This is a genomic window from Myxococcus sp. CA005 (assembly GCF_006518205.1).
GTDB classification, from domain to species: domain Bacteria; phylum Myxococcota; class Myxococcia; order Myxococcales; family Myxococcaceae; genus Myxococcus; species Myxococcus xanthus.
In genome coordinates this window covers 1-55,843 of sequence record NZ_SRLV01000005.1, presented here as the reverse complement: position 1 = coordinate 55,843, position 55,843 = coordinate 1, and the positions used below count along the sequence as shown (strand labels likewise).

Sequence of the window (55,843 nt, the reverse complement as noted above, 5' to 3'; positions counted from 1 at the left end):
GCTCTGTGCATGGACCTCATCGTCGAGAACGGCCTCGTATTCGATGGTCTGGGCAATCCCCCGCGCAAGCTCCATGTGGGCATCCGGGGAAACACTGTCACCACGCTTTCGGAAGCACCGATTCCGCGCGCCCCACATACGCGTGTCATCGACGCCACCGGCCACTGGGTGACACCAGGCTTCATCGACTGCCACACGCACTACGACGCGGAGGTGGAGCTGGCGCCCTCGCTGTCGGAGTCCGTACGACACGGCGTCACCACGGTGCTGATGGGAAGCTGCTCGCTCAGCCTCGCGCTGGGCACGCCCGAGGACCTGGCGGACATGTTCTGCCGCGTGGAGGCCATTCCCTACGAGACTGTCCGGTCGCTGCTGGAGGAGCGCAAGACGTGGAACACGCTCGGTGACTACCTGACGCACCTGGAGCAATTGCCGCTGGGCCCCCATGTCGCGTCCTTCCTGGGGCACTCCGCGCTGCGAGCCCACACCATGGGCCTGCACCGCAGCCTGGAGCCCGGCCTGCGCCCACGGGAGGACGAGCTGCGCGCCATGGAGTCCCTGGTGCGCGAAGGGCTCGAGCTCGGCTACGTGGGCCTGTCCATCATGACGCTCAAATGGGACAAGATGGGCGGCTCGCGCGACATCCGCAGCCGCCCCCTGCCGTCCACCTATGCCCGCTGGAGCGAATACCGCCGCCTGACGCGGCTGCTCCGCGAACGAGGCCGTGTATTCCAGGGCGTGCCCAACATCAGCACCAAGGTGAACGTGGTGCTGTTCTTCCTGGAGAGCGTCGGGTTGTTCCGCCCGAGCCTCAAGACGACCGTCATCTCGATGATGGACACGCGCGCCAACCGGGGCATCCACCGCCTCATCGGCGTGCTGTCCCAGGTGGCCAACCGGCTGCTGGGGGCGGACTTCCGGTGGCAGGCCCTGCCCGAAATCTTCGACCTCTGGGCGGACGGCATCGACCTGGTCGTCTTCGAGGAGTTCGGCGCGGGTGCGGCTGCCCTTCACCTCCAGGACGCAGCCTCACGCGCGGGGCTGCTGCGAACGCCGGAGTACCGCAGCCGCTTCCGCCGCGAGTGGACGAACCGCTTCCTGCCGCGGGCCTTCCACCGGGACTTCAACGAGTCGCGCATCCTCCAGTGCCCCGACGCCAGCGTGGTGGGCAAGTCCTTCGCCCAGGTGGCGAAGGAGCAGGGGCGTGACGCGGTGGACGTCTTCCTGGATCTCATCTCCACCCACGGAGACGCCCTGCGCTGGTACACGGTGATGGCCAACGACCGGCGCGAGGAGCTGGAGCGCATCTGCCGGCATCCGGACATCCTCATGGGCTTCTCGGACGCCGGGGCGCACCTGCGCAACATGGCGCACTACAACTTCCCCCTGCGGCTGCTGCGGCTGGTGCGCGAGGCGGAGAAGCGCGGCGAGCCCTTCATGAGCGTGGAGCGCGCCGTCCACCGGCTGACCGGGGAACTGGCCGGGTGGTTCGGCCTGGATGCGGGCGTGCTCGCGGAGGGCCGCCGCGCGGACCTGGTGGTCATCCAGCCCGACGGCCTGGACGCGAAGCTCGACAAGGTGGCCGAGGCGCCCATGGAGAACTTCGGGGGATTCGTCCGCCTGGTCAACCGCAACGACGCCGCGGTGAAGGCGGTGCTCATCTCCGGGCGCGAAGCGGTGAATGAAGCCGGCGTGTCTCCCGCCTTGGGCCGCGAGCGCGGCTTCGGCGGCGTGCTGCGCGTCCAGGCTTGAGGCTCGGGGCACGCCGGACCTGGAATCAAGGCGTGGTGGCCCGCTACTGCGCCAGGACTGCTGGGCGCCAATCTCTCCCAGGCTGCCCACGGCCCTGGTGGGCTCGGCGCTCTTCGCGCCATGCCCTCACCTTCCGTCTCCTCTGGCGATGAAACATCGGCGAAGCGGGCCCCGGTCCACGGAACGTCACAGTGGAAAGTCCAGCGTCGCCCGGACCGCATCGTGGTCCGAGCCTCCCGCACGCAGCACCTTCGCACCGCTCAGGCGAAGTTCGCGGCCAAGGACATGGTCGATTTCGACGACGCTCGGGAGGACGGAGGCAGTGCCAGGCCATGTGGCACCGCAGGCGGCGTCCGGTCCGTCACACGCGTGCTGGAAACCCGCGGAGGCGAAGGCCTTCATGGCCTTGCCTGAGCGGCCTTCATTCATGTCCCCCAGCACCAGGACCGGTCCTCGCCACCGCGCATAGCGCCGCACCAGCGCCTCCGCCTGACGATGCCGAAGCACCGCGTTCTTCTCCATGGAAGTGAGCAGGTCATCTGCCCGCTGATGCCTGGCACCTGGCGCCATCAGGTGCACACAGGCCACCTTCACCCAATGCTCACCGAGCCGGATGTCCGCCTCCAGCGCGGGCATCCTGTGTGGCGTCTGGGGGAAGTGCTCCGTTCGCAACAGCCGATACCGGCTGGCGATACCCACACCCCAGGTTCCCTTTCGCGGCACCAGCCGCACGTGGGGGAACTGCTTCCCCAGTCGCTTCCGAAAGGCCCTGGCGAATCTCGGCGTCAGCTCACGCAGGCACAGGATATCGGGCGCCTCCTTCTCGATGACATCGAGCGACTTCTGCACGTCCTCCTCGGGAGCGGAGTAGAGGACGTTGTAGGTCATCACCGTGACTGGCTTGGGCGATGAAGGCGCGGCACTTGCCTGGAGGGAAAGGACCCACGTAAGCACGAGGCTGGAGAGACACATCTCCACACTCCCAGCAAGTCCCGTGCCTGTGGCAGGGAAGCCGCACCGGCCCGTCATGGTCAGCCGCCTGCATGATGGGCGACGGGAGTCGCCAAAGGAGTGGCCAGGCACGGTGCCGCCTCGACTTCCGCCATGCTTTGCTCGAGCGAGCAGAGCAGAAACCCGATTCACGACAGGAGCCCATCGAACCATGTTCAAGAGAGCGGCAGTCCTGATGTTGAACTGTGGCGCCTTGCTGTCCGGCTGCGGGCCCGACTCACATACCGGGAACGCTGAACTCCTCTCCAATCTGACCGAGGCAGGGTTTCGCCCCGACGACATCACCGTCGTCGATGACGCCGTCTACGTCGGGGGCGACGCGCATGTGACGCTCGCGGCCTCCCGGGAGATGCTCCAGCGCGGAGAGGGAAGCAAAGAGCACTACATGACGACCAACATCGTCGGCTCCAGCGTGACGAGGATTTGCGTCAATCCCACGACGGAGTTCCGGAGCTATGTCCGGCTCATCCAAGGTCTCGATATGGCACTCGCCAACTACAATGCCTTGGGACTCAGGATTACCTTTGTTCGAGGCCCGGCCACCGGCTGTACCGCGAACATCACCGCGAAAACCATGGCGGGGAGTGGTCACGTCGCGGGCTTTCCCTCAGGAGGACTTCCCTATGGGGCGATTTCGATTGGCACCGGCCTGAACAGCTACGGCGTAGACCTGAATGAGCATGTCATCACCCATGCGCTGGGCCACACGCTGGGCCTCCGCCACACGGACCATTTCAACCCGAGCATCAGCTGTGGCAGTGGCGCGATGGAGCCGACGGGCACGGGCGCATTGCACATCCCCGGAACGCCAACGGGGGCAACGCCGGGCGGGTCCATCATGAATACCTGCTACCCGTCTGGCACCGACGGTGAGTTCACCCCTTCCGACATCGTCGCGTTGAACTTCATGTACTGAGATGCTGCGGGATGATGCGCCTGCACATGAGGCGCATCATCCGCCGCCGCCGCGACATGTCCGCCGAGGCGATTCGTCGGGACGCGGAAGCCATCACAGCGGACCTGGAACGATTGAAGGCCTGCTGGAGGGCCAACGAACGCGCGGAACGCACCGATGCCCTACGGTGACTCCAGCCGGAAGCGCCCGTCCGCCAACCCACGGCGCACGGCGCCCACGGTCTCCGCGGCGTCCTGATTGCTGGTGTCGAGCACATGCCCCTCGGGGAGGGCCACCTCGCGGAATCCGCGCCAGATGTTACGCACCACGTCGGCGTCGGTGAGTGCGTCCGCGTGGACACGCCTCGTGGCACGCGCCACCGTCTCCGCTTCGCCCGGAAGCAGGACGATGAGGCGCAAGTCAAGCCGATGCGTCCGGGCGGCGACAAGCCAGGGTTCGAAGAACCAAGGGCCAATGACGCCATCGACCATGACCTCATACCCGTCCACGGCATAACTCGCCGCGCTCGCCGCCAGGGCCGTCATCACCGTGGTGTTCTGAGCGTGGGACTCCGGCAGCCAGGGCGCCAGCGCACCCTTGCGGATGTAGGAATAGAAGTCGTCGGCATGCAGGTGGACCGCACGCGCCAGGGGAGACTGCTCCGCGAGTCCACGTGCCACGGTGGACTTGCCAGCACCTGACGGGCCCGACACGAGGACGATTCGGTTCGCCTTCATGGACCTCAGCGTAGCGTCTCGAATTCACCGACGAAACCGCATCCACCGTCCTGTGATGGACCGCCGGCATGCATGAACCTCCCTGACCAGCGCCTGCCTTTCGGCGAAAACCCAGTCACCCAGGAGTCACCCCGTGGATGGATGCCAGGTGCCGTCGCCTGGTTGCTCGCGGGTCAACCGGGATAGAGTCCGCCCCACGGCCCGGCCGTGGCCGCCCCCACATTCCGCCTCGCGAAGACCATGACGCCCGTCCTGCCCAACCCGGATGATGTGCTCGGTACGCACAACCCGCTCGTCATCGTCCTGCGTGACCTGCTCAGCGCGGAGGAGTGCGCCGCGCTCATCGAACGGATTGAAGCAGAGGGGCCCACGGCGGCCCCCATCACCACTTCCGCGGGCTTCGTGATGCGCCCGGACATCCGGAACAACTCCCGGGTGATGTTCGACGACGTCCCCTTGGCGCAGACGTTGTTCGAGCGTGTCGCTCCGCATGTGCCGCACCGGCTCGAACACGAGTGGACCCTCTGTGGTGCCAATGAGCGCCTGCGCTGCTACCGATATGACGTGGGTGAATACTTCGCCCCGCATTTCGACGGCGCCTTCGTGAGGACGCGCGACGAGCGGAGCCTCCTCACCTTCATGGTCTACCTCAATGAATGTCCGGGCGGAGGCGCAACGAACTTCCTGTCGCTTGGGCACTCCGTGACGCCGCGCACGGGCAGCGCGCTGCTCTTCAATCACCGCTTGCTTCACGAGGGCGCCACCGTCACCCAGGGCCGCAAGTACGCGCTGCGCACCGACCTCATGTATCGGCGCCCGGCCTCATGACCTTGAGTGGTGCCTGGTACAACGCGCAGCAGCCAGGCTGGGGCATCACCTTCAATACCCAGGGGAAGACCCAGGTTGCGCACCTGACCCTCTACGCGGGTTGTCGGCCAACGTGGATTCAGGGCGTCGTGGACAGCACATCGACCTCGCTCTCCCTCCCCCCGGCGCGGAAGGCTCAGGTCGTCCCCGTCTTCAGCGTGGGCTGATGCCGAAGCAGGCTCGAACCACTAACGATGAGAATGCCGGTGAGCACCAACACGGCCCCCACGGCGAAGAAGCCATCCGCCTGCTCATTCAGCACCAGGATGCCCGCGCTGACGCCAAACAGCGGCGTCATGAAGGAGAAGACCGACAGGTTGGAGGCAAGATAGCGGCGCAGGAGCCAGAACCAGGTGAGGTAGCTGGCGAAGCAGACGATGACGCCCTGAAACAACAGACTTGCCCAGGCAATGGGCGCCATTGAAATCGGGCCGGCCTGACCGGTGAGCAGGGCCACCGGCAGCAGGAGCGCGACGCCGCCCACCAACTGGTAGAGGAGCGTCTGGGTGGGGGGCGCATCGGACAGCGCCGACACGCGAATGGCCACGGTGGTGGCCCCCCAGGCCAGTCCTGCCAGCAGCCCCAGCGCGTCGCCCCAGAGCACGCCCGGGCTGATGTCGCCTTGGAGCCAGCCACCGCCAAAGGCCAGCGCGATGCCTACGAAAGCCACGGCGATGCCCAACCACTGCGTGCGCCGCAGCCGCTCGGCAGGCACGAGCCAGTGCAGGCCCAGGGCGGCGAAGATGGGCGCGGTGTAGAGGAAGACGCCCATATGTGACGCGTGGGTGTGGCGCAGCCCCTCGCCGACGAAGAGGAACTCCAGGGCGAAGAGCGCGCCCACCACGAGCCCTGGACGCCAGGGGCCACGGCGCAAGAGCCCTCGCTCGCCGCGCACCCAGCACAACAGCCCCACGAGCAGCGCGCCCACACCCGAGCGCACCGCCATCTGCATCATGGAGGGGATGTGGGGAGCGGCCAGCTTGACGGCCACCTGCTGCATGCCCCAGATGGCGCACAACGCGAGCATGCTCGCGAGCGCGAAGCCGTCCGCGGGTTTCCGATGAGAACTCATGCGAACATCCTGCGCATGGCGGGGCTGATTGATATAGCGAGATTCCGACAACCCATCCCGAGAAGGCGCCATGGCGAAGCAGCTCCAGGTTCCTTTCACCACAAACCTTCCACACCCCGTGTATTTCCGGACGGCGAGCCTGCCTGCCGCGGCGACGTACCCCCGGCATCGGCACCCCTGGGGGGAGTTCGTCTACGCGTTCAGCGGGGTGATGGAACTCAAGCTGGCCGGCAGCCACTACCTGGCGCCCCCGCAGTACGGCATCTGGCTTCCACCCGACGTGGAGCACCGGGGCATGAACCGCTTCGAGGCGAGCCACTGCTCGCTCTACCTCGCGCAGGCGTGGTGCCGGGGCATGCCCAAGACGACGTGCGCGCTGGCGGTGAGCCCTCTGGTGAAGTCATTGCTGGAGCACCTCCGCGCGCATGAGCTGGCGCAGCCTCGCACGAGCGCCGAGCGCCGACTGTTCCGGGTGCTCATCGACCAGCTGACGCTGGCCCCCACCCATGGGAGCTACCTGCCCATGTCCGATGACTCGCTCCTGGAGCCGGTCCTCACGGCGCTCGAGCAGCACCCGGAGGATGAGCGCTCCCTGGCCGAGTGGGCGCGGGTGCTGCACACCACGGAGCGGACGCTGGAGCGGCGCTGTCAGCAGCACCTGGGGCTGTCGTTCAGCGAGTGGCGCCAGCGGCTGCGCGTGGTGAAGGCGCTCGCGAGGCTGGAGCAGGGCCACTCCGTGGAGGCCATCGCGCTCGACCTGGGCTACAGCAGCGCCTCCGCCTTCATCGCGATGTTCCGGCGGATGACAGGCACCACACCGGACAAGGTCCGGGGCCACGGCTTCGTGGCCTCGTGAGGGTCGACTCCTGGAGCCGCCCGAAAGAAAACGAGGGCCGCGCCCCCCTTGGAATGGGCGCGGCCCTCACGTGCGGCATCGAAGGGTTGAAGGACTACTCGCAGCTGCCCTGCCGCAGGTACGACAACAGCGAAGCATCGTTCTCTGAAGCCGGCTCCGCCCCCACCAGGCACTGCCCCTGGGCGACGACCACCTGCGAGTCATTCGCGGAGAGCAGCAGCTCGCCCGTCACCACCTGCAGGCCGCCCTTGAAGCCCGTGGCGCTGTTGGCGGGCGCCGCGCGCAAGCTCGGTCCCCCTGCGCCCCCGCTGAGACGCAGCCGATAGGTCGCGTCCTCATACGCCGCGGGGATCTCCGACGCGGGGTCCGCCTTCAGCGGCGCCAGGTAGAAGCGCGTCACCAGGTCGAACTCCGGCTGCACCTTCAGCAGCGGCGCGCCGTCCGCCCCGCGCGTCAGCGTCACGTCGAAGTGCCGACCCGACTGCTCATTGAGGTCCAGCGCGAAGAGCTTGTCGTTCCCCAGGCTCAGGTGGGTCTGCGCGTCGCCAAGGCCCAGGTTCTTCACCACGAAGTCCGTCTGGTTCTCCGTCGCCTCGACGGAGTACGAGATGCCGGCCAGGGACACCGTCCAATCCTTGCCACGCAGCGCCGGCGCCAACCCCGTGTAAGGAAGGCGAACCTCCGTGGTGTTGAGGTCCAGCGAGAAGCGCGCGCGCTTCGCCTGGCCGTCCGCCTCGAACGCCACGAGCGGCACCGCCCGCGCGGAGGAGAACGCGAAGGTGCTCCCCTCCAGCGCCAGCTCCAGCCGCAGCGCGTCCAGGATGGAGGCGCTGACAATCCAGTGCGACTCGCCCTCCTTCGTCACCTTGAGCTCAACCTGCCCCACCATCACCTTCGGCAGGAACCCGGCCGACTCGGCGTCGAGCTGCTCCACCGCCCCCTTCAAGCCGCCCAGGTCCACCACCAGCGAGACGGCCTTCGGCAGGAAGCGCAGCGCCAGCGGCTCCGCGCGCTTCGCGCCGATGAGCAACTCCAACTCCAGGGAGTCGTCCCCCAGGTTCGTCGCGCGAACGCGCAGCTGCGCATCATCCACGAAGCGGACACAGTCCGCGTCCGCAGGCGCCCTGCCGTCCGTGCAGATCTGCTCGCCCTTCAAGCGGAAGACGGTGGCGTTGTCCTCCGTGGACTCCACGTTGGCCTCGGTGAAGACGCGCTCGCGCAGGAACCGCTCCAACTCGTCCGCCTGCGCGTCCACTTCATCCGCGTCGAACAAGGTGGACAGCGCCTCGCCTTCGTCACCCACCTGCAGCCCAGGGAGCGGCACGCCCTCGAAGCCAGCGCCGAACAGCGCCATCGCGTCGTCCAGGCCATTGAGCGTCGACAGGCCGCTCACGGTCTTCATGCTGCTGCTGACACCTCGCAGCGTCTCCGCCGACCGGGAGGCGGCGATGTCGGCGACCTTCTTCGCGTCGGGAGCTTCATCGGAATCACAGCCCGTCGTGACGAATGCGACGGCCGCGACGGCCGCGAGCCAGGACCTGGAGTTCTGCATGGGGTGTTGCTCCTTGGGGGTGGGTTGACAGTGCCCCCTCATCAGCAACGACCGCGCCAACCCATACCCCCGGTGTTTCCAAGGGTTTTCGACACACCCTTGGCCTCAAAGTCGGAGTTGCCATGACATTCCTGTCATGACGCGCCTGTCGGCGCCGGTGCCAGGATGATGCTTGCGCGATGCGGGGCATTCCCTGAGGCATCCCCTCAGATGTGCAGCAGCCTGTCCCTGCGCTCCGGCGTCTTCACGCGAACCGCCTTCAGGCCCATTCCGAATTTGAGGTCCTTCACGTCCCGGAACGTCTCCTCCGTGGTGAAGCGCCGGCCGTAGGTGTCCAGCAGCTCCTGGGCCGTGGCCTCGCCGAAGCTGGTGGCCAGACACCAGTCCACCGACTACGCCACGCACTCCGCGCACGTCGCGGATGCATACACCCGCTCACGCGCCGCGGGCTTCGTGCCCTACGTCACCGTACGCGCGATGGAGCGGATGACGGTGAACGCCGGGTGGGACCCGCAGTCGCCCGTCCCGCCCGGGTCAACAGCTCGTCTCGACGAAGCACCGCGCCTCGAATGCCACACGAGGCGCGGTGCCCACCTTCAGCGCCGCCAGTGGAAAGCCCTGTGGAGTACGTGCGAACGGTTGAGGGGCGGAAGCAGGCAGCGGAGCCAACCTGTCTACCGAAGCGGCGCTCCCGCACCTGACCGGCCTCGGCTTGCCGTCAGCTCCCAGCGGTGGGGGATGCCACCTTCAGAGAGGCCGTTCGCTCAGGGCGCGTATGCCTCCGCCGTGGCAAGTTGGCGGGTGCCATCTTCGCCCCCCACGACGAGAACCCTCGAAACCGAGCATGCTTTGGCTTTCTATGTGGTCATGTCCTGCCGCGCAGATACCGCCTTGGCGTTTCGCCGGTCATCTGGCGGAAAAAGGCGATAAAGGCGCTGTCGCTGGCGAAGCCCAAATCGAAGGCCACCCCGCTCACGTTCTCTCCCGAGGCCAGCAAGTCCACCGCCCGCAGAAGCCGCCAGCTCTGCCGCCAAGCCTGGTAACTCATACCGGCCTCGCGCCGGAAGATGCGAGTGATCGTGCGAGCGCTGGCTCCCACCAGGTTCGCGAGCCCAGAGAGTTCGGGCGGCAATTCGTCAAGATTGAGCCGCGAGAGGCGCGGATCGCTCGGCACCGGCAAGAGCATCGGCTCGCGCCGGGCCGTCCGCAGCTCATCAAGGCAGACCGCCAGCAGGTTCGCCGCAGCCCCCTGGTTCCAGTCGGTCTCAAAGGGCGCATGGCTGATCCGTTCGAACACCTCACGCAGAAGCGGTGTCATCGACAGGATCGCCGACCCCTCGGTCGGGGGCGCGATGCGGGACGTGTCGAGATAGATCGAGCGATATTCCACCTCACCGCGGATCAACACGCGATGCGCGGTCGCCGGCGGAATCCATGCAACCCGGATCGGCGGCAGCATCGAAATCATGCCGGGTAGCGCAATGCGGATCGAGCCGGCGTAGGCGAAGAGGAGCTGCCCTCTTTGATGGCTGTGCAGGCCGGAATCGTGGCGCACCAGCAGCGAGGCGATGCCGCTGACCGGCGCCGCCTGCTGGTCGGGGTCGAAAGGGTCGCTGGGCGCTAGCCAGGGCACTTGTCCGATTTCCGATGGAAATTGTCTTTCCGTTTGTAATACGCGGAGGCCCGAACGGCTAGACGTGATGGCGAATCGTCGTTGAGGTTGCCATGTCCCCCCGTCCGCCGTTCCTGCTCGCCATTCTGCTCCTGAGCTTTCCGCAGATCGTTGAAACCATCTACAGCCCAGCCCTGCCGCTGATCGCTACGGCCTATCGCGTCACCCCAGCCGAAACGGGCCAGACGCTGTCACTCTGGTTCGCAGCCTTCGCTTTCGGCGTGGTGGCCTGGGGCCGGCTCTCCGATCTGTGGGGCCGCCGCCCGGCGCTGCTTGCGGGCCTTGCGCTTTATGCGGCGGGTGCGGCTTGGGCCATGGTCGCCAGTGATTTCTCACATTTGCTGGCCGCACGGCTTATTTCCGCCTTCGGGGCGGCGGTTGGATCGATCGTTACCCAGACCGCGCTACGCGATAGCCATGCTGGGCCGGAGCTGGGCCGGGTCTTCGCGGTGCTTGGGCTGGCGCTGGCTATCAGCCCGGCGGTGGGCCTCTTCGCAGGCCAACTGCTCGCGGCCAAGGCCGGTCACAGTGGCGTCTTCGCGGCCCTCGGCCTGCTTGCGGCGTTCATGCTCGGGTTGAGTCTCTGGCGCTGGCCTGAAACCCGCCCCGCTACTTTGTCTGTCGCCCCATTCTGGCCCACCTTCCGAGTCATGCTCCGCGATCCCGGCATTTGGCGCTGTACCCTGCTGATCGCCGCATTCAATGCCGCGATCTTCGCCTGGTACCAGCTTGGCCCCTTCCTCTTTGCCGGGTTGGAGAACCCCTGGCTCTCATTCGGCCAGAGCGGTTTCCTGCTCGCCGCCGGTGCGCTGGCGGGGGCGCTGATGAACCGTGCCCTGTTGCGCCGCGGTTGGACGGCGGAAGCGCTGATCGCGCTCGGCGTCCTCCTCCTGGGGGCGGGGACCGCGCTCGTCATCCTGCTCACCGCGCTTCTGCCGCAGAGCCTGGCCTTCCTGAGCGGCGTGACGCTGATCTCGTCCGCATATGCCGTCGCGATCCCCAATGTGCTGGGCATCGCCCTGCGAGCCTATGCTGATCGGTTCGGAACTGCTGGCGCAGTCCTGAGTCTCTTCTACTACAACCTCCTCGGGGCGGGACTGGTGATTGCCGGCTACGGGCAGCGCCTAGATTTTGCCTTGGCCGTCTGCGCGCTGCTGGCGGCGATCGTCAGCGTCCGGCCAATGAGGTGCAGAGGAGCGTTGAGTGAGGAGTCGCCGCCGGGGGGCAAGTCCCGAATCCCGTGTAGTTCGTCAGGAGGGGGTCGGAGCTGAGGGCTCCCGTCATCTAGCAAGTGGATCAGCCAGCGCCTGCCTGGCCGCCACGTGCGAGGGAGCTGGCGCCTGGGCAGAAGGACGGCCACCAGGAAGCGTATGGTGGCCATCGACGAAGAGCAGGTGCGGGGGTTCCTCTCGGAGGTATTCGGGGTTGTCCTGGCCGAGCGCAAGCAGGCCGTCATTGCGTTGGACTGCCCTGAGGGACGCGATGCAGGCGCCCCGTTGCTCCAACACCGGATGGAGGTTCCTCCGTCTGAGCGTCGCCGACGTGGCCACCGCGCCCCACGCGCCGAGGCTTCGACTGTCCTGGTCCGGCCCTGTCCCCCATGCTGGCGGACATCGAGGCCATCATCCTCAACACGGACGGCGTGCACAGCCACGCGGCGCACCGCCTCCCTTGTGGACGTCCTTGAGGCCCAGCAGTCACTCGGCGCGTACCTGCTGCTGCGCGAGCTGCGCGGCACGCTCAACGCCAGCCTGTCGTCGCTACCACTTGAAGAGCAAGTGCTGACCGAGGACCTCGGCGACACGCATCTCAGCCTCGCTGTCTCCGCACGACCAAGAAGTGGACCGTGAACCTCCGGGCCCGTGCCTTGGATCCAGAGGTTTCACCACGCGTGTTATGCGACGCAAATGCTGCGCGCCTCCCGCATGGGCGCAAAAATTTCGCAACCCGGCTCCGGCCTCCCAAACGGCGTGGAAATTCGCACGCGATTGCGAGATGGGGCTAGCCGTCTGCACAACCGTTGATACGGTGTTCCGCGTGTCCTCGGCCTCCCGCACACTCCTGGCAGTGGCCCTGGGGCTCGCCCTGGGCTCGGCCATTGGCATCGGTGGCTACACCTTCGCGTACGCGAAGGGCGCGGCCTACCTGCATGACGACCCAGCCGCCTGCGCCAACTGCCACATCATGACCGAGCAGTACGATGGCTGGCGCAAGAGCAGCCACCACGCGGTGGCCACCTGTAACGACTGCCACACGCCGGCGGCGCTGGTGCCCAAGTACCTCAACAAGGCGAGCAACGGCTTCTGGCACTCCTTCTACTTCACCACCGGCACCTTCCCGGACCCCATCCGCATCCGCCCCGCCAACCGGCAGGTGACGGAGAGCGCTTGCCGGAACTGCCACGCCAGCCTCGTGGAGAGCATCGAAACGCCCCACGCAGACTCGCTGCAGTGCCTCACCTGCCACAACTCAGTGGGGCACCCCGAAGGCTCCGGGAACCCCGAACTCATCCATCAGGAGGTTGAACGATGACCGAGCCCGAGAAGCAACGGCGCTTCAGCGGCGTCAAGCTGGTGATTGCCGTGGCGGTGGCCGCCGCTCTGGCCGCCGCTGGCGTCACCGCGCTCCTGGTCAACATCATGGAGCGCAAGCAGGAGGCGAAGAATCCCTTCTACCGGGTGGTGGAGCTGGACGACACCATCACCGACCCCGAGGTGTGGGGACGGAACTTCCCGCTTCAGTACGACAGCTACAAGCGCACCGTGGACCAGCAGCGCACCCGTTACGGCGGCAGTGAAGCCGTGGCGCGCACGCCGTCCCAGGCGGACCCACGCACCGTCGTCGCGCAGAGCCGGCTCGAGGAGGACCCTCGGCTGGTGACGATGTGGAGCGGCTACGCCTTCGCCACGGACTTCCGCGAGGAGCGCGGCCACGCGCACATGCTGGACGACCAGGTCTACACCGAGCGCCAGCACGTGACGCAGCAGCCGGGCACCTGCATCCACTGCCACGCCAGCGTGTACGTGCCCTACAAGAAGCTCGGCGACGGCGACCTCATCAAGGGCTTCGAGAAGATGAACCAGATGCCCTTCATGGAGGCGCGCAAGCTGGTGGAGCACCCCGTCTCATGCATCGACTGCCACGACCCCACCACGATGCAGCTGCGCGTGACGCGGCCTGGCTTCATCGAGGGCATCGCCGCGCTCAAGGCCAGCCAGGGCGTGCCCAACTTCCGGGTGAATCAGGACGCGACGCGCCAGGAGATGCGCACGTACGTGTGCGGGCAGTGCCACGTCGAGTACTACTTCAAGGGCAAGGAGAAGCGCCTCACGTACCCCTGGGCCAAGGGCATCAACATCGATCAGATCATGGCCTACTACGACGAGGACGGACACTCCGACTGGACGCACGAGCTCACGGGCGCCAAGGTGCTGAAGGCGCAGCACCCCGAGTTCGAGATGTACAACCAGGGCATCCACGCGAAGAGCGGCGTGGCCTGCGCGGACTGCCACATGCCGTTCATGCGCGAGGGGGCGATGAAGGTCAGCGACCACCAGGTGCGCAGCCCGCTGCTGAACATCAACCGCGCGTGCCAGACGTGCCACAAGTGGAGCGAGGCGGAGCTGCTCCAGCGCGCGGAGACCATCCAGACGCGCACCTTCGAGACGCGGAACATCGCCATGGATGCGCTGGTGGACCTCATCCATGACATCGAGGCCGCGCAGAAGGCGGGGCAGTCCGAGGAGGCGCTCGCCAAGGCGCGCGACCTGCAGAAGCGCGCTCAATTCTACCTGGACTTCGTGGAGGCGGAGAACTCCATGGGCTTCCACGCGGACCAGGAGGCGGTGCGCATCCTGAGCAACTCCATCAACTTCTCACGCCTGGGCCAGAACGCGCTGCGTCCCAGTGGTGGCGCCTCCACCAGCCCCACCACGCGGCCTCAAGGCGCTCCGGCGCCGCTGACGCCCGTGTCCACGGATGGCGCGGGTGAGACGCAGCAGGGCTCGAAGTAGGCACGGCGAGCGGAAGCGGGAGGTACCCGCTTCCGCCGTCCGCCGAAGCTGCTACTCGGCGCGCACCCAGTACTGGGTGCGGCCCAGCAGCGACATGCCGACGTAGCCGCGGACCTTCAGCTTCTTGCCCCCATCCTCGACGGCGACCTTGCACTTGTAGGTCTTGCCATTCGCCGGGTCGAGGATGCTCCCGCCGGACCACTCGTCATCATCCTTCTTCAGGTCGCGAAGGATGGTCATCCCGATGATGGGCTGGTTCTTCAGCGAGCCCTCGCACTTGTCGCAGAGCGGGTTCTGCTCTTCCTTGGGCTCGCGGAAGAGCTTCTCGATCTTCCCGTACAGCTTGCCGTTCTCCTCGTAGATGGCGATGACGGACTTGGGCTTCTTCGTCTCGTCATCGATGGTCGTCCACCGGCCGACGGCGGCATTGGTCGCGGCGGGGGCCTTGTCCTCGGCGAAGGCGTTCGAGGCCAGCAGCAGGGTCAGGGAAGCGAGTCCAAACCAGCGGGTTGCGTTCATGTCTTGGTGTCCTTCCGCGCGGGGGCTCACGCAGGAGGCACCATGCGTCCAAGCCCCGCATCACTTCGTTTGTACTCCACCGCCGTGCCGGCACGCAGCCCTTCCTGGCACGCAGTGCGCCGCTCAAACGTGCCGCCTCGCGTCATGGCTGTCTCATCGCGGTGTTATCGAAGTCGCCCAGGCGCTCCCAGGAGCAGACTCGACGGAGGAATGCGGGTTTCTCCGGCGTTGCACCTCGAGACATGAGCGTGTACCCCAGCGGCGCGCCGTGTCCTCGCGGTGTCCGATTCTGGAGGCTCCGCCTGACGCTCGCCGCCACTGCCCGCCACTGCCCCCGCGTGCTCGCCGATGCGCTCGCGCGTTCCCGGGCCCACGACGTGGCGCTCGTGCTCGGCGGCGCGCTGCTCACGGCGGGGCTCGCGCAGGTCTCAATATCGGTACCAGGTTCACCTGTTCCCATCACGGGTCAGTCCCTGGGCGTCATCGTCGCTGCCGCGGCGCTCGGCCCCGTGCGAGGCATGGCCGCGCAGTTCCTGTACCTCCTGATGGGCGCGGTGGGCCTGCCGTTCTTCGCGGAGGGCGCCAGCGGCCTGGAACGCATCCTGGGAGCAACCGGTGGATACCTGGTCGGCTTCGTTCCAGCCGCCTTCCTGGTGGGACTGGCGGCGCAGCGTGGATTCGACCGGCGGCCGTGGACCGCGCTGCCGCTCTTTGCCGTGGGGCAGTTGGCCGTCTTCGCGGTCGGCCTGCCCTGGCTTGTCCTGTCCGCCCGGCTCGGCGTGGCCAAGGCTCTTGGCGTCGGCTTCACACCCTTCCTTCCTGGAGGGCTCCTCAAGGCCGCCATCGCCGCCGTGCTGCTGCCCCTCGCGTGGCGGCTGGTGGGGCCGCGCAAGGTCTGACGCCTCGACGTCGGTCCCGTGCTTCGTCGCCGACGCGCATGTGAAGAAGGCGGCCAGCGAACTCATCGACCGCTGAATCGGTGACCTCGGGCATCTCCCGCGCGCCTCACTGGCGTGGAACGTTCGGAGCTTGAACGGCCCCAGCGCCGCAACGCGAGGAGCCCGAGGAACGCCGCGACAATGACAAGCGCCCCAGCCAGTCCAGACACCATGGGCGCACCATCCTCGCGAGGCGCGGCGACCACCAGCGCGGCATCGCCGAGCACCACCAGCCCTGCCCAGGCCGCGGGTGGAAGCCCCGCGTCGATGGCCTCGAGCTGTGCGGCCCGCAGCGCCGCGGAGACACTCAAGCCCTTGGCCAGGTGCCGGTAGAAATGCTCCACCAGGTCCGCCGCTTCCTCGTCGCGCAACGGCCACAAGCTGGCCACCACCGCGCTCGAGCCTGCCTCGAAGAAGGCCCGTGCGAGGCTCAGCACGCCCTCTCCCGGCAGCACCGCTCCGGAGGCGCTGCGGCACGCGGACAGCACCACCAGCGCGCCATCGAGACGCAGCTGGATGATTTCGCGCGGCTGGAGAATGCCGTCCTCGTCCTCCGAGCCCGGGGCGAGCACGAGCGCGGAGCGCTCCGGCGCTTCGGCGTCCACCACGGCGTGCGCCGCCAGGTGCAGAACCCGGAGCAGCGGCAGGTCCGCGCGCTTGAGCGCGCGCTCAGAGGCTTCCGTGCCCACCAGCAGCCGGGGGACGACGCGGGTGCCTCGAAGCTCCCGCTCCACCCCGAGCCCTTCGCGACGAGCCTCGGGCAGCGCGCCGAGCTGCGCGGCCTCGTCGAAGATTCCAGCCCGAGAGCGCGCCGCAGGCCGCGCCCCCCTCTGTTTCAGGGCCCACTCAGGGTCCGCCAGCACCAGTGCATCACCGATAGGCGTGAATGGGGCCTCCCCGTGCCAGTGCCGCCACAAGCTCGCCGAGGGCACCAGGGCCAGTTCGTAGCGAGCGACCAGGGGTGGCCCGTCCCGACGCTCCCGCAGCGCGGCGAAGGGCAGGTCATGCAGCGGCCCGTCCGGAACCAACAGCAGCCGCCGAACCGTGGGTGGCAATCCCGCGAGCGCCGGGCCGAGCAACTGCGCATGAAGCGCCACCGCCGCACCGCGCTCGGAGTCATCCCTGCGCTCGACGAGCCCGGAGAACAGCGTGGCCGCCGCCGCGAGCCGCGTGCGCTCGGGGATGCGATGGACGTGGGTTCCCTCCCCTGTCACCACGAACAGCCACGCACCACCCGCCGACGTTCCGGAGAGGTCCTCGTCGTCCCCCACGAGGAAGACCAGCAGCGCTTCGTCCTCCCTCAGCCCCTTCTCCACGGACGCCAGTGAGGCGAACTCCTGCACACTCTTGTGAGGCGCCGGGCGCAGGTCCCGCTCGCGGTGCTCCAACTCCTGGAGTTCATTCAGGGCCGCCTCGCGTCCAGCGCTCGTCAGCGACGGGTCCAAGAGCTGGCGTTGGACCACCACCAGCCGCGATTGCACCTCGCTTCGCTGCGCCCGGCGCTCGGGCGTGTCCCCGGAGTCCGCGCGTGCTCGGAAGGCGACCAGGGCATCGAGCAGCGTCCTCGCCCGGAGCCGTTCGCTCACGGCGAAGGCCCGCGACACAGCCTCCCTGAAGGGGAGCGTAGCGGGCTTGCCCGTCGCCCCGCCAGCCTCCAACGTCCACCCCGCGAGCCGGTGGTAGTCGCGGGCCCACGTCGCGAACAGCTCCGCCTGGCTGGAGGCGTCACTCTGCGTCTGGCGCAGGGCCTCCAGCGCGTCCAGGGCGCGCTCGGCATGCTCCAGTGCCTGGGGCAAAGGCTGTGTCCGGTACGCCACCGTGCTGCGGCCTCGAAGGGCCAGCGCATGGAACAGCGGGTCGTTTACTTCGGAGACCAGTCGCAGTGACGCCTCCGAGTCCTGAATGGCTCCGGTCGGGTCCACGCCTGCCCGCCGCTCCGCGCGCGTCCAGAGACACGCCAACCGCCGCTCGTCCGAATCCAGCGACTCCGCGAGCGCCATGCAGCGCTCCATGAGCGCGTCCGCCTCACGGCGATCCTCGGGGGTGTCTCCCAACAGGTCCGCCGTGAGACGCACCGCCCGGGCCACCAGCGTTGGGTTCCCCGCCCTCTCCGCGGCGGCCATGGCCTGCCGCGCCAACTCCAACGCTCGCGCCCGGTCCGCCGGCACATGGTCACGCTCGAGCCGCCGCAGCGTGACGTTGGCGAGCGTGAAGCGCGCATGCGCTTCCAGGAAGAGGTCGCCAGTGCTCCGGGTCAACTCCACCAGCCGGGCATTGACGTCCGAGGCCTCCTCCAACCGGCCCAGCCGCTCGCTCACCGTACTCATGACGGACAGGTACTGCTTCTTCAGCCCTTCCGCGCCGTCCGGGAAGACGAGCGACTCGGCTCGCTTGAGCACACGGAAGGCCCGGCCCAGGTCGAGCTCCACCTCATAAAGCTGGCTGGCCTCGACGATGAGCGCGCGTGCGTGGAGCTCCGGCCGACCGGAGGCGCTCGCCACCTCCACCACGCGCCGCGTCCAATCCCAGGCCTCCTCGGTTCGTCCTTGAGCCAAGAGGATGGCGCGCAGGTTGATGGCCGCCAGCACCTCGCCCTCCGCATCCTGGAGCCGGCGGAACGTCTGCGCCGCGCGAAGATAGGGACCTTCCGCCTCCTTGCCGCTGGACAGCATCCCGACATGCCCGAGCACCAGGGGCAGCCAGCCATGCTCAGGGTGACGCTCCATCAAGGCCGTCAGCTCGCGCACCACAGCGTCACGAGCGGAAGTGACCTGGGCACACTGGTAGAAGCACATCGCCGCCTCCCGGCCCTCTGGCTCCGAGGCGAAGCGCGCCCGGCACGACTCGAGCGAGGGAGGCTGGGGGCGGCCTGACGCCGCGGAGAAGGCCAGGGCCGGACACACCGAGAGAATGGCCCCCATCAGGAAGGAGAGGAGCCTTCTGTTGTTGCATTCGGACCGGTGCGTCCGGAGTGGCACGTCAGCGGGTGGGCGGAGGCGGCGGGTCGACGGGCTCGCACTTGAGCGTCACCGGCCCGGGGGGAGGAGGCGGAGGCCTGGGCATCGGAACCAGCTCGAAATAGCAAACGAGGGCTCCGGTCCAGGAGGCCGGCTCCGCAACGGACCAACGCTCCACCGTCACCGCCGCCGCGGAGAGGGTTTCCGCGCTCACCGTCGCAATGGCGCGCGCGAACACCGGGGTCGCGGTGGGGGTCCGGTAGGTCAGCCGCAGGGGCGTCTCCTGGTCCACCACACCCGCGGTCTGCGCGACGACGGCACCGGAGTGGTCGAGGAGTTGGAGCGTCACGAACTGGCTTTGGCCCGTGCGGACGCCCGTCTCCACCACCGAGGCCACCACCAGGTCGCGCGCCTCGCCGTAACTGAAGGCCGTCTTCACCGCGCGGGTGACGGGGACCGACTGGCTCCAGGCCTGCCCTGCCCCACCGGCCACTCCCATCAGGAGCGCCACCAGCCCTGCTCGCATCCACCGCCGTGTCTTCATTCCCAGCTCCGTTCTCATGAGGTCCCCCGTGGACTTCGGATCGCGCGCTTCACTCCAACCGGTTGACGAACGTGGCGCCGCGAAGCACCTGCCCGTCCGGCAACCGCGCTTCCACCTGCCACAGCAACGTCGTTCCCGGATGCAACGGCGCCAGCACCTCGGCGGGCACCCGGTACTCACGCGTCTCCAGCGAGTCCACGCGGTGGACCCAACCCAGGTCCTCCGTGGACAACCGCACCGACCAACGGGTTCCCTCGGGACCGCCGCTCCAGCGCAGCACACAGGCGTCGCGCTTGAGAGGCACCGCCTCTGGCACCTGGGAGGCGACCGCCGCCGTATCGCCGCCACGCAGCCGCGGCGGCTCGGGCTCATCCCGCATCACCACGCCCACGACGATGAGGGCCAGGGCCGCGGTCGCCGCCACACCCCACAGGGGCTGGCTCCACGCGAAGCGGAAGCGGCGCTTCTGCCGAGCGTCACTGTCTCGGCGCCGGGTGCGCGAACCATCCGCCAGGGGCTCCACGGGAGGCGCGGCCTCCTCGGCAGAGCGCGTCAGTTCGTTCGCGAGCCGCCAGGCCGCCGCCCAGGCCGGGTCCGCCGCCACACGCTCGACGACCGCGCGGCGCTCCTCGGCGGGAAGCTCGCCGCTCACCGCGCGCCAGACGAGGTCCGCATCCACCGGCGCCTCCGCGCGCTCCACCGGGTCCTCGGCACGCACGGCGGCGCGCAGACGTTCGACGGTGGCATCATCGGGCTTCGTCTCGTCGCGTCCTCGCTCGCTCACGGCTCGAATCCCTTCGTGGAGAGGCACAGGCGCAGCGCGGCCAGGCCGCGGTAGATGAGGTTCTCGGTGCGCTTGTCGTCCCAGCCCAACAACCGCGCGGACTCCGGCACGCTGTGGCCCTGCAGGAACAGCGTCACCGCCAGCCGACGGTCCTGGACCAGCTTGCGCAGACAGTCGCGCACGGCCTGGGCAATCTGGGAGCCGCCCGCGGCCTTCTCCGGGTCGCTCGATGCCACCGGCGGCTCGGACAGCGACTCCACCTCTTCCAGTTGGACCTCACGGCGGCGTGACACGTTGCGCAACTCGTCCACCAGCGCCGTGTATGCGACGCGATACAGGTAGGCGGGGGTCAACCGGCTGCGGTCCGGCTCGCGCCGCTGCAACTCCATGACGCGCATCATGGCCGTCTGCACCAGGTCATCGCGGCGATCGGCCATCCGAGGCGGACACACCCGGGCCACCGCACGGGCCAGGTCCTCTCGCAGCCGCTCCAGCACGTCCGAGGGGAGAGAGACCATGGCCTGTGCCGGCCTGTGTCGTGGCTCCACGTGGAAGTTCCTCCGAGGTGCATTCATGGTCATCGAAAGGTCCCTCCCGCGGCAAGTGTGGTGGCGAACGTGAGGTGCCCCGGCGCCTGGCGGAGTCGATTTCCCAAGTGAGCGTGGCATTGGAACGGGCCGTCGTGGGCGTCTTGCCACCCGAACGGAGGGCGGGATTTTTTACCCTCACTTCACCCGTACGATTTCCGGCGAGTGCGTCTGGGCCGGGCGCTACGGCAAGGCCCGGTGGTATCGCCTGGAGTGGCAAACCCACCGGGCCGCGGCCCCCGCCATGCGCGCCGACACCTACAGAGACGCAACCCGCCCCATTTCGGCGCGGCCAGCCTCAACGCTTGACGCGAAGCACCTGGAAGCCCACGCCCGCGCTCCCGAAGCCGCTTGCATCCTCCACGCGCACCACCAGCTCTCCGGATGGCAACGTGCCCCAGACATCCGCGCGCGTCAGGTCCGCACCGCTCATCCGCTCGAACCTGCGTGACTCCTGCCACGTCACGCCGTCTTCGCTGATGAAGAGTCGCGCGAACACATCACCGGACGCATGGACGTCCCCATGGCGGGACCACGCCGTGCCCATCACCCACCCGCCCCCGGGCACCGCGGTGAGCGAGTACGCCGGCCCCGGCAGCTCCATCAGCGAACTCACGGTCCCCTCCGGGGACAGGCTCAGGAGCTTCGGGTGCTCGGGCTCGAACAACGTTGACTGGCCGAAGAGGAGTGCCCCGCCTGTGTGCACCACCCCCGTCTGGGCATTGGCCTCATAGCCACGCAACAGTGACGTCCAGGTCCGCCCCCCATCCGTGGAACGAAGCACTGCTGCCTGCGCCTCGCTGCTCCCCATGGTCGCCCACAGCGTTCCCGTCGCCGGGTCCGCCACCAGGGCATCGCCGTGCCGTTGCGCCGTGAACATGGAGCGCACGGACCACGTGGCCCCGCCGTCCGTGGAGGCCCATAGCCGAAGCGGCACGGCGGCCGAGGTAAAGGTCTGGTACTCGAGGAAGAACCACGTGCTCCCCAAGCGCGCGAAGCTCTGGGGCCCCCGCGCACGATACGTACCGAGGCGCAGCGGGTTCCCCCACGTCATCCCCCCATCCGTGGAGCGCTGGAGGACATACTCTCCGCTGTGACTGGCCACCGACAGGAGCGTCCCCCCCTCCATCGCCGCCACCGTCCACAGGTTGCCACCCCGCTGCCCTCGATCCGAAAAGGTGCGCCCACCGTCCGTGCTCGCCATCAACCGCGAACGCGGGCCCTCAGCGGGAATGCCGTACAGCGTGCCGGCCCCGTCCACCGCGAGCAGTTCGTGCGTGGAATGGGAGCGCACGAGCTCCAGGACGAAAGGACCCGGCCCCGGCCCAGGCCCAGGCCCCGGCCCCGGGTCCGGGTCCGGCGGAGGCGCTTCATCGAGCACCAGCGATACCCGCGATACCCAGCCCCGCGAGCCCGCGTCCACCGCCTCACCAAAGAGGCAGGGCACCTCGCCGCTGCCCTCCGGCAGGACATCCACGGCGTTGAGATAACCCTTGAACGTCGCATCCCCGTCGAGCGTCACCGCGCTCCCAAGCGTTCCATCCTCGCCCACCGTGCGCACGCGCAGCTCGTAGTTCGCGTTGAGCGTCCGCACCCGGTTGTAGAAGACATACAACGTATCGCCGATGCGGGTGATGGCAGGCTGGGTCGCCCAGTCCGAGCTGCTCTCTACCAGCACCCGAAAACCGAAGCTGTTCCCGTCGAAGTGCCGGTAGTAGAGCTGCTCCAGCTCATCCTTGTAGACGAGGTGCATGCCGTCTTTCCCATCCGCCACCGCGCTCAACGCCGCGCCATGGTAGATGCCGTCGGAGAAAGCCTGGCGCACCGGCGCCCACGTGCCCTCCGGGTCCGAGTCGGAGCGGATGCGCATGCGCGCGGGCTCCCAGCCGTCATGCATTCCGTACAAAAAGACGAGCTTCGTCCCCAGGCTGAGCAACCGTCCCCCACCCCGCCGGCGGACCTTGTCTAGCGCCTGAGTCGAACCGAAGTGCTGCCCCCCATTCGTGGACACGGACACCACCGCCGTGGCGCCGCCGTCGAGCTCCAGACGGAAGGCCTGCACCCACAGCCGTCCCTGCGAGTCTCGCGCCAGCAAGGCCCGTGAGTAGGCCGTGCTGGCGTCCGCGTCGAACACCCGCACCGCGGGTTCCGGCGCCCAGGTATCCGCCCCGGGCTGATAGCGCCACCACTGGAAGTAGACGTCGTGCTGACTGGATGCCGCGAGTTGTGGCCCCTCGTAGGAGTAGACAAGTGCCACATCCATGCCGACGGCCAGCAGTTCCGCCCGGTCCGTGTGCGCGGCGTTGGGCTGGATGTCCCCCACCCGCCGCAGTGTTCGCAGTGCGTCCTCGGAGCGGTAGAGCACCAGCCCCTTGCCGTCCACGCCCCCGTGCTGGATGGCCACCAGCCACGTCGGCGGACGACTGCTTCCGGTTTCGATACGAACAATGTGGCGCTGGGCCGGGAGCGTCAGGGCATTGCCCCCGCTCACCGGCACCAACGCCGATCCACTCGCCGCCGCCACCACCACGGCGAGCAAGGCACCAGCCAATCCCGTCATATGTCCCCTCCGTGAACGTCTCGGCGGGAAGCTGAGCGCGGGAGCGCACGAACGGAAGGAGGCCCACGCACTTGAGACGATTCCACCGGAAGGAGTGAACGGACCCCTGCCCGCGGAGGCACTCGCCATCCATGCGCACCGGCACCAACACGACCGCCCATCACCAGACAGTTCGAATCAGTAAGATGCCGTCTCGGAACCGAGCGCGGTGACAGACGCGATGGGCGATGGCCGGTGGAAAACCGCTGGTCGCGAGGCAGCGGCCTCCGTCACTGGTTGGCCAGCGCCGTTCGCAGGCTGTCGAGCAGGTAGGAGTTGAGTTCCTCGCTCGACAGCTTCGGCTCCTCCCGGAGTCGGGCCCGGGCGAACTGCTGCCACTCGTGCAGTTCTCGCGGTGTCGGATCGCGCTTCATGTTCGCCGGCATCCCCCGGTAGGCGTGGAACATGAATTCGTAGGCCTCCCGGATGAAGCGCTCGATGTTGAGCTCTGCGGGCTTGCTCATGCCCGTCAGCTCGTTACGCACCGCATCCCGGATGGCGTACTTGAGCTCCTCCGGGGTGATGTCCGGGTTCTCCCGCCGCTTCTCCGCCGAGAAGGCGCGCCAGGACTGCATCTCCTCGTCCGTGGGGGCACGGGACGCGCCCAGGTAGCACAGCGACACCCAGCCGATGGCCTCCATGATGAAGCCATCGATGTTCGCGGGAGACAGGGTGTCCAGCCCCAGCGCCTGCGCCCGGATGGCGTCGGTGATGGCGTGTCTGAGCTCCTCCGGCGTCATCTTCGGGTTCTCGGCGAGCTTCGCGGTGGCGAAGGCACGCCAGTGCGCCATCTCCGCCGGGGAGGCATGACGCTCCTTGCCCTCGTAACACATCGAGACCCACCCGATGGCGTCTTCGATGAACCGTTCGATGTTCGCGGGCGACGCGGAGTCCGTGCCTGTCATCTTCGCGCGGAGGGTATCGGTGATGGCGTACTTGAGCGCCACTGGAGACATCTCCGGGTCCTCCCGCAGCTTCTCCGCCGCGAAGGCGCGCCAGTACGTCATCTCCGCTGGGGAGGCATGACGCTCCTTGCCCTGGTAGCAGAGCGTGACCCACTTCACGGCGTCATCGATGAACTTGTCGACGTTCTCCGGTGACGTCGAGTCCATCTTCATCACCTTCGCCCGCACCGCGTCGATAATGGCGTACTTGAGTTCGTCCGGCTGGATATCGGGGTTCTCCCGCTTCTTCTCGGCGGCGAAGGCGCGCCAATGGCGCATGTCTTCTTCGGTGGCGTTACGCGACGCCCCCTCGTAGCACCAGGTCACCCAGCCGATGGCTCCGGAGATGTACAGGTCGATGTTCTCGACCGTCGCGACATCCAGCCCGTCCCGCTCGAGCCGCAGCTCATTCGCGATGGCAGAGCGGACCTGCTCGGCGGTGATTTTGGGGTCGTTGGCGCGAAGCTCACGCGCGAAGCCCAGCCACTTGGACCGCTCCGGTCCACGCGGCCACCGGTCGCCCTGGAAGATTTCCCGGAAGGCCTCGTCGACGCAGCGCGCCATGCGCTCATCGGTCAGCAGGCCCAGCAGGGAGGGGAGAACCTCCCTCGCATGGGCCGCCTGCTGCATCGCGTTGGAAGGGCCCAGGGACTCGATGTTGTAGTGGCGGGCAGCAGCGACCGGCGCGGCACGCTGGGCCGGAATCACCGAGCCGAGCAGGTCCACGAACGCGCGGGCGGAGTTCATGTCCGCCACGGTCCGGACCTTGGACGCGGAGACAGAAGGCAGACGCTCACCAATGCTCGTCACGAATCCCCCGGGCGAATGCGTTCTCATTGCCTCCGGTGGATTAAGAGGCCGGGCCGGGGGGCGATAGGCCCTCTCTCAAGAAAAGGCATCTTCCGGAGCGGCCCCCTCCTACGTGGACTTCCTGGTGAAGGCATTCAGGCGCCAGGACCGGGCTCGGAAGCGCTCAGCGGGTTGGCCGCATCGAACCGACGGACAGGCGCCTTCAGTCACAGTACCTGTACATCGTCCCCAATGAGCATCCCGGGCGCTTGCCGGTTCCCTTGCAGTACGGTCCGTCCTTCATCGCCTTGTCCTTGGCGATGACAGCCTGCAGGCTGTCTCCCTGGGTCCAGTAGAGGCACTCGTACACCGGCCCCGCCATCGGGCAACAGCCGCAGCCACAGGCTTCATACGTATCGCCGACATCGGGCGGAGCGCCCTGTGCCGTAATGGGGTGAGGCATTGGGGCGTTACACCCCACCGTGAACGCCAGTAGCACTCGCAACGCACGCATGTGGGGACAATAGGGGTCACCACGCGGGCGTGCCCATCCGCCAGTTGCCTGACAGCTGCTTTGCGAGTGTCACACCCATCCGGTATGGAACGCGCATGACTCGCCCGACCTCATCGACGGACTTCGATCCACACCTGGCCCCGCTCCTCCCGCCGCTGAAGGGGTATCTGCCCTTGCAGATGACGTTGGAGCAGCTCGAGCACTTCCGCCGGTTGAGCCACGTGACCCGGGACACGCTGATTGGCGACGCGCAGGTCAGCTGCGTTGACTACAGCATCCCCGGGTACCAGGGCGCCGAAATCGTGGTCTCGGTCATTGCCCGGCAAGGCCACTCGGTTCCCGGTCCCGCCGTCTATCACATCCATGGCGGCGGCATGGTGATGGGCACCCGCTTCGCGGGGGCGAAGCCGCTCGTGGAGTGGGCGCTCCGCCATGATGCGGTCTGCGTCACCGTCGAGTACCGGCTGGCGCCCGAGCATCCAGCGCCCACCCTGGTGGAGGACTGCTACGCCGGCCTGGCGTGGATGGCGGCGCACGCGGACATGCTCCGGTTTGATCCGAATCAGCTGGTCATCTTCGGCGGGAGCGGCGGCGGAGGGCTCGCGGCGGGCACCACGCTTCTGGCTCGGGACCGGCAGGGCCCTCGGCTGCTGGGCCAACTTCTGCAATGCCCGATGCTGGATGACCGGAACGAGACGGAATCCGCGCACCGATACGATGGCGTCGGCGTCTGGGACCGCACCAGCAATCTGACCGCATGGAGAGCCGTGCTGGGAGACCGCTGTGGAGGCCCCGAGGTGTCTCCGTATTCCGCACCCGCGCGAGCATCGGACTTGAGCGGACTGCCGCCCACCTTCATCGACGTCGGAGGAGCGGAGACGTTTCGAGATGAAGCTGTCGCCTATGCCCGCGGAATCCTGGCGGCGGGTGGGGAGTGCGAGCTGCACGTCTGGGGCGGAGCCTTCCATGGCTTCTATGACATCGCGCCGCAGTCCGACCTGGCGCGCGCATGCATCGCGGCACGCGACGCGTGGATTGCACGGATGTTCGCCCGCGGCGCCATGAGCCCGTGCCCTCCGTAATGAAAATGAAGTTGGCTCAACGGGCTGCTGGCGGGCCGTGTATCCGAGACACCTGCCACTCCGTCATCGTCGCGCTACGTCTCCCCTCTTGCTTCCAGGAATTCCCCCATGTTCCATGCGCACCGCGTCCCCCGTATCCTGGTCTTCGCCCTGCTCCCGGTCCTCTCCGCCTGTTCCTCTTCCGAATGCACGGAGAACCGCGACTGCGCGTCCCGTGGACCGGACATCGTCTGCGTGGAGGAGACTTGCGTTCAGGCCTCCCTGCCCGACTCGGGAACCGTCGACGCGGGCCTCGAAGACTCTGGGGTGGACGCGGGTTCGGCGGAGCCAGGCTCGGATGACGGTGGCGTGGACGCAGGCTCGGGCGATGCCGGCGCTCCGGACTCGGGCACGGATGCCGGGAGTTCCGCGCCGGAGGCTTCGCTGCGCATCACGGAGATCAACCCGTACGTTCAGCAGGAACTCATCGAGCTGGTGGCCGTCACTGGTGGTTCGCTGACGGGCATCTCCCTCAAGGAGCTCACCAACTCCGATTTCACCTTCACTTTCCCTCAGGGCTACACGGTGGAGACGGGCGCGGTGTTGGTCCTCCACCTTCGCGGCACCTGCACGGATGCCCCTGGGAACCCGGCCTCCTGTGGCCAGGCCGCCCCATTCACCGCCGGGGCATGGGACTTCAGCATGCCGGGCTCGCTGAGCTACTCCGGCAAGGTCTTCGAACTCTTCGCGTCGGATGGCACCCCCATTGACGGCGTTCCATTCGTCCGAGCCTCCGGGGAGATGCCGTCCAACATCGTCGCCGCGGTCCAGCGCCTGCAGGCAGACCGGGTCTGGGACCCGACGCCTTGTGTGCATGACCTCCAGACAGGGTTCGCCCGTGACCGGTACTGCCGCAACATCGCTGTGGACTGGTCCAACATGAACGCGGACGCAAACGTCATGCGCATCGCCGGGGACTCGCCGCTGACGACGCCCGGGACTCGGACGCAGTGGAGCAGCCCACTGCCTTCACGCTGGGGCACCTACTAGCGAGGTCGGCTCCGGACGCCGCAAGGAGAGAGCATGTCGCGGCACTGACGCTCGTATTCCAGCTCGCCGCCAGTCTGGCGCCCGCGCTCGGCATCGTGGCAGTGGCCGCGCTTGCCCTTCTCCTTCTGCCCGCCGTGCCAGGCACCGCCCGCTAAAAGAGAAGCGATGGCCTTGCCCCCCGCGCTACCAGTCTCTTCGGGCGTCCAGGCGGCGGCTGACTCCGCGTGAGCCCCCCATGGCCATTGCATAGAGGGCGACTGGGGCCCCATGGCGGACGAACTGGTCTGTTCGTTTCGCCAGCGCATCCTCAGCAGGGGAAGAAGCGCATGGGGTAGCGCGTCTCGCCTTCGGAGGCCCCCGCGTGCGGCGTGGGGCCCCAGTTGCAACACCCGCTCACCCAGGGAGCGACGGCCGCCAGGTGACGCATGGGCCTCCTGTCAGGCGCCCTCATGCCGGCGAGACGGGGGCCGGTGCGTTGCCCTTGAGCAAGGCCAGCAGTCCGGCGAGCAGCCCGACCCCAGGCGAGCCTCCAAGGAGCGCTGCCCCCAGGATGGCCCGCGCGTAGTCGTCCCCTGTCGGTGCGCCCGACGCTTCGGGGGAGCTGAACATCCACCAATAGGCTGATACGCCCACCAACACCGTGGCGGCTCCGGAAATCAGCAGGAACCGCTTCCACGAGCCGCGCCCCTTTCGCACCGCGAACAGGTGGATGAGGAGTGACACGGCCCCGAGCACGCCCCCGCCAAGGAGCGCCAGAAAGAAAGACCCGATGACGAAGATTCCCATGGCGCAGCATCCTAAACGCCCGCTCATGAATCTCGCACGCGCTCAGGCGGCGCGCCGCAGATGGACCTTGCGGAGGATAGGACTGGCGCGCCGCTGGGCGTTGCGAGCGTGCAGGTAGGCATGGACGCGCCTCATGAGCTTCTGGAGGTGGCAAGCGCACGGCCCATGGTGGCAACCGACACCCGCGCCAGGCCCCGGCGCTCCATCTCCAGCGCGAGCAACTCCCGCGTCCACGTCGGGTGGCACCAGCCCACCTCTTCGGGAGTACCCGCCAGCACGCGCGAGAGAATGGCGAGGAAGCGCTCATCCACCTTCGCCTCGCCATTGGCCGCCCTGCGGTCCAACAGGGATTTACGCCGTCCCGTCCGGTAGCGATTGACTGCGGAGACGACCGGTTGCCGCAGAGGTCGGAACCTGCAGGGTTGCCATCAATGCAGTCTGCTGCGGTGCAACCCCGAGCGGCGTGTCTGCGACGAGGGTGGTACGATTGACATGTCCAAACGGATCATAATCAGCAACGCCCGAAACCCGGCGATTGGCATCCATGGTAAGGACAGGTTTTCCAATCGAGTCGTGACAATGTAATACAGTCCACAGGGGGCAGGTTCACCATTTGGATGGGCCGCTTGGGCCGGCATGTGCCCCGAGGGGCGGCGCACAGCCCGCGTGTCACCCTCCAGCGGCCCTTCTTGGCCCCTCTTCACCAGCCTGCCGCCCTCAACAGGGCTCCTATCCGTCCTATCCTTTTGTGGAGGTCGCACCGCGCTGCTGACCGGGGTGCGCCGGGGAGCTGGCGCCCGCGGGCTGTGCGTCGCCTTACCAGGGGCGGGCCTGGCCCGGAAGGCCACGTTCCCACTCCTCCTGCGAGTACCACTGCACCGCGCCCAGTTCCCCTGCGCCCTTCAGCCACTCCGCGATGATCTCGGACACCGTGATATTTCCTGCATGTCGGAGGAGCCACCGGCCTGGTACGTCGCCGATGGGGTTGGCCGTCACTTCGTGGAACCCATTCTCGGTCCAGGAGAACGAAAAGGAGGCGCTGGAGGCGCGCCTCTCGATGTGAGTGGTTCGATAGTTGGGTTGTTGGCCCGTCAGCCAAAGACGGAAGCGCTCAAGCACAGCCGCTGACTCCCAAGCGCGAGTATCGAGACGCTGTGCTTCGACGGAGACGTGGTTCCGCAAGACAGGGCGGATCCCTGCGGGCAGAGGCGCATCGCACTGGTCGCCTTCCCCCGCTTCAGTGAGTCGGCGCAGGATGACGGGGTGGGTCCCCCGGTACCGAACGCATCCGAACTCCTGGCAGCGAACGACCATGAGCGCGCGGTCGACCTCTTCGGGGGTGGTGGGCTGTCTCTGGACGTAGCAGTCGCCGCCAAGTCGTTCGGTCGCGAACGCGAACGTCTCTGGCGCAATGTGTGTGGGGACGCCGCATGCGGCGCAGCACTGGTCCACGACATAGAAGTCGCCAGGCACGTTCATGGGATGGGGCTCGTGCTGCTTCGACATGCGGTTCTCCTTGAGAGCGAGCCTACCTGGGAGCCGGGCTCAGGCGCTGTGCGATTCACGGATAGACAAGGCTCTCGTCCCTTCATGATTCGTCTACACTCGCCGCGAATCCATTCTTTCACGGAGATGTCACGATGTTCAGCGCCTTCTCGCGCACCCTGCGAACGTTCACTGCAACCACCGCGCTCCTGGCCCTCACTGGCTGCGGTGAAGATACGCAGGACCCGCTTCCGGGTCCTCCCGAGGAACTCGCCTGCGATTCACAGACCTATGCGGAGGCCGTCCGCAACGCGGCCGAACCCACGGTGGCGGACATTTCCACGGAGCTGTGGGCCATCAGCCCGTCGAATCCGCGGCTCATCTGGAACGAGTCCCGGACGGCCGTGCGCATGGCCATCTGGACCACGTTCGCTGGCTACACGCTGGGCGAGAACACGCTCTCCCGTGAGGTCTGGGTCACACCCGCGCCTCAGCTCCAGACGTTCTGCAAGACGGTTCCCGAAGAGAAGCTCGTGGGTCGCCTCAACCAGTACCTGGGATTGCCCCCGCCCACGGAGAACGACAACGCTCGCTACGTCGTCGAGCTATGGGTCCGGCCCGAGAACCTGTTCCGGCCCTGCCCGGACGCGGAGATTGACGACGCCTCGTGCGGTCTTCAGTTCCCTGCCTCCGCCACCTCCGAGCACAGGAATTGGATCAACGCCTACTACGCCTACAGCTATGGGTTCTGGCAGAGCACGCACTACCCCTGGACCGGGTTGGGCTACACGTATGATTGGTGCAACGCCGACACGCGTGTGGGTGCCAGTGAGTACGTGGTTCGCGCTGACTCCATCGTCGAAGTGACGGGCAAGTTCGAACGCGCCATCTACTGCGCGCCGTAGCGAACCGCACCGGACCCCGGGCACGCGGGCACCTCGTCAGTGAGGGCCCGCGTGTCTGGTCGCGGAAACGGGGCCCGACTGGTCTCTTTCTCCGAGCCATGAATCAGGCCCTCAACTGGCCAGGTCCTGGGACTCGACTGGGGGACGCTTGGGCTCGCCGAAGGACATCAGCCGGCGGTGGAGCGGCGCGAGCAGCCCGAGGAAGATCACCAACACGCCGGTGATCTGCAGGAGCGGCTCGATGGAGACCGCTTCTGCCAGGGGGCCGAAGAGCAGCATGGATAGCGGCATCAGCGCGGTGGAGAGCATGGTCATCACGCTGAAGACTCGGCCCAGGTAAGCCGGCTCCACGCGCTCCTGGAGCATCACCGTGGCGGGCGTGTTGTAGAGCGGCAGTGCCACGCCGAAGATCCCCATGGCCGCCAGGTACACCCCCAAGTGGGGCACCACGCCGAGGGCCACGGTGCACGCGCCCATGATGAGGTTGGACACGACCCTCGTCCGCATGCGGCTGTCGAAACCGCCCCACGCCGCGACATGGGGCCGCCCATCGCCTGGTTCAAGGGCCCTTCGGGCAACGTGCTGTCCGTGCTCCAGGTGAAGTAGACGGCGAGACACATCACCTGCAGGCAAGGAGGGCGCAAGAGCCCCCTCCTTGCGGAAGCATCGTGTTACTGGATGCAGTACGGCCCGCTTGTGGTCACCGGGAAGGAGGAGAGCGCGCCATCCGGAACCACGGCGTGAGGGGCTGACGTGGTGGCGTACCTCCTCATGAGGCCGGCGGAATACCCGAGGTAATACGAGGTGCTGCTCGAACGCTCGCGCAGAATCGCTCCGCAGTACGGCTCGCTGTCGCTGTGGTTGGCCAGTGTGCCCAGCGGAACCGTCTTCACGTTGGACTCACCACCGTAGTAGGCGAGGTCCGACGCGTTGGTGATGGGAATCTTCAGCCCCGTGGTCCAGATGTAGATTTGGGTCCCCGTGCGCTCGCGCAACAGCACCTGCTGGATGCTGTAGTCCTGGAAGGGCGCCTCCCAGTAGCTCGGGATTTCGTTGATGGTCTTCCAGTCATCCCAGAAGTCCAGCTCCGTGGGGTTGGGAATCCACCAGGGCATGCCTCCCACGAAGACGTAGATGGCGATCTGCCCCTTCTCGCGAGCCAGCGTGCCGTCCCGGGGAATCTGGGTGATGGCATCAATGGAGGACTGGGACATCACCACCAGGTTGGCGCTGGAATACAGGCTCCACTGCGTGGAGGGGATGAAGAACCTCGCGCCGCCCGCCACCAGGTAGCGGCTGGTGTTGTCAGCGCTGAGGAGCACAGTGCCGTCCAGCACCGTGGCGTAGCTCGCCAGGGCCTGGGCGCCAAAGAGGCAGAACATCATGGCGAGCACGCGAGGAATCGCTGCCATGGAAGAGAGAACGCGCACGAATCTTCTCCAAGGATGGGGTGGGGGCTGCGAAAGCCACCCTACGGAGACGGCGTGATGGAAGCGTGACGCGGGCCGGTCAGGGGAGGATGAAGTCGCGCGGCTTCAAGGGCTCGGGCTGCGGTTCACCCAGCGCCTCCAGCAGGCTCATCTCCACGGTGCGAGCCATGCATTCTTGAAGTGACCAAGTCGTATGAGACCTCCCCCCCGCGTCTGGACACTGCGGGTCAGGGGGTGGAAAACCATCCACGTGGTGAGGCCCGCATCTCACGACGACTGACAGCGTGCGCTATGATTTCCAGAGCATGCTACCTGCGCTTCGACTTGAGCCTCCTGCCCCCGAATAGACGAGTGCGCTCGGTGATCATCTCCGCAACCGCCTACACTGGCGTCGGACATTGGGGCGACGGAAACGTCTACACGACCTTCGTCCCCAATGACGGCTGGTACGAGGGGAGCATCACCCCCGGCTTGAGATTGTCTATTGATGGGTAGGAGTGCCGCGTCGTGACGAGCTTCAACCTCACGCGAGACGTCCATTGGCGACGCCACGTCCGGCGGAAACCACACCGCCGGATTCGTCGGGTTGACGGCTGCGCATGACGTTCGCGCCTGCACCCGCTGGGTGCCTCACTGCACAGCGATGGATGATGGCGCGCACCCTGCCCGCCAAACCGAGCGGCGGTCAGTCAGGCGCGGAGGGCCCGCGATCTTTTTTCCGACCGACCGATGATTTTCGGTGGCCATGGCGGTCCAACCCTCAAAACCGCTTCACGGAGGACCCCATGACCACGACGACCCACACCGAACTCCAGCACGCCGCCCCAGCCACTCGCCTGCAGTCGGGCACGCAGTCCTCCTCGAAGAAGGCCCTGTGGACAGGACGCGTCCTGAGCGGCATCGCCGTCCTCTTCTTGCTGTTCGATGCCACTGGGAAATTGCTCCAGATTCCCGAGGCCCAGCAGGGCGCGGTGGAGCTCGGCTACCCCGTGAGCGTGCTCTTCGGCTTGGGAATCGTTCAACTGGCGTGCCTGGCGGTGTACCTCACTCCCCGGCTCTCGGTGCTGGGGGCCATCCTGTGGACGGGCTATCTCGGAGGCGCGGTCGCCACCCACGTCCGGGTCGGCAATCCGCTCTTCTCCCACATGCTCTTCCCCGTCTACATCGCGACGCTGCTCTGGCTGGGGCTCTGGCTGCGCGATGCGCGGCTCCGCGCCGTCCTGCCGGGCCGGGCCACGTCGCCAAAGTCTTCAGGCCGCCCTGGCGTGGAACCGTAGCCCGCTCTTCTCGCCAGGACCCATGCTGCAGGGGGCCGAAAGCAGAGCGGCCCCTGGTCTCGCACCGTCTGGCGAGCTGGGAACAAACTCAGGGAGCCCGAAGAAGCCCCAACAGGGGGGCCGAAACTCGGGGTGAGCCGTTGAGCGCCGTGCATTCTACTACGGCCACTCCATACAATTGGTGCCTCGCTGCACAGCGATTGGCGATGGCGTGCTGCGTGCCACCCGAGAGGCGAGCCTCTGTCCGATGTCCGGCACGGTCCGGCCGCCGGTTGAAGCGCGGACTTTCCACTCGACTCGAGGCACGCGATGTTCAATTCCGTTCTATCCCCCAGGAGAGAGTCGCATGCGAACCCTATCAATGCCCCTCATCGTCGCCGCCCTCCTATCTGGCTGCAGCCAGACCCCAGACCCCACGCCAACGCCCCAAGACTCGGGCGTCCCGCAGCTGGACTCGGGCGTCCCGCCGGAAGACTCGGGCGTTCCGCCAGATGACGCGGGCGTCCCTCCAGATGACGCGGGCGTTCCGCCAGAAGATCCGCTTCCCACCGGCCCCCCGGTCCCGCAGGGCCCGCCCAACGTGCCCGAGTTCGATCCGGCCTTCCCCGGACAGACACGCGTCCCAGCCATCCAGACGCAGACGCCCATCGAGGTCACCGAGATTGCCTCGGGCTTCAGGAATCCCTGGGCCATCGCCTTCCTGCCCGACCAGCGCATGCTGGTGACAGAGAAGCCCACCGGCTCGCTCTACATCGTCACGCCGCAGGGCGCGAAGTCTCCCGCCGTCGTGGGGCTGCCCAACGTGGATGGCCGTGGACAGGGGGGCCTGCTCGACGTGGAGGTCGGCCCCGACTACGCGCAGAGCCAGCTCATCTACTGGACCTATTCCGAGCCACGCCAGGGCGGCAACGGGCTCGCGGTGGCGCGTGCGAAACTCGTGGACGGTGCGCAGCCTCGCGTGGAGGACGTCCAGGTCATCTTCCGCATGATGCCCACGCTCGAGTCGACGCTGCACTCGGGGGGACGGCTGGTATTCACCCCCGACGGCAAGCTGTTCGTCACGCTCGGGGAGCGCTCCATCCTCGCGGGCCGGGTGCAGGCGCAGGAACTGAACAGCCACTTCGGCAAGGTGGTCCGCATCAATCCCGACGGCTCCGTGCCCCAGGACAACCCCTACGTGAACACCGAGGGGGCGAAGCCGGAAATCTGGTCGGTGGGCCACCGCAACGTCCTGTCGGCGGCGCTCGACAGCCAGAACCGGCTGTGGACGGTCGAAATGGGACCGCGCGGGGGTGACGAGCTCAACCGCCCCGAGGCCGGCAAGGATTACGGCTGGCCCACCATTGGGTATGGCGAGGAGTACTCCGGCGCGCCCATCCACGAGAGCCCTCGTGGCCCAGGCATGGAGCAGCCCGTGTACTACTGGGACCCGGTCATTTCTCCCTCGGGGATGACCATCTACTCGGGGACCCTGTTCCCCGAGTGGCGGAACAACATCTTCATCGGAGGCCTGTCCAGCCAGGCGCTGGTGCGGCTCATGATGCGGAATGACCGCGTGGTGGGCGAGGAGCATCTCCTCAAGGACCTGGGCGTGCGCATCCGCGAGGTGGTGCAGGGCCCCGACGGAGCCCTCTACCTGCTCACCGACGCCACCAACGGAAAGCTGCTCAAGGTCACGCCGCGCTGAAGTCACCGCCGGCCACGGCATGCTCCACGCACCCCGAGCGACTCGGTCCTCGGGGTGCGCGGAGATGCCGCTCCAGCCCTCCCCTTTCAACACAGCCCCTCTTCGTCCAATCCGTCCGCATTCCGGAACCGCACCCGCTCCCGGGGTGTCAGGGGCCCGCGTCGAGCCCTCAACCCCGGAGAATCCATGACGATGAGACTCGCCGTCGGCGCTCTGCTGCTGCTCTGGGGGTGCGCGACGCCTCCCGCCATCCCGCAGCGCCCCCTTCCCGCGAAGGCAGGGCCCGTCTTCCTGGAGAATGACTGGGAGGGAGCGCTCCGGGCGGGGCGGGAGGGCCGGCGGCCCGTCCTCGTGGAGGCCTGGGCCCCCTGGTGCCAATCGTGCCGGTCCATGCGCGCCACGGTGCTGACGTCCCCCGCCCTGGATGCGTGGGCGGACCGCTTCGTCTGGCTCGCGGTGGACACGGACGCCGACACCAGCATGGCCTTCCTCCAGCGATACCCGGTGGACACGTGGCCCACCTTCTTCGTCCTGGAGCCGGAACACGGCGCCGTCCTCGCGCGCTCGTTGGGCGCGGTGTCCCTCCCCCAATTCCTGGGCTTGCTCGAGCAATCCGAGCGGACCTTCCAGCAAGGCCGCCTGGGCACGGAGGCGCTGGTCCGGGCGGATGCGCTCGCCCTCTCCGGTCAGCACGGCGAAGCCGCGGTGGCCTATCAGCGGGCCCTGGAGCAGTTGGCCCCCGAGGACGCGCGCCGCGCGGGCGCCCTCGTGTCCTGGAGCAAGTCGCTGGCCGCCACGGGCGCCTCCGCGGACTGCATGCGGGTGGCCGCGAGCGAGCTGCCGAAGCTCTCGCGCGTGGACGATCGCACGCGGCTGCTGTACGTGGGCATGGGCTGCGCGCTGGACACTAACACCGATGAGGCGCGAGCGGTGCGAGGCCAGTTCGCCGACGAGGCAAACCGGGCCCTGGGTGCTCCCGAGACCGAGCTGACTCCGCTGCAACGCTCGTCGCTCTACGAGCTGGCTTGCGAGGCCCGTGAGGCGTCCGGGGACGAAGCGGGGCTGCGCGACCAGGCGCGAACCTGGTGGGCGTTCCTCCAGCTCCAGGCCACTCACGCGAATGGGGCCGAGGAGCGCGCGGCGCTCGATTCGCATCGGGTGATGGCCACCGCGCTGTTGGACCAGCCGGACGCCGCCATTCCCCTCTTGGAGCGCAGCGAGCGGGAGCTGCCCGGGGACTACAACCCGCCAGCCCGGCTCGCGACGCTGTACCTGATGGCCGGGAGGAAGGATGAAGCGCTGACGGCGAGCAAGCGGGCCCTGGCCCTGGCCAAGGGAGTCTCCCGAGGCACCGTGCTCGCGGGCCATGCGCGCATCCTCATGGCACATGGCGAGCGGGCACACGCGGAGCGACTGCTGACCGAGGCCTTGAGCGAGATGGACCGGACGCCAGGCATTCCCCAGGACCATCTCCAGCGAAAAGTGCTCGAGCGAACCCTCGCGAGGCTTCGCGCGAGCAACGGTGCGTCGCCGAAGTGAATGGCGAACGGAAGGCCGCCATGACTCGGCGCGGAGGGCTCCGCCTTTTCGGGCTGGGGACGGGCAGCCAGGCGGACGGGCCCCACCATTTCGCCCGAGCCTGGCCTGTTTCGCCTACGCTGCCCGCCGTCTCCTGAAAGGCCGGTGTCCGTCGCATGGGTGGTCGTGTCCTCTCTCCAGTCCTCCTCGTCGGTGCGGGAACGGGGGAGGCCACGTGCGGCATCCTGTACCTGGCGGGTTACCTGCGGCGCGGCGGCATCGAGGCCTTCGTGCGGCTGTACGACGGGGATGAGACCGAAGCCGAGGTGACACGCACCTTCGAGAGCCTTCTGCGCCGCGTACGCCCGAAGCTCGTGGGCATCAGCCTCAAGTGGTTCCACCACGTGGACCGCGCGCTGCTCATCGCGAGGACGGTGCGGCGGCTCGACCCCTCCATCCGCATCGTCGTGGGAGGCAACTCCGCGTCGTACTGGTGGAAGGAGCTGAGCGGCTACGACAGCATCGACCACATCGTGCTGGGCGACGGCGAGGTGCCACTGCTGGCCCTGTGCAATGGCGAGGAGGCGCCGCCCAACGTCGTGACGAGGAGTCCGGACGGCCGTCCGCGCCGGCTGCCGCTGGAGTACGTGCAGCGCGCCACGAACACGGACGACATCTACTACTCGCACTTCAACGACATCTTCCTCAGCCAGATGGACCAGCACTCGTTCTCCGGCTGGGTCGCGCCCGGCAAGGGGTGCGGTGAGAACTGCCTGTATTGCGGCGGGGCACGAGGCAACCAGAAAGCGGACTTCGGGCGCGCGAAGCCCTTCCTGCGCGCCGAGGAGAACGTGCGCCGCGACCACCAGGAGATCGCCGGGCGGACGTGGCAGATGCGCTACGACTTCGCGGGCAGCACCGCCGGTTTCCTGAGCAGCACCTGGGCGGGCGTGGACCTCTCCCGCCACTGCTGCACGTACTTCCTGTGGGGCGTGCCCCGGGTGGAGCTGGTGGCGGCGCTGGCCGCGACGTTCCAGCGCGTCTACATGGTCATCGACATCGGTTGCTTCTCCGAACAGCAGCGGCTGGAGCAGATGGGCCGGGGCCTGCTCAAGCCCTGCGCGAAGGACCGCGAGCTGCTGGAAGTCATCGACGCCTGCCGCAAGTACCCCAACCTGGACATCGAAATCTCCGGCATCGGAGGCCTGCCCTTCGCGAGCAAGGCCACCCTGGCGGAGGAATTGCGGCTCGTGGAGCGCATCATCAGCCTGGACTGCGTGGTGGGCTACCAGCGGCTCGAAGCGCAGCCCGGGGCGCTGGTGACGCAGCACCCCGCGCGCTTCGACATGGTGACGGAGGCGAAGACGTTCGCGGAGTTCCTCGACTACTTCGAGCGCCGCGAGCCCGGTGACGTGTCCGTGCCGATGATTCGATTCCGCGACGCGGGCCTGGAGGCGGCGGTCCAGCACACCTCCGACCGGGTGGACGCGCTGGCCTGGAAGCACCGCGACACGCGCAAGAGCGTCGCCATCCAGGGCAGGACGCGGCTGCGCAACACCGCTCCCTGGACCCAGCGCTTCACCCTGGGAGAGTGGCTGGGCAGCCACCGCGCCCCCGCGAAGCTCGCGGGTGAGGCGGTGACGGTCCTCCGCTCCGTGGATGGCATCACGATGAGCTGCGCCCCTTCAGTCAGCCCGAAACGGTTCTCCGACCCCACGCTCACGCAGGGCGAGGACGGCGCCATCCTCCTGGCCGCCCTGGCCGCCTTCGAGCACCCCACGACGGTCTCCAGCGCCGTGTCGAAGCTCGGCGCGAAGGCACGGCTCGACCCGCATTCCGCGCGAGAGGTCATCGACCACCTGGTGGACGGACGCTTCCTCCAGCCGGCGTGAGCTTTCGCACCGCGGGGACGGCTTCACGCAACTTCACGAGCCCCGGATAACTGGGGCGCAGCAAGACGGGGCTCGACTGATTCGTCGCCCGTGGAGCGGTGGGGCGAATAAATCGGCCGGAAAAGGCCATGTCACATGCGGCACCGGCTGCGTCGTCCTGAAGTTGAACGCAGGCACTTTCGCCCTGCACGACACTCAGGAGCCGCCCATGAAGCCCCGGATGAACGCGTTCGCCGTCGCCCCCGATGCGATGAAGTTGACGCTCGATTACGGCCAGAAGCTGCTGGAGCTGGGCCTGGAGAAGAGCCTCCAGGAGCTGGTGAAGATCCGAGCATCGCAGCTCAACGGCTGCGCGTTCTGCATCCACATGCACAGCCGGGACGCCCGCGCGCATGGGGAGACCGAGGAGCGCATCTACCTGCTGGACGGTTGGCGCGAGTCGCCCCTGTACACCGAGCGCGAACGGGCGGCCCTGGCCTGGACGGAGGCCCTGACGCACGTCTCCCAGACGCACGCGTCCGATGAGGACTACGCTGCCCTCGCGCCGCACTTCTCGGAGCAGGAAATCGTGCATCTCACACTGCTCATCGGGATGATCAACACCTGGAACCGCATCTCCGTGGGGTTCCGCTCCATTCACCCCGTCACCACTCCCCGCACCGAGGCCGCCTGACGTGAATCCCGCTGACGCCTTCGACCCGCTGCGCCCCCGCTTGCTCCGCATCGCCTACCGGATGCTGGGCATCGTCGCGGAGGCAGAGGACGTGGTGCAGGAGGCGTACTTGCGCTGGCACCAGACCGACCGCGCCGCCGTGCGCGACGCCGAAGCCGTGCTTGTCCGCACGGTGACACGGTTGTGTCTGGACGTCCTGAAGTCCGCCCGCGTACGCCGCGAGGAATACGTGGGCACCTGGCTTCCGGAGCCCATCGTCGATGCGGTGGAGGGTGATGACTTGACCCTGCCCCTGATGATGGCCCTGGAGCGGCTGTCCCCTCTGGAGCGAGCCGCCTTCCTCCTGCACGACGTGTTCGGCATGGACTTCGAGGAGGTGGCGAAGGCCATGGGTCGGGCCCCTGCCGCGTGCCGCCAGCTCGCCAGCCGCGCACGGGCCCACGTGCGCGAGGCTCGGCCGCGATTTCCCGTGTCGGAAGCACAAGGCAGTGAGCTGGCCTCGGCCTTCTACGCCGCGTCCCGGAGCGGGGACATGGGCGCGCTCCAGGCGCTCCTGGCCCAGGACGTCGTCGTGTACTCTGATGGTGGCGGCAAGGTGAAGGCGGCCCTCAACCCCATCTACGGTCAGGAGAAGACGGTGCGCTTCTTCGAGGGCTTGCTGCGCATCACGGGCGTGAACGCCTCGCAGCTTGTGCACGAGGGATTCATCGACGGACTGCCCGCCTTCGTCACCCTGGAGAAGGACGGCACGCTCCAGACGACGGCCCTGGACATCGAAGATGGCCGAGTCGCCACAATCTACGTCACTCGCAACCCCGACAAGCTCCAGGGTATCCGCGGGCTCGTGGGGGACAAGCTGCCGTCCTGACATAGGCCACGGGTTCAGGCGTTCGTTCAAGGCGCGACGAAGCACGCCTGGATGCGCCCGGCGTCTGTCCATTCGCTCGCTTCGGCAGGAATACCGCGTTGCGACCACCGGCCCCCGCCGTGGACCCTGCCGCCGGACTGATGTTGCAAGGGGCGAATCATGCGTGGACCGTCAAAGCAAACTCGTGGCTGGAGCGCTTTGCTCCTCGGGGGACTACTCTCTCTGGCGTGTGGCGGTGAAGCGGAGGTGCTCGAAGGCAACTCCCCTTCGAGAGAGGACGTCGAGGCCGGGCTTCATGGTCCGGGGAGCCAGGGGCCCTACCCGAACTGGGCGACACCGACCTTCGCGACGGATGCCCAGGTGGCCGAGGACGGAAACCAGTTCTTCGTGGCCTGGTCCGACGGCCGCCCCGGCCGCTTCTACGCCGCGCGCGTCTCGAAGAATGGCCGGCTGCTGGACCCGGATGCCATCCCCCTCAACCCCGGGCTTCGACCCGACGCCTACTACCATGCGACCGCGTTCGATGGCCGGCAGTTCCTCGTCGTCTGGACCGGAGACACCTCCATCTTCCTGACGCGTGTCAACCGGAACGGGACATTGGACGGCCCGCCGGTCACGCTCTTTACCCCCACCGACCACCAGCCCGCGGGCTCCCCGGGCATCGCCTGCCACGAGCGCAAGTGCCTGGTGGCGTGGATTGGCTTCGGCGGAACCGCCACTGGCGCGGTCCGCGGCATCACCCTGAACACGGCGAAGCCGGGCTTCGACGTCCAGGAGGTCTTCATCTCCAACCAACTGTCCGCCATCAACTCCTATGGCGTCGCGGTGGCCTGGTCCCATGACCGGTACCTGGCGACATGGACGGACTCTCGCTTCGGCGGCCAGGACATCTTCGCCGCGAGAATCCGGCGCACGGGCGCGGTGCTCGACCCGGACGGCTTCGTCATCTCCGCTGCGCCGGGCAATCAGAACTTCTCGGCGGTGACGGCGACGAAGCAGGGCTTCTTCGTCGCCTGGAGCGACGCACGCAATGGCACCCCCGACATCTACGGCGCCCGAGTGAAGGACGGGACGGCGAACGTCCTGGACCCCAGCGGCATCCCCATCGCCACCTCGAGCACGAACGACATCACGCCCAAGGTCGCCTCCGAGGGCCACCAGGTGCTCGTCACCTGGAGCGCGCTGACGGCCGACACCGGCCGCGTCCGTGGCGCCCGCGTGAAGCTGAACGGGGACGTCCGTGACCGCCACGGCTTTGCCATCTCCCGGGGCGCGGCGGCTCGCCAGCTCGTGTCCGGCAACGTGGCCTATGCCAACGACAAGTACTTCGTCGTCTATGGGCGTGCCCCCGTGCTCGATGAACCGCCCTACCAGGTCATCGTGGGGACCCGCCTGAAGCAGGATGATGTCTTGGACATCCCAGCCATCCGCATTTCGCACGCGCCTTCGGTCGAACAGCTCGCGCCGTGACGCGCGCCCTGGGTCAGGCGTTGTAGGCCCGCACCACCGGGACCTCGCGCCAGAGACGCCCGTGCTGTCCTCGTAAGTCGTGACGTTGCGCGCGGAGGCACGGGCGTTCCTCGACACCGTGGCGCGGTCGCCCATGCTGCCTCGCACGTGCGTGCTGGACGCGGCCTGGGTGGAGGACCGGGGCTGGGTGCTCCTGGAAGCCAACGCCGCGTGGGGCGCTGGGCTCAACGGCTGCGACGCGGCCGAAGCCGCCCGCTGTATCGCTGAAGCCACGCGCGCCTGAGCCGCCTCACTTTCAGGGGCGACTTCGGGGGCGACGCGAGGCCTACGAGCCCGTCCGCGGGTCGCGTTGAACGCGGGGGCCTCAGCGGCTGAACATGGCCTTGACACTCAGGTCGTTCTGCCGGCGGACCTCGGCGACCTTCGTCGCGTCGGCAGCGGCCAGGGCCTTTGGGAGCTTCTCGGCGTCGAGGTCGGTGCAGTACACCGCCGTGCCCGGTTGCTGCCGCCAGGACTCCGACAAGGGGCCCGCGTCGATGGCATCGAAGCCCAGTGCATCAACGAGCTGAAGAATCTGCTGTCGCGCCCGCGGGTCATCGCCCGAAACCGGAAGCGCGATGCGCCCCGGTGCCCCACGGGGAAGACCCTTCGTGTCCAGGCTGCCAGCCTGGATGTTGTTGAAGGCTTTCACGACCGGACGCTTCAGTTGCGCTGAGACCCACTCGCTGTCGGTCTGCCCCGCATCGATGGCGCCGATGTGGCCGTCGCGGAACTCCGGGTAGTAGTTGCCCGTGTCGACCACCACGACGTCCGCGGGCACGTCGTCGAACAGGCCGGGCGGCAAATCCGTGATGGCCTTCTGGGGAATGGTCACGATGACGATGGGGCCCGCGTGCGCCGCGTCGCGAACGGTGACGGGCTTTGCACCCACGCTCGCCGCGATGGTCGTGACGCCCTCGACGCCGCGTGAGTTTGCTAGTGAAATCTCATGCCCCAGGGCATTGAGGTGCCGCGCCAGGGTCGCGCCAATGCTCCCTGCGCCGATGATTCCGATGTTCATGGGACGAGCAACCTAATGAGGCGTTCCGCGGCTCGCTCGTCATTCCATCGCGCGCCCCTGCACCTGTGTGAGCAGTGCGCCCGTGGCCAGGTCGACGCGCCCGAGCGCCCCCGGCATGGCCCGGTGCATCAATCACACATGCGCCATGAACAATTACAGCAACACATCAAGAGGTTGTCTCTGTCGCGCGGGCTGGCAAGGCTGTGCCCCATGACACACAAGCGGCTGAAGAGGATTGGCATGGTGGGCGGGGGCGCCATGGGGTGCGGTATCGCGCTCGAGCTCGCCATCGCCGGCAGGCAGGTGGTGCTCTACAACACGCGCGCCGACAGCAGCGAGCGGGCACGCGCGAAGCTGGAGCGAGACGCATCGCTGCTGGTGGAGACGGGCCTGCTCGCCCCGGAGCAGGCTCCCGCCGCGATCGGACGCATCCGCCGCACCACAGTGCTCGCCGAGGCCGCCGTGGAGCAGGACCTGGTCATCGAGTCCATCCCCGAGGACCTCGCCCTCAAGCAGCAGCTCTTCCGCGAGCTGGACCAGCTCGCGGCCCCCGACACACTGCTCGCCACCAACACCACCGCGCTGAGCGTGACGGCCATCGCTCGGGACTGCACGCGGCCGGAGCGCGTCCTCTCTGCCCACTACTATCTGCCCGCGCACCTCATCCCGCTGGTGGACATCATTCCCGGCGAGAAGACGTCCCCCGACGCGGTGGAGACGGTGCGGCGGTTCATTGAGGAGCTTGGCAAGTCGCCGGTGGTGTTCTCCAGGGACGTGCCGGGCTCGGTGGGTCCGCGCCTGCAGCAGGCCCTCATCGGCGAGGCCATCCGGCTGGTGCACGAGGGCGTGGCCACGCCGGAGATGGTGGACCGCGTGCTCACCCAGGGCGTCGGACGGCGCCTGGGCGCTTCGGGTGTCTTCGACCGGCTGGACCTGGTGGGGTTGGACTTCATGACGGCCCTCCTCCGCGGCACCGGCCGCCCCGTGCCGCCCGTGCTCGCGCAGAAGGTGGAGCGGGGCGAGCTGGGCCAGAAGACGGGCCAGGGCTTCTACTCCTGGACGCCCGAGTCCACCGCTGCCTACGAGGAGCGCATGGCCCGCCACCTCGCCACCCAGCTTCGTGAGGATCGGGCAGCGGGCCGCCTCCGCACTCCCATGGCGGAGCTGGCGGAATGAGGACGGAGACCGTCCTGCTGGATTCGGCGGTGCTGTCAGACTTCCTGGTGGACGCCATCCGCGAGTACACCACGTGCACCCCGGAGCTCCCGCCCCGGAGCTGGGCCGTGCTGCTGGGGCGCGTCGCCAGCGACGCCATGCGCGTGGAGCGTGTTCGCTTCGCCACCAACGTCCGCGAGACGGATGAGCGCGTACTCCAGGAGTTCGACACCACCATCATCCCCCGCTTCGGCGCCTGCTACGCCAACGGGCGTCGTGGCTTCTGGTGCGAGCCACGAGAGTTGCTGCGCATCACCACAGAGGCTGAGGCCCAGGGACTGGAAGTGCTCGGCTCCATCCACCTGCACCCGGACTGGCACCGCATCGGCCCACCCCACGAGCGCGGCCTGCGCGTCAGCCAGGAACCCACGCCCATGGACCGACACCTCTTCCAGGGCAGCGGCTGGCCGCTCAACATGATTCTCTACCTGGAGAGACGCGAGGGCAGACTCTATCACTCGGTCGGAGCGTGGGCTCCGCCCGATGGCCAGGAGGTCGGCGCGGGCTGTCGCGCGCTGGCCATCCGCATGGAGACTCCGGAGCGGTGAACCATAACCGTCCGGCCAGTGATGTGGCGTAAGGGGTTGCAAGCGGACGAGGGGCGTGGTCGGCGAGGAGCGAGTTGTACAGAGACAGGGCTGGAGACGTGAGCCCGGCGGGTCGGCGGTGCGCCGCCGGATACAAAAAGCCCAGCAACCCGGTGGGATTGCTGGGCTTCACAGTGGAGGCGGCGGGAATCGAACCCGCTCCGGACGGTGCGAAAATCCCAGCAGAATCGCGCCCTTACCTCGTAACCGCCCGGAACGACTCAGCTTCGATGTCCCGCCGTGTCCCCTGGTGTCCCACCCAGTTCCGGTCCGTTCCGCAGTGTCGTGCGACATACGTGCAACATGGAAACGGCCCAAATGCCGCCCCCGCCAGTCGGTCAGGACGTCGTCACGTCATCCGGATTGCGCGTTCCCCGCCCACGGCGCTGGGGCGATACCGTGCCCCGTGCTGCCTCTTCGGCCTGAGCCGCCCGCGCTCGCACTTCCGCTGCGGCATCGGCCTTCGTGAAAGTGCCACCAAACCAGGCCGCCAGGTCGGCAGCCAACTCCCCCGCTGACTGGTAGCGCTCACGAGGGGCAACCCGAAGTAGCCGATTCAGCGTCACGCGCAGCCCCTGGGGAAGCCCCTCAGTCATCGCGTCTACGTCCGCAGCCGTCAGTGTCGCCGCGCGCCAAATCGCGTCGGCCACCAACGGCGGCGCCCCTGCGAGCGTGGCCCGCTTGATTGCCCGAGCGACCCGACGACGCTTCTTCGTGGGCAACGAGCCCATGACTTCGGGCGTGATGTCGTCCGGGCAAAAGAGCAGGTTCTTCCCCGTTGCCAGTTCGAGCAGCACGACGCCCAGCATGAAGAGGTCGGAGCGCGCATCGACGCTCCCCCCTAGAAGCATCTCCGGTGACGAGTAGAAGTGGTCCCCGTAAGGGCCCCGCGCCGAAGAGGCCACTCGGCCCGGCAAGTCAGACAGCGCGAGGCCGAAGTCGGCGAGCTGAACCGTCCCGTCCCAGTTGACGAAGACGTGCTCAACGTCGACGGCCCGATGAACGATGTTGAGTGGCCGTCCCTGCTCGTCCTTCGCGGCGTGCGCGTGCTCAAGGGCCGCTGCGACCTGAGCGCCGACGTAGAGAACGAAGAGCGGCGGGAACCATCGCTGACTCTCACCAACGAGCGTCAGCAGCTCATTCAGGGAGTGACCATCCGGGTGCTCCGTACTGACGTACCAATAGCCCTCGACCTTGTGCAGCCCATGCACCTTGAGGATGGACGGGTGATTGAGGAAGGTAGCAAGGCGAACCTGCTCATCGAGCTTCGCCCGAGCACGCATGACCCGAGCCCCTTCCGTTTCCGATGGAGCCGGAACCGCCTTGAGCAGCACCTTCCCGCGCGGTGCCCCGGACGCGGTTCGCAGCCGAGCTACGAACAGGGCCATCCCGTGGTGAGTCGGCCCTAAGTCCTCGCGGTACTCGTAGCCGACCCCGCCCGCCGAGAAGAGGATCGCCCCCCGTGGGATCTTGAACTCGATTGCCTTCGACATGCCGTTGCCCCTCGTGTGCGAACTCGCAACCAACGCGACGAGGAAAACGCTACCTGCGGCATCCGGTTGAGGGAACGCCCTCACGGGTCATGGGGTCAAAACGGCGTATTCGGCCCGAATTTGACCTCCTACCTATTACGTCCCCCCTGCGGTCAGGGCCAGCGGTCCACGACGTAGCCGCCCCCTGAGTTAAACGCCTTCACCCGGCCGTCACTGTACCCTTCAGAGGGGGCCTCGACGACGAAGCACACGGGGCGCTCATCCTGCCCCGGCAGCTTCACTCGGTCGTAGCGGATGACCAGCGCGGGTCCCTCCGAGCGGCCCATTCGGTCAGATAGGTAATACGCCTTGCCGTAGAAATGCGTCCCAGGCGGAGCAAACGCATTCTGGACCGAAAGAACCCCCTTCGGAACCACCCCCACCACATCTGCCCCAGCAGTGAACCAAACAACGTCTTCAGGGCCATGACGGGCATTGAGGGTGAGGTTGAACGATTGATTTACCTTCCAGCGGAGATCCTCCCGCATCGACTCTTCCGCACCAGCCGGGCAAGTGAACGCCTCAGGCCGAATCTGGGCACTGGGGCAACCCGCCGCGAGTGCCGCAACGAGCGTCATCGTCGCGCAGTCGGCAGCAACGGCGGCCTTCGTCCTCCCGCGTAACTGGCGTCCTTGGGGTGGGACCTCGGGTGACGGAGTCGTCTTCACGGTTGAACCTTCCTTCGGAGCGGCAGTTACTTGCCCCGTCAGCAGCACAGGCGGGGGGCTAGGAGGTGACATAGCAGGGGCAGACGACGTGCGCGGAGCCGAATAAGGAGGGCTCTGCGGGCTCGGCGCACCAGCGACGGTCGGCGCCCCGGGCTCCGTGGGTTCCCCTCGGGTGAGCAAGAAGCCCCCAGCCACGACCAACGAGATGAGGGTTGCCACGCCCGCCAAGAGGCCCATTCCAGTCCGCACAGGGCCACGCTCAAGGGCATCTGGCGAGTTCGGCACCTCTACGGCAGGGCGCACCGGCCCAGGTGCCTCCGGCTTCCGTTGCTCGGACGGCGGATGCACCGGGCGTAGGAACTCCGCACTCGAATAGGCCAGGAGTTCGCCCAGCTCACGACGTAGAGCCTCTGAGTCGACGGGGCGCTTGGCCGGGTCACGCGACAGGATGCAATCAACGAGGTCGTTCAGAGCTTCTGGAACACGCACGTTCAACGCACGCGCAGGAGGCGGCTTCATGACGGTGCTGTTGAGCGTAACTCGCGCTTGAACCTCCGTGGGTCGGGGGTCGGTCAGCAACTCATAGAGCATGGCGCCGACCGCGAAAATCTCGTCCGCGACGCGGAAGGCGTACTTCGCGCGCTGTTCGGCCTTGTGCTCCCGAAGCCATGCGAACTGCTCCGGCGCGCGAAAGCGGTCCGTCCCCGGAGGCAAGCCCCAATCCGTCAGCTCTTCAGCCAACGAGTAGCTGGCACAGCTAAAGTCGATAATGACCGGCTCTCCATCGCTCTTCCGAATCAGAACGTTGGACAGCTTCAAATCCCGATGTAGGACGCCACGGCCGTGCATGTACGAAAGCGCGGCGGAAATCTTGTCGAAGACCTGCAAGACCTCTTGAACCGTGGGGTGTTTACGCTCCGCCCATTCAGCAAGGGTCCACCCCTCTACGTACTCGAGCGCGAGATAGACATTTCCCTGCTCGGAGTATCCATACCCACGGTGCTTGACGATGTTCGGATGGTCCAGAAGGAGGAGTGCCGAAAGCTCTCGAAGCGTCCGCGCGTGAGTCTGCTTGTCGTCCCCACTCGAATCCCGGTGGCGAGCTAACTTGAGCGCGCATCGACGGCCATGCTTTTCGACGAGATAGACGACTGCAAAACCACCGTTTCCAATCTCTCTGACGACACTCCACCCATCGATGGTCGTACCAGGGGGTGGAAACATCGAAATCACGTTCATGGAGTTCCCCCGGAAGCAGCCTTTGGCAACCTCACATTGGGGATCGTGAGCGTGCGGCCGTCCCCCACCACCTCCAGAGTAAAGACAGGGCTTGCACTCAACTGTGCTGTCTCGGCAACCACGAGAATTCGGCCGTATCCGCCTGAAGGCATTGCGCCCGGAGCAACTGTTACGATGCGCCCCTTTAGCGGCAGCCCGACGCGTCCAGTCAGCGTGGCTACTCGTGGCACCCAAGGTGGTTGCCCGAGGTTGTTCCGTATCCCAAGATCCACAAGCACCCACCCCTGTCCGCGATAGGCCACCCCGGACACTACAGCGAAGCCTTGTGCCGCATCTCTATGTCCCTTGATGAGCGTTGCCGTTACGCCCTCCTTGTCGACATACCCGAGCAGCACGAAGTCTTCAGGTCTGGGCATTCGCGGTTCGTCAACCGGGCATCCCTCGACTGTCATCTCGGGGCGCTGAACATTGATCTGAATGTCCACTTCGGCCGGGTCTGTGACCAGTGAGAAGGCAGCTCGCGCAGGAGCCCGGCCATCCGCGAAGAAGACCCCAACTTCGTAGCGCTCACCTTCGGCAAGGTCGGCCACCGGCTGAACGATGACCGACCGCTCACCGGCATCCAGGACGCGAATCCGCGACTCGTCGAAGGTCAGGGTCTTCCGGTTGATGGGAGCCGGAAACAGGAAGAGCGTCGGCGTGTCGCGAGCCACTCGGACGACAGGAAGTGGATCGGTAGGGCTGTTTGCAACGGACACCGCGCGGTCCCGCTTCGCGCGTTCCGCTTGTTCCGCCATGGCTGGCGTCGCAGCCCCCCCACGCGAGAACCAGCACAAGGGCCAATCTGACCGGTTGGATCAAAGGCGCATGACCTCCCAGAGCAGGAAGCTACCATCGCGGATACTCGCGCAGTGGGCCTATTTCCTACAGGCCAGCACGCCCCGTGTGGTGCGCGGTCCCCCGTGCCTCGCACTTGGCTTGTTGGTCCCGCCTAGGTATGAAGGCAGCCGGGCGGCTGTGGTGAGTACGTAGTTCACGGCGTCGCGAGGTCCCAGACCAACCGCGCCGATTCCGCAGCCGCCCGCTATCGCTCCACAAGCTTCGCAACGGCGAACCCGGCCCCAAGCCCGGCAAGCAGCGCCACAATGGCGACCGTGAAGGACACGTCCCCAGCCTGCTGGCGTAACGACTCGTTCTCGGCGCGCAGCCGCGCAATCTCCGAGGCGGTTCGAATGCAGCGGCTTTCCGACAGCCAGCAGCCGCCCTCCACCTCCACGGCTGCCGAACCTCCATCCGGAAAGAGCTGAGCGCGCTCGACGCTGATGACCTCCGAGCCCGACGCGGGAAGCGCGAGCAGAACAACCAGCACGAGCGCGCCGAGCTTCACTTGTCGCCCCGGGTGTCGAGCTGCTCCAGCACAGCAATCGCTGCGGCTTTCTCCGCGACCTGCCCCGCGGCAATCGCGCCCGCCAGCTCGGCGCGGGCAATGGCGGCGCTCCCGAACAGAATCCGCCTGATGATGGTGAAGCCACCAGCGGCCGTCAGGGCCACTTGCAGCGCCGTCAGCATCAGCGCCAGCGAGAACGGAGCCCCCGCAGCGAGCGCGTTCGCTACCGCGCCAGCGAGGGAGACGCCAAGCACGAGAACGGCGCCGCCTCTGTCGGTATTGAAGAACGGGACGAACCCGCCACCGAACCTCCGCAGCAGGTAGACGAGCACCACCACCACCAGGGCGGCGAGCAGCGCGTAGTTCCTGCTCGTCACGGCATCGAGAAGAAGGCGCGCGAACTCCTCGAACTGCTCGGGGTTCGGCCCGACTACACCAGCGTCAATCATGTTGCCTCCGGGTTAGAAGCCCAGCCGTTCCAGTTCGGCCGCGAGCTTCGGGTTTGCTGCACGCCACTTCGGCGACAGGCGCTCGGCATCGAGGCGAGCCCACACGTCGGCGAGGGAACTCTGTTGGACCAGGGTGCGAAGCGGCGTGAGCTGAAGCGCGCTCACGTAGCCCGGCCACTGCACATGGGGGGAGTCACCGAACCTGCCGCCCCAGACAAGGCCCGCCTTCGTGGATTCGTCACCCAGCACGCGGTAAGCCGACTCACGCCAATCCGGCTGCACGCCAGGTCGCGGGCTCGCGTCACAAACGAAGTCGAAGGCGAGGCCGTAGTTGTGCGCGGACAATCCTGCGGGCGATGCCTTGCCGCCCTTGCCCGCCGCGTACAACCGACGCAGCTCTGCCTGCTCCGGCAGGTCACGGAAGCCATGCGTCGCGACGTAGCGAACGCCGTGGGCTGCACTACGCGCGATGACCTCAAGGGAGACCGCAACGAACGGCAGATAAACGCGGTCAAGGTCGACCCGCTCGAAGTTCGCATGGGTCATCACGAGCCCCGCCCGCCCGACTGGGACATGCGAAGCAGCTCCAGTTCAACGACCTGCTGAACCTGAGCCGGGAGCCCTCGGGTGAACTCGTCGCGCCACCGACGCAGCGCGCCCAGTTCCACGGCCAGGGCGTTGATGCGCTCGTCCTGCCGCGCGACCTTCTCAACGAGGGCGCGAATCTCCCCAACCAGGGACTTCGCGGCCCAGGTGAGGACACCGACGCCGGCCGTTCCAAGCAGGGAGCCGACTACGAGCTGTAGGGACTTGGTCTCTTCTGCGGTCACGACGTCACCAGGGGCTTGAGGTTGCCCCTGGTAAATGCGTGTGACTCTTCGATGTGGTTCAGGGCACGCAACCAAGTGGTTCCAAATAAGCCACCATGGTGATCAGACGCCCACAGCATTTACCGGAGTCGGCGGCTTCCCAAGTCCCAGATCTTCCCTGCTGGCAGCGAACAATGGTAACTTCATGCCGCTGGGAGTTCCCTAGACATCTGGCATTGGCGCTACTTCGGCCAACGACGTATCTCGTATCTCCTCTACCAGGAAGCAGCCATGAGCACTTCAGGTCTCTTCGCCGTCCAGAGCGCTTCCGGAAGCGAACTGGATGCCCACTTCTCGCTGGAGCTGTTGCAGGGCGAAACTACACTGCTCTTCGAATCGAAGGGAGGTGGAAAAGACTCTCCCCTTGGCAAGAGAAGAAATCAAGACTACGACCCGGGACTCCGACTTATATTGGAGCGACTAGCGCAAAGAGGCGCTAAAATTCGGGATGCCTCTGTTGATTCCGACAATGTACTGGACGCTGGATTGCCTATCGAACAGCGCCGTCTGAATGTGCGAGCTCCCTTCAAACTTCCTGTAGACCTATCCCTCATCGATGACTTTGACAAGCTGAGAAAAGCCCTAAGTGCTGCGCAAAAGCCGATTGGACAACGTGCTAACGCGAAGGGCGGAAACGGGCAGAAGAAGATTCGTCTCTACCTCGATCTCAACACTCAAGGGACAGATCTACACAGTCTAGGGAGATCGCTCGCCACGCCCACGCGATCAATAGTCATGTCCGCAGGTGACATTGCCAATACTGCCGAGACGATTAGTGCGAGCGGTCATTTTGATCCCCACAGCATTGAAGATGCCAGAGCCCGCACGCTTAGTGCAATCGTCCAGCGACAGGGGCAGTCGGCATTTCGAAAGAGCTTGCTTGAGGCATACGGCAACAGGTGCGCCATCACAGAGTGTGATCTCGAGGAGGTTCTCGAGGCTGCACATATCCTTCCGTTTAAAGGACCTGCGACCAATACCCTCGAGAATGGGCTGCTTTTAAGGGCGGACATTCACACTCTTTTTGATCGAGGATTGATTGCGGTCGACACCGCCAACTGGACCATTCTGACTCACGCGAGAATTACATCCACTCAATACGCCAGCCTAAACAAACAACATCTCCGACTACCTTCTCGCCCTGAACTGCACCCAAGCACGGTCGCACTTAACAAGCACAGGGTCGAATCTGGACTCTGACGCCGCGGATCTCATTCACGTCGACTCTCCACATGACCCTTCGATAAACCGGCGCCCGTCACTAGGGCATCAACCATTGTTCTCATGACTTAAATCACCCACCACAAGGAAGCCAACCATGCCCAATCGGCGACTCAGCGTATCGCTAAAACGAGGGGAGGCCCTTCACGTCACCCGAGTGGCGGCCGGGCGCGATCGGCTAGTCTACATAATAACAGCCAACCAAAAGCTCAAGTACAAGCTCGGCAGAAGCCGCATCGCCTATATCGGGACAACAAAGAATGGCATTGATCGAGTGGCTCAAAGCGCCGCAGATTGGACGGACGATGTTCTTGGACAGAGAGGCGTAGACTCATTCGACGTTCGAATAGTCACCTGCCGTCCACGGCAAAAAGTAAAGACATGGGTCAAGCTTGAGCGCGCGTTCCTATTGGTTTTTCGCGAACAGTATGGACAGGCTCCCAAGTGCAACACTCAAGGCAAGAACATAATCGAGCGTGACGAGTTCTACTATTTCGCAAAATCCAGACTCCTGAGGGTCCTCGAAGACCTGAGCTAGGCTGCTCAACACAGCAAACATCCTGGAATCTTTAGTCTCGTGGCTTGAGGTTGTGCGCAAGGAGCCCCTGCACAATGTAAGTCATCGCGAAGCGAACGGTGATTCTCATCACGTCGCCAAAGTCCATTGGCTCAACACGAGCCACTCGTCCCGGAGCGACTCCATCAATCGTCTCTCCGGGGCGAAGCGCGTCCGTGCGTGTCCACCCGCGCTCGAACGTCCGCCAGCGATGGTCCGGCGTCACGACGAGCACACGCCCATCCGTCATGGTGAGCGTGCAACGCGCTGCCTGATGCCTTCTGACGTGCGTCACCTCGAAGATGCCGCCATCTCGCTCGTGCTCGTGCATGGTGAGCACTCGCATCCCAGGCCGGAGCATTTCGGCAGGTACTTCCGAACCATCGCCGAGCAACACCAGTTCCCACGGCGCGACGCAGGTTCCGTGCGTGCCCCCGCCACCTCCACCGCTGCCGGTTGGCGTTGACGCGGGCCCCGTCGCGCTCCGAAGCATGTTGACGTTGTAGCTGCTCGGCGGGAAGAACCACCGCTCGGCGCTGTAGCCGCTCGCGTTGTGGAGCCGCACCTTCAGGTAAAGCAGCCTGTTCGCCATGGCGTCCCGCAGCCGGTTGAACCTGTCGCCATACATGAAGGTGAAGCCCGCGCGCGTCGCGTTGCTGGCGTCACCGTCTACAGCGCCGTTCTGATACTTGCGGTCGGCCAGCGGCACCGATGTCCCATAGAGCCACTGGGGCGCGTTGCTATCGCTATATGCCCAGTAGAATCCCACCTCCATGAAGCGCAGCGCATCGAGGTTGTCGCTCACCACCTGGGGCTGGATGACGGCATGGTAGTGAGCCCAGGTGAAGCTCGCCGCGCCACCAGCCGCCCCGGCAATGGCGTAACCCTCAAGCACCTGGATGTTGAGTCGGTCGATGTTCGGAACGCCCTCGTTGTTGCCCCGGTAGTAGATGCGGCTTCCCGTGTCCGCGAGGGCCTGCACGGAACGGAAGAAGCCGTCGCTCAGGTAGTAGCGCCCCACCTGGACGTTGTTAGAGGCCACCTTGAGCGTCGTTCCGACGTTGTCGAGCTTCGCCCCGGCCGTAGGGATACCGCTGCCGTCCTCGGCGTAGTTGGACGTCTTGAGGGTGTTCGCCGCGAGCAAGTCGAAGGTGACCATCTTCCGCATGGAGACGGCATCGAAGTAGAGCCGCTTGCCCACGTCCGCCGCCGCCACCTGGGTTTCCCAGAAGAGCTGAACCCCCGTGCACCCGGCCGGGCACATCCCCTTCACGGTGACGCGCCGATACGTCGTTCCCACCTGTCCCAGAAAGACGCTCGTGCCCTGGCCCGCGTAGGCGCCGCTTCCGTCCTCCCACAGCAAATGCAGGGTTCCCATGCCCCCGACGGTGACGGACGACGCCTTGACGTAGACCTCGGCGAAGAACTCGTCCCCAGGCGAGCACTTGAGCCGCCCGCCTGGAACCGCCGAGCCATACCCGCCCGTCCAGCTCAGCCCCGGCCATGCCCCCGTGTTCGTCAGCTCCACCCGGCGCACCCAGCGGCCCACCCGGGCATTCACAGGGTCCTCGACGAGCCTGTCACCGTCGGGTGACTTCCCCACGGCGCGAATGCCCGCTTCGTTGTAGCCATTCGGAATGAGATTATCGGTGGGCGGGTACAGCAGATGCTGGAAGCCGACCGCGGCATCGCTTAGCGACGCGCCTTCGAGCTGCTTCGGCGTGACGGAGAGCTGAGGCGACGCGTTGCCTCGATTGCCGAAGCTGTCTCGGGGAACCACGCGCACGAAGTATGTCGCTCCCGGCATCAGGTCGGACACACCGAATGCCGTCGTGTCGAACGTCCCGCGCAGAGTGGAGCTGCTCGGCGTGAAGCCGCTCGACGTCGAAACGTGCAGCTCGTACCCCGAAGCAACTGGGCCACTCGCAGCCGGGGCGAGGGACAGTGAGAAGCCATTCACGACGGCCGTCACGTTGATGTTCAGCGGGACAAGCGGCGGGGACGTGTGCGCGGGCTCGCCCAGTCCGGGACGCGTGTCCATCTCCAGCCACATGGAGACGCCGAAGGAGGGCTTCCCGCGCGTTGTAGGCGTGGTGCGTGCGTCTCCCTCTGCCGTGAAGACGTGGCGAAACCCGGTGACTGCCAGGTTCTGCGCGTCCGAGTAGTGAACGCCGTTGGGGTGAAACCGAAAGAGGTCGCCCAGCTCCACCGGAAGGAAGAAGTCGAGGTCGATTTCCTGGTCGGCGAGCGGCTCGCACAAGTCGGACAGGGCCGCTTCCGCCATCCTCCGCGCTTCAACCTCGCTGTTGATGTTGCTCGAAGCCCCCTCGGCAATCTGCATGTAGCGCACGCCGTAGGCGGCCTGACTCGCGGCGTCCTCAACGACGACACTCTTCGTCTTTGCGTGCCCCGCGACGTCCAAGTCGCCAGTGTCCGAGAAGACGACCTCCACCCTGTTGCGGACGTCCGTCCTGCTGACGGCGAGCTTCGTGACGTCGCGGTAGTCATCAGGGCCGAAGGTCCACGCGAGCGGCGGATTCGTCCGGTTGGGCTCGGTGAACGTCAAAGCGAATGTCCCGCTCGACTCGCGCCAGCGGTAGCGCACCTCCCAGCCAATCTGTTGAGCCAAGTCCCGCACGGCATCGAGGACGCTCGCCTTCTTCTGCGCGTACTGACGAAGCCTCCACCCTGGCGACACCGGGGTATGGAGCACCACGCCCGTCCCGTTGTCAGTCAGGAGGGCCTGCATCACCGCTTCGACGGCAACGCCCTGGGCGTCGTCCCCGTAGGCCCGCTCAGCCTCGATGAAGGTATCCTGGAGCCGTCCGCCCAAGTCGCGCCCACGGAAGACGAGCTGCTCGCCAGCGAAGTCGACTTCGTCGATGTCGCCATGAAAAAGCGTGCGCCACGCCCCTTCGCTCGGCGCCATGCCGAGGGGCGAAACCGCCGCCTCGACGGTGAACTCGCGCCCCGGCCGGATGAGCTGCCCGCTGGCGGCATTCAGCTTCGAGTCGGCCCGGAGCGGGACCACGCTGAAGAGTTCAATCTGCCGCTTGAGCGTCACCGTCGCGGCCGACACCGGCTGGTCAACGTCCTCGTCCACCTCGACAGCATCGAGAAAGTCGCGGCCTTCAAGCTGGCTCAAGTTCCGCCACATCCCCGCGCCGTCGAGCACCTTCACCCGGACATGGGATGCGTGCCCGGCCGCACTCGTGAGCGCCGCCAACCCTGCGTATTCCGGTCATGGTGAGCACTCGTTCCGGCTCAAGCCGAGCAGCGATTCCGGCTGATGGCGAGCGGTCGGAGCGTCAGCGACGCTGGGTGGTTCATCCCTTGGCCTGCTTGCGGCCCTTCGT

The 55,843-nt window shown here is 66.8% G+C and carries 52 protein-coding genes and 1 pseudogene; 25 read left to right on the top strand and 28 right to left on the bottom strand.

Annotated elements, in window-relative coordinates:
• Positions 1–9 precede the first annotated feature (9 nt).
• A complete protein-coding gene (locus FMQ63_RS03385) occupies positions 10–1,752 on the top strand; it encodes an amidohydrolase family protein (protein WP_011552299.1) in 1,743 nt (580 codons plus the stop codon).
• A gap of 186 nt (positions 1,753–1,938) precedes the next feature.
• Here the strand turns inward: FMQ63_RS03385 and FMQ63_RS03380 are convergent, their stop codons facing one another.
• Positions 1,939–2,640, bottom strand: a complete 702-nt coding sequence (locus tag FMQ63_RS03380; RefSeq protein WP_216608924.1) for an endonuclease/exonuclease/phosphatase family protein — start codon at positions 2,638–2,640, stop codon at positions 1,939–1,941.
• 274 nt (positions 2,641–2,914) lie between these two features.
• On the opposite strand from FMQ63_RS03380, the gene FMQ63_RS03375 reads away from it, so the two are divergent.
• Positions 2,915–3,679, top strand: coding sequence for a M57 family metalloprotease (locus tag FMQ63_RS03375; protein ID WP_011552297.1), 765 nt, complete (start codon positions 2,915–2,917; stop codon positions 3,677–3,679).
• An 11-nt stretch (positions 3,680–3,690) separates the two neighbouring features.
• Positions 3,691–3,849, top strand: a complete 159-nt coding sequence (locus FMQ63_RS37265; protein WP_011552296.1) for a hypothetical protein — start codon at positions 3,691–3,693, stop codon at positions 3,847–3,849.
• Here FMQ63_RS37265 and FMQ63_RS03370 read toward each other — a convergent pair.
• Entirely contained in the window at positions 3,841–4,395 is a 555-nt protein-coding gene (locus tag FMQ63_RS03370) for an AAA family ATPase (protein ID WP_011552295.1), read from the bottom strand. The two genes, FMQ63_RS37265 and FMQ63_RS03370, sit on opposite strands and share 9 nt — an antisense overlap.
• A gap of 240 nt (positions 4,396–4,635) precedes the next feature.
• On the opposite strand from FMQ63_RS03370, the gene FMQ63_RS03365 reads away from it, so the two are divergent.
• Together FMQ63_RS03365 and FMQ63_RS03360 are read left to right on the top strand one after the other, a co-directional pair.
• Positions 4,636–5,223 carry a 2OG-Fe(II) oxygenase gene (locus FMQ63_RS03365; RefSeq protein WP_216608923.1) on the top strand — a complete coding sequence of 196 codons (588 nt, stop codon included), beginning with the start codon at positions 4,636–4,638 and terminating at the stop codon, positions 5,221–5,223.
• Positions 5,220–5,429, top strand: a complete 210-nt coding sequence (locus FMQ63_RS03360; RefSeq protein WP_020477577.1) for a hypothetical protein — start codon at positions 5,220–5,222, stop codon at positions 5,427–5,429. The genes FMQ63_RS03365 and FMQ63_RS03360 overlap by 4 nt, the downstream gene beginning before the upstream one ends.
• On the opposite strand, the gene FMQ63_RS03355 is transcribed toward FMQ63_RS03360, so the two are convergent.
• Positions 5,399–6,334 (bottom strand): DMT family transporter, encoded by a 936-nt coding sequence (locus FMQ63_RS03355; RefSeq protein WP_011552293.1) that lies wholly within the window; start codon positions 6,332–6,334, stop codon positions 5,399–5,401. The two genes, FMQ63_RS03360 and FMQ63_RS03355, sit on opposite strands and share 31 nt — an antisense overlap.
• A 118-nt stretch (positions 6,335–6,452) precedes the next feature.
• On the opposite strand from FMQ63_RS03355, the gene FMQ63_RS03350 reads away from it, so the two are divergent.
• Complete coding sequence (locus FMQ63_RS03350; protein WP_228556355.1) at positions 6,453–7,190, top strand: helix-turn-helix transcriptional regulator; 738 nt, start codon at positions 6,453–6,455, stop codon at positions 7,188–7,190.
• Between the two features lie 94 nt (positions 7,191–7,284).
• Here FMQ63_RS03350 and FMQ63_RS03345 read toward each other — a convergent pair whose 3' ends face one another.
• The 3 genes from FMQ63_RS03345 to FMQ63_RS03335 form a co-directional block, all read right to left on the bottom strand.
• Positions 7,285–8,742, bottom strand: a complete 1,458-nt coding sequence (locus FMQ63_RS03345) for a hypothetical protein (RefSeq protein WP_225909882.1) — start codon at positions 8,740–8,742, stop codon at positions 7,285–7,287.
• A gap of 206 nt (positions 8,743–8,948) precedes the next feature.
• The gene (locus FMQ63_RS03340) at positions 8,949–9,131 is read right to left on the bottom strand and encodes a hypothetical protein (RefSeq protein ID WP_020477576.1); all 183 of its coding nucleotides are present in this window, start codon (positions 9,129–9,131) and stop codon (positions 8,949–8,951) included.
• A gap of 476 nt (positions 9,132–9,607) precedes the next feature.
• On the bottom strand, positions 9,608–10,375 hold the full coding sequence (locus FMQ63_RS03335) for a helix-turn-helix transcriptional regulator (RefSeq protein WP_011552290.1): 768 nt from the start codon (positions 10,373–10,375) through the stop codon (positions 9,608–9,610).
• A 92-nt stretch (positions 10,376–10,467) separates the two neighbouring features.
• Here FMQ63_RS03335 and FMQ63_RS03330 point away from each other — a divergent pair, with 92 nt between their 5' ends.
• The 4 genes from FMQ63_RS03330 (at position 10,468) to FMQ63_RS03315 (ending at position 14,427) form a co-directional block, all read left to right on the top strand.
• On the top strand, positions 10,468–11,685 hold the full coding sequence (locus FMQ63_RS03330; protein WP_011552289.1) for an MFS transporter: 1,218 nt from the start codon (positions 10,468–10,470) through the stop codon (positions 11,683–11,685).
• Positions 11,686–12,087: 402 nt separating this feature from the next.
• Complete coding sequence (locus FMQ63_RS03325) at positions 12,088–12,264, top strand: hypothetical protein (RefSeq protein ID WP_153881070.1); 177 nt, start codon at positions 12,088–12,090, stop codon at positions 12,262–12,264.
• A 178-nt stretch (positions 12,265–12,442) separates the two neighbouring features.
• A complete protein-coding gene (gene nrfH / locus FMQ63_RS03320; RefSeq protein WP_020477575.1) occupies positions 12,443–12,946 on the top strand; it encodes a cytochrome c nitrite reductase small subunit in 504 nt (167 codons plus the stop codon).
• A complete protein-coding gene (locus tag FMQ63_RS03315; protein ID WP_011552286.1) occupies positions 12,943–14,427 on the top strand; it encodes an ammonia-forming cytochrome c nitrite reductase subunit c552 in 1,485 nt (494 codons plus the stop codon). The genes nrfH and FMQ63_RS03315 overlap by 4 nt, the downstream gene beginning before the upstream one ends.
• A gap of 51 nt (positions 14,428–14,478) precedes the next feature.
• Here FMQ63_RS03315 and FMQ63_RS03310 read toward each other — a convergent pair whose 3' ends face one another.
• Positions 14,479–14,946, bottom strand: a complete 468-nt coding sequence (locus tag FMQ63_RS03310) for a DUF2147 domain-containing protein (protein ID WP_011552285.1) — start codon at positions 14,944–14,946, stop codon at positions 14,479–14,481.
• Positions 14,947–15,188: 242 nt separating this feature from the next.
• Between FMQ63_RS03310 and FMQ63_RS03305 the strand changes: the two genes are divergently transcribed.
• Positions 15,189–15,845 (top strand): biotin transporter BioY, encoded by a 657-nt coding sequence (locus FMQ63_RS03305; RefSeq protein WP_011552284.1) that lies wholly within the window; start codon positions 15,189–15,191, stop codon positions 15,843–15,845.
• A gap of 62 nt (positions 15,846–15,907) precedes the next feature.
• On the opposite strand, the gene FMQ63_RS03300 is transcribed toward FMQ63_RS03305, so the two are convergent.
• The 7 genes from FMQ63_RS03300 to FMQ63_RS03270 form a co-directional block, all read right to left on the bottom strand.
• Positions 15,908–18,805, bottom strand: a complete 2,898-nt coding sequence (locus tag FMQ63_RS03300) for a CHAT domain-containing protein (protein ID WP_216608922.1) — start codon at positions 18,803–18,805, stop codon at positions 15,908–15,910.
• Positions 18,806–18,863: 58 nt separating this feature from the next.
• On the bottom strand, positions 18,864–19,403 hold the full coding sequence (locus FMQ63_RS03295) for a hypothetical protein (RefSeq protein ID WP_228556354.1): 540 nt from the start codon (positions 19,401–19,403) through the stop codon (positions 18,864–18,866).
• A gap of 31 nt (positions 19,404–19,434) precedes the next feature.
• On the bottom strand, positions 19,435–20,169 hold the full coding sequence (locus tag FMQ63_RS03290) for a hypothetical protein (RefSeq protein ID WP_225909880.1): 735 nt from the start codon (positions 20,167–20,169) through the stop codon (positions 19,435–19,437).
• A complete protein-coding gene (locus FMQ63_RS03285) occupies positions 20,166–20,687 on the bottom strand; it encodes an RNA polymerase sigma factor (protein ID WP_225909879.1) in 522 nt (173 codons plus the stop codon). The genes FMQ63_RS03290 and FMQ63_RS03285 overlap by 4 nt, the downstream gene beginning before the upstream one ends.
• Positions 20,688–21,054: 367 nt before the next feature.
• Complete coding sequence (locus tag FMQ63_RS03280) at positions 21,055–23,316, bottom strand: sialidase family protein (protein WP_141276546.1); 2,262 nt, start codon at positions 23,314–23,316, stop codon at positions 21,055–21,057.
• Positions 23,317–23,585: 269 nt separating this feature from the next.
• Positions 23,586–25,109: a hypothetical protein gene (locus FMQ63_RS03275; RefSeq protein WP_225909878.1), complete on the bottom strand. Its 1,524-nt coding sequence runs from the start codon at positions 25,107–25,109 to the stop codon at positions 23,586–23,588.
• A gap of 202 nt (positions 25,110–25,311) precedes the next feature.
• Positions 25,312–25,551: a hypothetical protein gene (locus tag FMQ63_RS03270; protein WP_141276544.1), complete on the bottom strand. Its 240-nt coding sequence runs from the start codon at positions 25,549–25,551 to the stop codon at positions 25,312–25,314.
• A gap of 146 nt (positions 25,552–25,697) precedes the next feature.
• On the opposite strand from FMQ63_RS03270, the gene FMQ63_RS03265 reads away from it, so the two are divergent.
• Together FMQ63_RS03265 and FMQ63_RS03260 are read left to right on the top strand one after the other, a co-directional pair.
• Positions 25,698–26,684 (top strand): alpha/beta hydrolase, encoded by a 987-nt coding sequence (locus FMQ63_RS03265; protein ID WP_011552278.1) that lies wholly within the window; start codon positions 25,698–25,700, stop codon positions 26,682–26,684.
• A 108-nt stretch (positions 26,685–26,792) separates the two neighbouring features.
• The gene (locus FMQ63_RS03260; RefSeq protein WP_011552277.1) at positions 26,793–27,713 is read left to right on the top strand and encodes a hypothetical protein; all 921 of its coding nucleotides are present in this window, start codon (positions 26,793–26,795) and stop codon (positions 27,711–27,713) included.
• A gap of 447 nt (positions 27,714–28,160) precedes the next feature.
• Here the strand turns inward: FMQ63_RS03260 and FMQ63_RS03255 are convergent, their stop codons facing one another.
• The 3 genes from FMQ63_RS03255 to FMQ63_RS03245 all read right to left on the bottom strand — a co-directional run bounded on the left by FMQ63_RS03255 (position 28,161) and on the right by FMQ63_RS03245 (position 30,005).
• On the bottom strand, positions 28,161–28,499 hold the full coding sequence (locus tag FMQ63_RS03255; protein ID WP_020477571.1) for a hypothetical protein: 339 nt from the start codon (positions 28,497–28,499) through the stop codon (positions 28,161–28,163).
• 131 nt (positions 28,500–28,630) lie between these two features.
• The gene (locus FMQ63_RS03250) at positions 28,631–28,843 is read right to left on the bottom strand and encodes a hypothetical protein (RefSeq protein ID WP_020477570.1); all 213 of its coding nucleotides are present in this window, start codon (positions 28,841–28,843) and stop codon (positions 28,631–28,633) included.
• Between the two features lie 472 nt (positions 28,844–29,315).
• Positions 29,316–30,005: a ferredoxin gene (locus FMQ63_RS03245; RefSeq protein WP_011552273.1), complete on the bottom strand. Its 690-nt coding sequence runs from the start codon at positions 30,003–30,005 to the stop codon at positions 29,316–29,318.
• Between the two features lie 134 nt (positions 30,006–30,139).
• On the opposite strand from FMQ63_RS03245, the gene FMQ63_RS03240 reads away from it, so the two are divergent.
• Positions 30,140–30,889: a hypothetical protein gene (locus FMQ63_RS03240; RefSeq protein ID WP_011552272.1), complete on the top strand. Its 750-nt coding sequence runs from the start codon at positions 30,140–30,142 to the stop codon at positions 30,887–30,889.
• 111 nt (positions 30,890–31,000) lie between these two features.
• Here the strand turns inward: FMQ63_RS03240 and FMQ63_RS03235 are convergent, their stop codons facing one another.
• Both FMQ63_RS03235 and FMQ63_RS03230 read right to left on the bottom strand, forming a co-directional pair.
• Entirely contained in the window at positions 31,001–31,396 is a 396-nt protein-coding gene (locus FMQ63_RS03235; protein WP_216609362.1) for an MFS transporter, read from the bottom strand.
• Positions 31,397–31,560: 164 nt separating this feature from the next.
• Positions 31,561–32,301 carry a hypothetical protein gene (locus FMQ63_RS03230; protein ID WP_216609367.1) on the bottom strand — a complete coding sequence of 247 codons (741 nt, stop codon included), beginning with the start codon at positions 32,299–32,301 and terminating at the stop codon, positions 31,561–31,563.
• 803 nt (positions 32,302–33,104) lie between these two features.
• Between FMQ63_RS03230 and FMQ63_RS03225 the strand changes: the two genes are divergently transcribed.
• The 8 genes from FMQ63_RS03225 (at position 33,105) to FMQ63_RS03190 (ending at position 41,987) form a co-directional block, all read left to right on the top strand.
• Positions 33,105–33,596 (top strand): DoxX family protein, encoded by a 492-nt coding sequence (locus FMQ63_RS03225; protein WP_011552267.1) that lies wholly within the window; start codon positions 33,105–33,107, stop codon positions 33,594–33,596.
• A gap of 346 nt (positions 33,597–33,942) precedes the next feature.
• Positions 33,943–35,283, top strand: coding sequence for a PQQ-dependent sugar dehydrogenase (locus FMQ63_RS03220; RefSeq protein ID WP_026113947.1), 1,341 nt, complete (start codon positions 33,943–33,945; stop codon positions 35,281–35,283).
• 186 nt (positions 35,284–35,469) lie between these two features.
• Positions 35,470–36,822, top strand: coding sequence for a thioredoxin family protein (locus tag FMQ63_RS03215; RefSeq protein WP_020477567.1), 1,353 nt, complete (start codon positions 35,470–35,472; stop codon positions 36,820–36,822).
• Between the two features lie 155 nt (positions 36,823–36,977).
• Entirely contained in the window at positions 36,978–38,693 is a 1,716-nt protein-coding gene (locus tag FMQ63_RS03210; protein WP_011552264.1) for a radical SAM protein, read from the top strand.
• A gap of 208 nt (positions 38,694–38,901) precedes the next feature.
• Positions 38,902–39,366 carry a carboxymuconolactone decarboxylase family protein gene (locus tag FMQ63_RS03205; protein ID WP_011552263.1) on the top strand — a complete coding sequence of 155 codons (465 nt, stop codon included), beginning with the start codon at positions 38,902–38,904 and terminating at the stop codon, positions 39,364–39,366.
• Between the two features lies 1 nt (position 39,367).
• On the top strand, positions 39,368–40,234 hold the full coding sequence (locus FMQ63_RS03200; RefSeq protein WP_011552262.1) for a sigma-70 family RNA polymerase sigma factor: 867 nt from the start codon (positions 39,368–39,370) through the stop codon (positions 40,232–40,234).
• A 246-nt stretch (positions 40,235–40,480) separates the two neighbouring features.
• Entirely contained in the window at positions 40,481–41,704 is a 1,224-nt protein-coding gene (locus FMQ63_RS03195) for a hypothetical protein (RefSeq protein WP_020477566.1), read from the top strand.
• A gap of 79 nt (positions 41,705–41,783) precedes the next feature.
• Positions 41,784–41,987, top strand: coding sequence for an ATP-grasp domain-containing protein (locus FMQ63_RS03190; RefSeq protein ID WP_011552260.1), 204 nt, complete (start codon positions 41,784–41,786; stop codon positions 41,985–41,987).
• 81 nt (positions 41,988–42,068) lie between these two features.
• Here the strand turns inward: FMQ63_RS03190 and FMQ63_RS03185 are convergent, their stop codons facing one another.
• Positions 42,069–42,764 (bottom strand): NADPH-dependent F420 reductase, encoded by a 696-nt coding sequence (locus FMQ63_RS03185; protein ID WP_011552258.1) that lies wholly within the window; start codon positions 42,762–42,764, stop codon positions 42,069–42,071.
• Positions 42,765–42,974: 210 nt separating this feature from the next.
• Between FMQ63_RS03185 and FMQ63_RS03180 the strand changes: the two genes are divergently transcribed.
• Both FMQ63_RS03180 and FMQ63_RS03175 read left to right on the top strand, forming a co-directional pair.
• Positions 42,975–43,940: a 3-hydroxyacyl-CoA dehydrogenase family protein gene (locus FMQ63_RS03180; protein WP_011552257.1), complete on the top strand. Its 966-nt coding sequence runs from the start codon at positions 42,975–42,977 to the stop codon at positions 43,938–43,940.
• On the top strand, positions 43,937–44,527 hold the full coding sequence (locus FMQ63_RS03175; protein WP_011552256.1) for a hypothetical protein: 591 nt from the start codon (positions 43,937–43,939) through the stop codon (positions 44,525–44,527). Before FMQ63_RS03180 ends, FMQ63_RS03175 begins: the two co-directional genes overlap by 4 nt.
• Positions 44,528–44,904: 377 nt before the next feature.
• Here the strand turns inward: FMQ63_RS03175 and FMQ63_RS03170 are convergent, their stop codons facing one another.
• From FMQ63_RS03170 to FMQ63_RS03140, 7 genes and pseudogenes are all read right to left on the bottom strand, one after another.
• Positions 44,905–46,059, bottom strand: a complete 1,155-nt coding sequence (locus tag FMQ63_RS03170; RefSeq protein WP_141276542.1) for a protein kinase — start codon at positions 46,057–46,059, stop codon at positions 44,905–44,907.
• A gap of 152 nt (positions 46,060–46,211) precedes the next feature.
• Positions 46,212–48,005: a serine/threonine-protein kinase gene (locus FMQ63_RS03165; RefSeq protein WP_011552254.1), complete on the bottom strand. Its 1,794-nt coding sequence runs from the start codon at positions 48,003–48,005 to the stop codon at positions 46,212–46,214.
• Positions 48,002–48,866: pseudogene (locus FMQ63_RS03160) on the bottom strand (DUF2381 family protein). Before FMQ63_RS03160 ends, FMQ63_RS03165 begins: the two are co-directional and overlap by 4 nt.
• 223 nt (positions 48,867–49,089) lie before the next feature.
• On the bottom strand, positions 49,090–49,392 hold the full coding sequence (locus FMQ63_RS03155; RefSeq protein WP_011552253.1) for a hypothetical protein: 303 nt from the start codon (positions 49,390–49,392) through the stop codon (positions 49,090–49,092).
• Complete coding sequence (locus tag FMQ63_RS03150; protein ID WP_011552252.1) at positions 49,389–49,841, bottom strand: hypothetical protein; 453 nt, start codon at positions 49,839–49,841, stop codon at positions 49,389–49,391. Before FMQ63_RS03150 ends, FMQ63_RS03155 begins: the two co-directional genes overlap by 4 nt.
• A 12-nt stretch (positions 49,842–49,853) precedes the next feature.
• Complete coding sequence (locus FMQ63_RS03145; protein WP_043612207.1) at positions 49,854–50,387, bottom strand: M15 family metallopeptidase; 534 nt, start codon at positions 50,385–50,387, stop codon at positions 49,854–49,856.
• Entirely contained in the window at positions 50,387–50,671 is a 285-nt protein-coding gene (locus FMQ63_RS03140) for a hypothetical protein (protein WP_020479248.1), read from the bottom strand. Before FMQ63_RS03140 ends, FMQ63_RS03145 begins: the two co-directional genes overlap by 1 nt.
• A 270-nt stretch (positions 50,672–50,941) precedes the next feature.
• On the opposite strand from FMQ63_RS03140, the gene FMQ63_RS03135 reads away from it, so the two are divergent.
• Positions 50,942–51,910, top strand: a complete 969-nt coding sequence (locus FMQ63_RS03135; RefSeq protein WP_011552249.1) for an HNH endonuclease — start codon at positions 50,942–50,944, stop codon at positions 51,908–51,910.
• Between the two features lie 590 nt (positions 51,911–52,500).
• Here the strand turns inward: FMQ63_RS03135 and FMQ63_RS03130 are convergent.
• Positions 52,501–55,632: a hypothetical protein gene (locus tag FMQ63_RS03130; RefSeq protein ID WP_225909876.1), complete on the bottom strand. Its 3,132-nt coding sequence runs from the start codon at positions 55,630–55,632 to the stop codon at positions 52,501–52,503.
• Positions 55,633–55,843: the final 211 nt, after the last annotated feature.

What these genes read in the sequence shown, in the direction of transcription:
- FMQ63_RS03385 (WP_011552299.1), top strand. Translation starts at nt 10, where the DNA reads ATGGACCTCATCGTCGAGAACGGCCTCGTATTCGATGGTCTGGGCAAT.
- FMQ63_RS03380 (WP_216608924.1), bottom strand. Translation starts at nt 2,640, where the DNA reads ATGACCTACAACGTCCTCTACTCCGCTCCCGAGGAGGACGTGCAGAAG.
- FMQ63_RS03375 (WP_011552297.1), top strand. Translation starts at nt 2,915, where the DNA reads ATGTTCAAGAGAGCGGCAGTCCTGATGTTGAACTGTGGCGCCTTGCTG.
- FMQ63_RS37265 (WP_011552296.1), top strand. Translation starts at nt 3,691, where the DNA reads ATGATGCGCCTGCACATGAGGCGCATCATCCGCCGCCGCCGCGACATG.
- FMQ63_RS03370 (WP_011552295.1), bottom strand. Translation starts at nt 4,395, where the DNA reads ATGAAGGCGAACCGAATCGTCCTCGTGTCGGGCCCGTCAGGTGCTGGC.
- FMQ63_RS03365 (WP_216608923.1), top strand. Translation starts at nt 4,636, where the DNA reads ATGACGCCCGTCCTGCCCAACCCGGATGATGTGCTCGGTACGCACAAC.
- FMQ63_RS03360 (WP_020477577.1), top strand. Translation starts at nt 5,220, where the DNA reads ATGACCTTGAGTGGTGCCTGGTACAACGCGCAGCAGCCAGGCTGGGGC.
- FMQ63_RS03355 (WP_011552293.1), bottom strand. Translation starts at nt 6,334, where the DNA reads ATGAGTTCTCATCGGAAACCCGCGGACGGCTTCGCGCTCGCGAGCATG.
- FMQ63_RS03345 (WP_225909882.1), bottom strand. Translation starts at nt 8,742, where the DNA reads ATGCAGAACTCCAGGTCCTGGCTCGCGGCCGTCGCGGCCGTCGCATTC.
- FMQ63_RS03330 (WP_011552289.1), top strand. Translation starts at nt 10,468, where the DNA reads ATGTCCCCCCGTCCGCCGTTCCTGCTCGCCATTCTGCTCCTGAGCTTT.
- FMQ63_RS03315 (WP_011552286.1), top strand. Translation starts at nt 12,943, where the DNA reads ATGACCGAGCCCGAGAAGCAACGGCGCTTCAGCGGCGTCAAGCTGGTG.
- FMQ63_RS03310 (WP_011552285.1), bottom strand. Translation starts at nt 14,946, where the DNA reads ATGAACGCAACCCGCTGGTTTGGACTCGCTTCCCTGACCCTGCTGCTG.
- FMQ63_RS03305 (WP_011552284.1), top strand. Translation starts at nt 15,189, where the DNA reads ATGAGCGTGTACCCCAGCGGCGCGCCGTGTCCTCGCGGTGTCCGATTC.
- FMQ63_RS03300 (WP_216608922.1), bottom strand. Translation starts at nt 18,805, where the DNA reads ATGGGGGCCATTCTCTCGGTGTGTCCGGCCCTGGCCTTCTCCGCGGCG.
- FMQ63_RS03295 (WP_228556354.1), bottom strand. Translation starts at nt 19,403, where the DNA reads ATGAGAACGGAGCTGGGAATGAAGACACGGCGGTGGATGCGAGCAGGG.
- FMQ63_RS03285 (WP_225909879.1), bottom strand. Translation starts at nt 20,687, where the DNA reads ATGGTCTCTCTCCCCTCGGACGTGCTGGAGCGGCTGCGAGAGGACCTG.
- FMQ63_RS03280 (WP_141276546.1), bottom strand. Translation starts at nt 23,316, where the DNA reads ATGACGGGATTGGCTGGTGCCTTGCTCGCCGTGGTGGTGGCGGCGGCG.
- FMQ63_RS03270 (WP_141276544.1), bottom strand. Translation starts at nt 25,551, where the DNA reads ATGCCTCACCCCATTACGGCACAGGGCGCTCCGCCCGATGTCGGCGAT.
- FMQ63_RS03265 (WP_011552278.1), top strand. Translation starts at nt 25,698, where the DNA reads ATGACTCGCCCGACCTCATCGACGGACTTCGATCCACACCTGGCCCCG.
- FMQ63_RS03260 (WP_011552277.1), top strand. Translation starts at nt 26,793, where the DNA reads ATGTTCCATGCGCACCGCGTCCCCCGTATCCTGGTCTTCGCCCTGCTC.
- FMQ63_RS03255 (WP_020477571.1), bottom strand. Translation starts at nt 28,499, where the DNA reads ATGGGAATCTTCGTCATCGGGTCTTTCTTTCTGGCGCTCCTTGGCGGG.
- FMQ63_RS03245 (WP_011552273.1), bottom strand. Translation starts at nt 30,005, where the DNA reads ATGTCGAAGCAGCACGAGCCCCATCCCATGAACGTGCCTGGCGACTTC.
- FMQ63_RS03240 (WP_011552272.1), top strand. Translation starts at nt 30,140, where the DNA reads ATGTTCAGCGCCTTCTCGCGCACCCTGCGAACGTTCACTGCAACCACC.
- FMQ63_RS03235 (WP_216609362.1), bottom strand. Translation starts at nt 31,396, where the DNA reads ATGCGGACGAGGGTCGTGTCCAACCTCATCATGGGCGCGTGCACCGTG.
- FMQ63_RS03230 (WP_216609367.1), bottom strand. Translation starts at nt 32,301, where the DNA reads ATGGCAGCGATTCCTCGCGTGCTCGCCATGATGTTCTGCCTCTTTGGC.
- FMQ63_RS03225 (WP_011552267.1), top strand. Translation starts at nt 33,105, where the DNA reads ATGACCACGACGACCCACACCGAACTCCAGCACGCCGCCCCAGCCACT.
- FMQ63_RS03220 (WP_026113947.1), top strand. Translation starts at nt 33,943, where the DNA reads ATGCGAACCCTATCAATGCCCCTCATCGTCGCCGCCCTCCTATCTGGC.
- FMQ63_RS03215 (WP_020477567.1), top strand. Translation starts at nt 35,470, where the DNA reads ATGACGATGAGACTCGCCGTCGGCGCTCTGCTGCTGCTCTGGGGGTGC.
- FMQ63_RS03210 (WP_011552264.1), top strand. Translation starts at nt 36,978, where the DNA reads ATGGGTGGTCGTGTCCTCTCTCCAGTCCTCCTCGTCGGTGCGGGAACG.
- FMQ63_RS03205 (WP_011552263.1), top strand. Translation starts at nt 38,902, where the DNA reads ATGAAGCCCCGGATGAACGCGTTCGCCGTCGCCCCCGATGCGATGAAG.
- FMQ63_RS03185 (WP_011552258.1), bottom strand. Translation starts at nt 42,764, where the DNA reads ATGAACATCGGAATCATCGGCGCAGGGAGCATTGGCGCGACCCTGGCG.
- FMQ63_RS03180 (WP_011552257.1), top strand. Translation starts at nt 42,975, where the DNA reads ATGACACACAAGCGGCTGAAGAGGATTGGCATGGTGGGCGGGGGCGCC.
- FMQ63_RS03175 (WP_011552256.1), top strand. Translation starts at nt 43,937, where the DNA reads ATGAGGACGGAGACCGTCCTGCTGGATTCGGCGGTGCTGTCAGACTTC.
- FMQ63_RS03170 (WP_141276542.1), bottom strand. Translation starts at nt 46,059, where the DNA reads ATGTCGAAGGCAATCGAGTTCAAGATCCCACGGGGGGCGATCCTCTTC.
- FMQ63_RS03165 (WP_011552254.1), bottom strand. Translation starts at nt 48,005, where the DNA reads ATGAACGTGATTTCGATGTTTCCACCCCCTGGTACGACCATCGATGGG.
- FMQ63_RS03150 (WP_011552252.1), bottom strand. Translation starts at nt 49,841, where the DNA reads ATGATTGACGCTGGTGTAGTCGGGCCGAACCCCGAGCAGTTCGAGGAG.
- FMQ63_RS03145 (WP_043612207.1), bottom strand. Translation starts at nt 50,387, where the DNA reads ATGACCCATGCGAACTTCGAGCGGGTCGACCTTGACCGCGTTTATCTG.
- FMQ63_RS03135 (WP_011552249.1), top strand. Translation starts at nt 50,942, where the DNA reads ATGAGCACTTCAGGTCTCTTCGCCGTCCAGAGCGCTTCCGGAAGCGAA.